56 protein-coding genes, 3 tRNA genes and 2 pseudogenes (1 of these 61 only partly in view) are annotated in these 55,957 nt (G+C 56.8%); 26 read left to right on the top strand and 35 right to left on the bottom strand.

From position 1 onward, the window contains the following. The first annotated feature begins 269 nt into the window (after positions 1-269). Complete coding sequence (locus ACR0KN_RS14435; RefSeq protein ID WP_480654487.1) at positions 270-1,640, top strand: DUF3179 domain-containing protein; 1,371 nt, start codon at positions 270-272, stop codon at positions 1,638-1,640. On the opposite strand, the gene ACR0KN_RS14430 is transcribed toward ACR0KN_RS14435, so the two are convergent. The 17 genes from ACR0KN_RS14430 to ACR0KN_RS14350 all read right to left on the bottom strand — a co-directional run bounded on the left by ACR0KN_RS14430 (position 1,641) and on the right by ACR0KN_RS14350 (position 19,584). Continuing rightward, positions 1,641-3,326: a chloride channel protein gene (locus tag ACR0KN_RS14430; RefSeq protein WP_480654485.1), complete on the bottom strand. Its 1,686-nt coding sequence runs from the start codon at positions 3,324-3,326 to the stop codon at positions 1,641-1,643. 104 nt (positions 3,327-3,430) lie between these two features. Continuing rightward, positions 3,431-5,080, bottom strand: a complete 1,650-nt coding sequence (gene recN / locus ACR0KN_RS14425) for a DNA repair protein RecN (RefSeq protein ID WP_480654483.1) — start codon at positions 5,078-5,080, stop codon at positions 3,431-3,433. Between the two features lie 35 nt (positions 5,081-5,115). Next, the gene (locus ACR0KN_RS14420) at positions 5,116-5,976 is read right to left on the bottom strand and encodes an outer membrane protein assembly factor BamD (RefSeq protein ID WP_170476932.1); all 861 of its coding nucleotides are present in this window, start codon (positions 5,974-5,976) and stop codon (positions 5,116-5,118) included. A gap of 126 nt (positions 5,977-6,102) precedes the next feature. Further along, entirely contained in the window at positions 6,103-7,023 is a 921-nt protein-coding gene (gene lpxC, locus ACR0KN_RS14415) for a UDP-3-O-acyl-N-acetylglucosamine deacetylase (RefSeq protein ID WP_480654481.1), read from the bottom strand. 214 nt (positions 7,024-7,237) lie between these two features. Beyond that, the gene (gene ftsZ, locus ACR0KN_RS14410) at positions 7,238-8,839 is read right to left on the bottom strand and encodes a cell division protein FtsZ (protein ID WP_170476936.1); all 1,602 of its coding nucleotides are present in this window, start codon (positions 8,837-8,839) and stop codon (positions 7,238-7,240) included. 348 nt (positions 8,840-9,187) lie between these two features. After that, the gene (locus tag ACR0KN_RS14405; RefSeq protein WP_480654479.1) at positions 9,188-9,607 is read right to left on the bottom strand and encodes a hypothetical protein; all 420 of its coding nucleotides are present in this window, start codon (positions 9,605-9,607) and stop codon (positions 9,188-9,190) included. Continuing rightward, positions 9,594-10,928 carry a cell division protein FtsA gene (gene ftsA / locus ACR0KN_RS14400; RefSeq protein ID WP_480654520.1) on the bottom strand — a complete coding sequence of 445 codons (1,335 nt, stop codon included), beginning with the start codon at positions 10,926-10,928 and terminating at the stop codon, positions 9,594-9,596. Before ftsA ends, ACR0KN_RS14405 begins: the two co-directional genes overlap by 14 nt. A gap of 8 nt (positions 10,929-10,936) precedes the next feature. Next, positions 10,937-11,941: a cell division protein FtsQ/DivIB gene (locus ACR0KN_RS14395; protein ID WP_480654477.1), complete on the bottom strand. Its 1,005-nt coding sequence runs from the start codon at positions 11,939-11,941 to the stop codon at positions 10,937-10,939. Continuing rightward, on the bottom strand, positions 11,929-12,846 hold the full coding sequence (locus ACR0KN_RS14390) for a D-alanine--D-alanine ligase (protein ID WP_480654475.1): 918 nt from the start codon (positions 12,844-12,846) through the stop codon (positions 11,929-11,931). The genes ACR0KN_RS14395 and ACR0KN_RS14390 overlap by 13 nt, the downstream gene beginning before the upstream one ends. A 111-nt stretch (positions 12,847-12,957) precedes the next feature. Further along, entirely contained in the window at positions 12,958-13,881 is a 924-nt protein-coding gene (gene murB / locus ACR0KN_RS14385; protein ID WP_480654473.1) for a UDP-N-acetylmuramate dehydrogenase, read from the bottom strand. Further along, the gene (locus ACR0KN_RS14380; protein WP_480654471.1) at positions 13,878-14,171 is read right to left on the bottom strand and encodes a hypothetical protein; all 294 of its coding nucleotides are present in this window, start codon (positions 14,169-14,171) and stop codon (positions 13,878-13,880) included. Before ACR0KN_RS14380 ends, murB begins: the two co-directional genes overlap by 4 nt. 22 nt (positions 14,172-14,193) lie before the next feature. After that, the gene (locus ACR0KN_RS14375; RefSeq protein ID WP_170476949.1) at positions 14,194-14,460 is read right to left on the bottom strand and encodes a DUF2484 family protein; all 267 of its coding nucleotides are present in this window, start codon (positions 14,458-14,460) and stop codon (positions 14,194-14,196) included. Next, positions 14,457-14,705, bottom strand: coding sequence for a DUF2484 family protein (locus tag ACR0KN_RS14370; RefSeq protein WP_480654468.1), 249 nt, complete (start codon positions 14,703-14,705; stop codon positions 14,457-14,459). The genes ACR0KN_RS14375 and ACR0KN_RS14370 overlap by 4 nt, the downstream gene beginning before the upstream one ends. Positions 14,706-14,709: 4 nt before the next feature. Then, a complete protein-coding gene (murC, locus tag ACR0KN_RS14365) occupies positions 14,710-16,116 on the bottom strand; it encodes a UDP-N-acetylmuramate--L-alanine ligase (RefSeq protein WP_480654466.1) in 1,407 nt (468 codons plus the stop codon). Continuing rightward, complete coding sequence (locus tag ACR0KN_RS14360) at positions 16,113-17,204, bottom strand: UDP-N-acetylglucosamine--N-acetylmuramyl-(pentapeptide) pyrophosphoryl-undecaprenol N-acetylglucosamine transferase (protein WP_480654464.1); 1,092 nt, start codon at positions 17,202-17,204, stop codon at positions 16,113-16,115. Before ACR0KN_RS14360 ends, murC begins: the two co-directional genes overlap by 4 nt. After that, positions 17,204-18,367, bottom strand: a complete 1,164-nt coding sequence (gene ftsW, locus ACR0KN_RS14355) for a putative lipid II flippase FtsW (RefSeq protein WP_480654462.1) — start codon at positions 18,365-18,367, stop codon at positions 17,204-17,206. Before ftsW ends, ACR0KN_RS14360 begins: the two co-directional genes overlap by 1 nt. A 170-nt stretch (positions 18,368-18,537) precedes the next feature. Further along, positions 18,538-19,584: a Hint domain-containing protein gene (locus ACR0KN_RS14350; protein WP_170775293.1), complete on the bottom strand. Its 1,047-nt coding sequence runs from the start codon at positions 19,582-19,584 to the stop codon at positions 18,538-18,540. 241 nt (positions 19,585-19,825) lie between these two features. Here ACR0KN_RS14350 and ACR0KN_RS14345 point away from each other — a divergent pair, with 241 nt between their 5' ends. Then, on the top strand, positions 19,826-21,004 hold the full coding sequence (locus ACR0KN_RS14345) for a BaiN/RdsA family NAD(P)/FAD-dependent oxidoreductase (protein ID WP_480654460.1): 1,179 nt from the start codon (positions 19,826-19,828) through the stop codon (positions 21,002-21,004). Here the strand turns inward: ACR0KN_RS14345 and ACR0KN_RS14340 are convergent. From ACR0KN_RS14340 to mraZ, 9 genes are all read right to left on the bottom strand, one after another. Further along, complete coding sequence (locus tag ACR0KN_RS14340) at positions 21,001-21,381, bottom strand: glycine zipper family protein (protein ID WP_480654458.1); 381 nt, start codon at positions 21,379-21,381, stop codon at positions 21,001-21,003. The genes ACR0KN_RS14345 and ACR0KN_RS14340 overlap by 4 nt on opposite strands. 106 nt (positions 21,382-21,487) lie before the next feature. After that, positions 21,488-22,882: a UDP-N-acetylmuramoyl-L-alanine--D-glutamate ligase gene (gene murD, locus ACR0KN_RS14335; RefSeq protein ID WP_480654456.1), complete on the bottom strand. Its 1,395-nt coding sequence runs from the start codon at positions 22,880-22,882 to the stop codon at positions 21,488-21,490. A gap of 150 nt (positions 22,883-23,032) precedes the next feature. Beyond that, positions 23,033-24,115 (bottom strand): phospho-N-acetylmuramoyl-pentapeptide-transferase, encoded by a 1,083-nt coding sequence (gene mraY, locus ACR0KN_RS14330; RefSeq protein WP_170781876.1) that lies wholly within the window; start codon positions 24,113-24,115, stop codon positions 23,033-23,035. A 34-nt stretch (positions 24,116-24,149) separates the two neighbouring features. Beyond that, entirely contained in the window at positions 24,150-25,544 is a 1,395-nt protein-coding gene (locus ACR0KN_RS14325) for a UDP-N-acetylmuramoyl-tripeptide--D-alanyl-D-alanine ligase (protein WP_480654454.1), read from the bottom strand. After that, entirely contained in the window at positions 25,541-27,022 is a 1,482-nt protein-coding gene (locus ACR0KN_RS14320; RefSeq protein WP_480654452.1) for a UDP-N-acetylmuramoyl-L-alanyl-D-glutamate--2,6-diaminopimelate ligase, read from the bottom strand. The genes ACR0KN_RS14325 and ACR0KN_RS14320 overlap by 4 nt, the downstream gene beginning before the upstream one ends. A 22-nt stretch (positions 27,023-27,044) precedes the next feature. Beyond that, the gene (locus tag ACR0KN_RS14315) at positions 27,045-28,832 is read right to left on the bottom strand and encodes a peptidoglycan D,D-transpeptidase FtsI family protein (protein WP_480456490.1); all 1,788 of its coding nucleotides are present in this window, start codon (positions 28,830-28,832) and stop codon (positions 27,045-27,047) included. Then, entirely contained in the window at positions 28,829-29,197 is a 369-nt protein-coding gene (ftsL, locus tag ACR0KN_RS14310; RefSeq protein ID WP_170476976.1) for a cell division protein FtsL, read from the bottom strand. Before ftsL ends, ACR0KN_RS14315 begins: the two co-directional genes overlap by 4 nt. Beyond that, on the bottom strand, positions 29,194-30,186 hold the full coding sequence (gene rsmH, locus ACR0KN_RS14305) for a 16S rRNA (cytosine(1402)-N(4))-methyltransferase RsmH (RefSeq protein WP_480654449.1): 993 nt from the start codon (positions 30,184-30,186) through the stop codon (positions 29,194-29,196). The genes ftsL and rsmH overlap by 4 nt, the downstream gene beginning before the upstream one ends. Positions 30,187-30,190: 4 nt before the next feature. Further along, on the bottom strand, positions 30,191-30,658 hold the full coding sequence (mraZ, locus tag ACR0KN_RS14300) for a division/cell wall cluster transcriptional repressor MraZ (RefSeq protein WP_480654447.1): 468 nt from the start codon (positions 30,656-30,658) through the stop codon (positions 30,191-30,193). A 937-nt stretch (positions 30,659-31,595) separates the two neighbouring features. Between mraZ and ACR0KN_RS14295 the strand changes: the two genes are divergently transcribed. Together ACR0KN_RS14295 and ACR0KN_RS14290 are read left to right on the top strand one after the other, a co-directional pair. Continuing rightward, complete coding sequence (locus ACR0KN_RS14295) at positions 31,596-31,820, top strand: DUF1127 domain-containing protein (protein ID WP_480654445.1); 225 nt, start codon at positions 31,596-31,598, stop codon at positions 31,818-31,820. A gap of 370 nt (positions 31,821-32,190) precedes the next feature. Continuing rightward, entirely contained in the window at positions 32,191-32,481 is a 291-nt protein-coding gene (locus ACR0KN_RS14290; RefSeq protein ID WP_170775310.1) for a DUF1330 domain-containing protein, read from the top strand. Positions 32,482-32,484: 3 nt separating this feature from the next. Here ACR0KN_RS14290 and ACR0KN_RS14285 read toward each other — a convergent pair whose 3' ends face one another. Continuing rightward, positions 32,485-34,938 (bottom strand): ATP-dependent helicase, encoded by a 2,454-nt coding sequence (locus tag ACR0KN_RS14285; protein WP_480654443.1) that lies wholly within the window; start codon positions 34,936-34,938, stop codon positions 32,485-32,487. Positions 34,939-35,105: 167 nt separating this feature from the next. Here ACR0KN_RS14285 and ACR0KN_RS14280 point away from each other — a divergent pair, with 167 nt between their 5' ends. From ACR0KN_RS14280 to ACR0KN_RS14235, 10 genes and pseudogenes are all read left to right on the top strand, one after another. Beyond that, complete coding sequence (locus tag ACR0KN_RS14280) at positions 35,106-36,896, top strand: sensor domain-containing diguanylate cyclase (protein ID WP_480654441.1); 1,791 nt, start codon at positions 35,106-35,108, stop codon at positions 36,894-36,896. 324 nt (positions 36,897-37,220) lie between these two features. Beyond that, a complete protein-coding gene (locus ACR0KN_RS14275) occupies positions 37,221-40,658 on the top strand; it encodes a pyruvate carboxylase (RefSeq protein ID WP_170476988.1) in 3,438 nt (1,145 codons plus the stop codon). 71 nt (positions 40,659-40,729) lie between these two features. Beyond that, positions 40,730-41,113, top strand: a complete 384-nt coding sequence (locus ACR0KN_RS14270) for an MAPEG family protein (RefSeq protein WP_480654439.1) — start codon at positions 40,730-40,732, stop codon at positions 41,111-41,113. A gap of 316 nt (positions 41,114-41,429) precedes the next feature. Continuing rightward, positions 41,430-41,504: transfer RNA gene (locus tag ACR0KN_RS14265), tRNA-Gly, on the top strand. 34 nt (positions 41,505-41,538) lie between these two features. Further along, positions 41,539-41,613 (top strand) — tRNA-Gly (locus tag ACR0KN_RS14260). 234 nt (positions 41,614-41,847) lie between these two features. Next, positions 41,848-42,243, top strand: coding sequence for a VOC family protein (locus ACR0KN_RS14255; RefSeq protein ID WP_480654437.1), 396 nt, complete (start codon positions 41,848-41,850; stop codon positions 42,241-42,243). Between the two features lie 29 nt (positions 42,244-42,272). Next, positions 42,273-42,587 (top strand): muconolactone Delta-isomerase, encoded by a 315-nt coding sequence (locus ACR0KN_RS14250; protein ID WP_480654435.1) that lies wholly within the window; start codon positions 42,273-42,275, stop codon positions 42,585-42,587. 21 nt (positions 42,588-42,608) lie between these two features. Then, positions 42,609-42,980, top strand: coding sequence for a ribbon-helix-helix domain-containing protein (locus ACR0KN_RS14245; RefSeq protein WP_480654433.1), 372 nt, complete (start codon positions 42,609-42,611; stop codon positions 42,978-42,980). A gap of 155 nt (positions 42,981-43,135) precedes the next feature. Continuing rightward, a complete protein-coding gene (locus tag ACR0KN_RS14240) occupies positions 43,136-43,429 on the top strand; it encodes a GNAT family N-acetyltransferase (protein ID WP_480654431.1) in 294 nt (97 codons plus the stop codon). A gap of 3 nt (positions 43,430-43,432) precedes the next feature. Continuing rightward, a pseudogene (locus ACR0KN_RS14235) lies at positions 43,433-44,002 on the top strand (hypothetical protein). On the opposite strand, the gene ACR0KN_RS14230 reads toward ACR0KN_RS14235, so the two are convergent. Further along, positions 43,999-44,238 carry an Lrp/AsnC family transcriptional regulator gene (locus ACR0KN_RS14230; RefSeq protein WP_010442612.1) on the bottom strand — a complete coding sequence of 80 codons (240 nt, stop codon included), beginning with the start codon at positions 44,236-44,238 and terminating at the stop codon, positions 43,999-44,001. The pseudogene ACR0KN_RS14235 and the gene ACR0KN_RS14230 sit on opposite strands and share 4 nt — an antisense overlap. Before the next feature lie 154 nt (positions 44,239-44,392). Here ACR0KN_RS14230 and hisB point away from each other — a divergent pair, with 154 nt between their 5' ends. Then, positions 44,393-44,980: an imidazoleglycerol-phosphate dehydratase HisB gene (gene hisB, locus ACR0KN_RS14225; RefSeq protein ID WP_170775323.1), complete on the top strand. Its 588-nt coding sequence runs from the start codon at positions 44,393-44,395 to the stop codon at positions 44,978-44,980. Then, positions 44,981-45,619: an imidazole glycerol phosphate synthase subunit HisH gene (gene hisH / locus ACR0KN_RS14220; RefSeq protein WP_480654428.1), complete on the top strand. Its 639-nt coding sequence runs from the start codon at positions 44,981-44,983 to the stop codon at positions 45,617-45,619. A gap of 4 nt (positions 45,620-45,623) precedes the next feature. Here the strand turns inward: hisH and ACR0KN_RS14215 are convergent, their stop codons facing one another. Further along, positions 45,624-46,025 (bottom strand): DUF2147 domain-containing protein, encoded by a 402-nt coding sequence (locus ACR0KN_RS14215; RefSeq protein ID WP_480654426.1) that lies wholly within the window; start codon positions 46,023-46,025, stop codon positions 45,624-45,626. Positions 46,026-46,158: 133 nt separating this feature from the next. Here ACR0KN_RS14215 and hisA point away from each other — a divergent pair, with 133 nt between their 5' ends. Further along, the gene (gene hisA / locus ACR0KN_RS14210; RefSeq protein ID WP_480654424.1) at positions 46,159-46,881 is read left to right on the top strand and encodes a 1-(5-phosphoribosyl)-5-[(5-phosphoribosylamino)methylideneamino]imidazole-4-carboxamide isomerase; all 723 of its coding nucleotides are present in this window, start codon (positions 46,159-46,161) and stop codon (positions 46,879-46,881) included. 4 nt (positions 46,882-46,885) lie between these two features. After that, positions 46,886-47,350 carry a DUF2867 domain-containing protein gene (locus ACR0KN_RS14205; RefSeq protein WP_170543583.1) on the top strand — a complete coding sequence of 155 codons (465 nt, stop codon included), beginning with the start codon at positions 46,886-46,888 and terminating at the stop codon, positions 47,348-47,350. A gap of 12 nt (positions 47,351-47,362) precedes the next feature. On the opposite strand, the gene ACR0KN_RS14200 is transcribed toward ACR0KN_RS14205, so the two are convergent. Next, entirely contained in the window at positions 47,363-47,809 is a 447-nt protein-coding gene (locus ACR0KN_RS14200; protein WP_260024968.1) for a DUF302 domain-containing protein, read from the bottom strand. Between the two features lie 120 nt (positions 47,810-47,929). Here ACR0KN_RS14200 and hisF point away from each other — a divergent pair, with 120 nt between their 5' ends. From hisF to ACR0KN_RS14180, 4 genes are all read left to right on the top strand, one after another. Then, positions 47,930-48,691 carry an imidazole glycerol phosphate synthase subunit HisF gene (gene hisF / locus ACR0KN_RS14195; RefSeq protein ID WP_480654422.1) on the top strand — a complete coding sequence of 254 codons (762 nt, stop codon included), beginning with the start codon at positions 47,930-47,932 and terminating at the stop codon, positions 48,689-48,691. After that, complete coding sequence (locus tag ACR0KN_RS14190; RefSeq protein ID WP_170543579.1) at positions 48,688-49,005, top strand: phosphoribosyl-ATP diphosphatase; 318 nt, start codon at positions 48,688-48,690, stop codon at positions 49,003-49,005. Before hisF ends, ACR0KN_RS14190 begins: the two co-directional genes overlap by 4 nt. 69 nt (positions 49,006-49,074) lie before the next feature. After that, complete coding sequence (locus ACR0KN_RS14185) at positions 49,075-49,641, top strand: hypothetical protein (protein ID WP_170543578.1); 567 nt, start codon at positions 49,075-49,077, stop codon at positions 49,639-49,641. A 186-nt stretch (positions 49,642-49,827) separates the two neighbouring features. Further along, positions 49,828-50,424: a LysE family translocator gene (locus ACR0KN_RS14180; RefSeq protein ID WP_480654419.1), complete on the top strand. Its 597-nt coding sequence runs from the start codon at positions 49,828-49,830 to the stop codon at positions 50,422-50,424. 114 nt (positions 50,425-50,538) lie between these two features. Here ACR0KN_RS14180 and ACR0KN_RS14175 read toward each other — a convergent pair. From ACR0KN_RS14175 to rlmB, 4 genes and pseudogenes are all read right to left on the bottom strand, one after another. After that, positions 50,539-51,008 (bottom strand): annotated as a pseudogene (locus tag ACR0KN_RS14175) (CoA-binding protein). 201 nt (positions 51,009-51,209) lie between these two features. Continuing rightward, entirely contained in the window at positions 51,210-51,581 is a 372-nt protein-coding gene (locus ACR0KN_RS14170; RefSeq protein WP_170543575.1) for a YHS domain-containing (seleno)protein, read from the bottom strand. A 175-nt stretch (positions 51,582-51,756) separates the two neighbouring features. Then, entirely contained in the window at positions 51,757-51,903 is a 147-nt protein-coding gene (locus ACR0KN_RS14165; RefSeq protein ID WP_480654417.1) for a hypothetical protein, read from the bottom strand. 138 nt (positions 51,904-52,041) lie between these two features. Then, entirely contained in the window at positions 52,042-52,815 is a 774-nt protein-coding gene (rlmB, locus tag ACR0KN_RS14160) for a 23S rRNA (guanosine(2251)-2'-O)-methyltransferase RlmB (protein ID WP_480654415.1), read from the bottom strand. 116 nt (positions 52,816-52,931) lie between these two features. On the opposite strand from rlmB, the gene ACR0KN_RS14155 reads away from it, so the two are divergent. After that, positions 52,932-53,015, top strand: a tRNA-Tyr gene (locus ACR0KN_RS14155). Between the two features lie 203 nt (positions 53,016-53,218). Here ACR0KN_RS14155 and ACR0KN_RS14150 read toward each other — a convergent pair. After that, positions 53,219-54,064 carry a LysR family transcriptional regulator gene (locus tag ACR0KN_RS14150; RefSeq protein ID WP_480654413.1) on the bottom strand — a complete coding sequence of 282 codons (846 nt, stop codon included), beginning with the start codon at positions 54,062-54,064 and terminating at the stop codon, positions 53,219-53,221. Between the two features lie 106 nt (positions 54,065-54,170). On the opposite strand from ACR0KN_RS14150, the gene ACR0KN_RS14145 reads away from it, so the two are divergent. The 3 genes in view from ACR0KN_RS14145 to ACR0KN_RS14135 are tightly spaced (each overlapping or abutting the next) and all read left to right on the top strand, a layout consistent with a single transcriptional unit that may run on beyond the window. Further along, complete coding sequence (locus ACR0KN_RS14145) at positions 54,171-54,770, top strand: amino acid synthesis family protein (protein ID WP_480654411.1); 600 nt, start codon at positions 54,171-54,173, stop codon at positions 54,768-54,770. Then, positions 54,742-55,530, top strand: coding sequence for an alpha/beta fold hydrolase (locus ACR0KN_RS14140; protein WP_480654409.1), 789 nt, complete (start codon positions 54,742-54,744; stop codon positions 55,528-55,530). The genes ACR0KN_RS14145 and ACR0KN_RS14140 overlap by 29 nt, the downstream gene beginning before the upstream one ends. After that, positions 55,517-55,957, top strand: the beginning of a protein-coding gene (locus ACR0KN_RS14135; RefSeq protein WP_480654407.1) for a flavin reductase family protein. It continues 483 nt past the right edge of the window; only the first 441 of its 924 coding nucleotides appear in the window; it begins with the start codon at positions 55,517-55,519; the stop codon falls past the right edge of the window. The genes ACR0KN_RS14140 and ACR0KN_RS14135 overlap by 14 nt, the downstream gene beginning before the upstream one ends.

The raw sequence follows: 55,957 nt of genomic DNA, 5'->3' as shown, positions 1-55,957 counted from the left end.
TCCGATCCCCAGAGCTTTGTCGAGCATCATGTGCAGAGAAACGCACGATGTCGAGCCAACGAAACCTGCCAACATCCAAATTACGTTTCGGGGGTTCATAATAATAAGTCGCTACGAATGTCAGGTCGCGGCACGTAAGAAATAATTGGCTTCATAGTACCAACAACCGACCTCTTTAACTCGGGATGTTACGAACGCCTCACGCGGGTGTTTCGTGTATGTGAAGAGGTTTGCAGGCAGAATGGGCGCGAACGAAACCGGAGGATGCCATGTCGATCTCTCGCCGAGGCTTTGCGGGACTTCTTAGCGCTGGGATGGTCTTGCCCACAACGCTGTGGGCACAGGAAGACCCTGTATATGAGGCCGTGCGTTCAACCGTGTTTGGAGATAATGCGGAATTCGAAGCCGGTATGGAGTTTCTGACCGAGAGAGATAACCCCGATGTTGTCCCAGCGCTTTTGACTTCGATGCGGTTCAGCGGACGTCGCGTACGCGACATCGCCAAAGTCATGGAAGCTTTGACCGGAGAAAACCACGGCACGGATTGGTTCGAATGGATGCTATGGCAGGAACGGAACGCACAGATTGTTCCCCATCCGTCACTCGCGCCCTTCAAACGCGAAGTTCTATTGGGGATTGATCAGAATTTTGACCTGTTTCTGCGACCTGAGTATCTGAAACGCGACAAAATGAAGATCCGACTGGAAGAGATATCCTGGGGCGGCGTGGTCAAGGATGGCATCCCGTCACTGGATAATCCCAAACTGATTTCAGCAACGCAGGCAGATTATCTGAAAGACGATGATTTGGTCTTTGGCGTTTCGATCAACGAAGACGAGCGCGCTTATCCTCTGCGGATCATGGGCTGGCATGAGATGTTCAATGATGTAATCGGCGGCGTTCCGGTTGCGCTGGCTTACTGCACACTTTGCGGTTCCGGAATCTTGTTTGAAACGCAGGTCGCAGGGCGACGGAAACCCTTTATCTTTGGTTCATCCGGTTTCCTTTATCGTTCAAACAAGTTGATGTTCGATCGTGAAACGCATTCGCTCTGGAACCAGTATACCGGCAAACCTGTTGTAGGCCCGCTGACAGAAAGTGGGATCGAGCTTAGGCAGCGCCCGGTGGTGATTACACGTTGGGATAGCTGGAAAGCCTCACATCCCAATACCCGGGTTCTGTCGCTGAACACTGGTTATCGACGCAACTATGGATCCGGTGTCGTGTATCGTGACTATTTTGCCTCGCCTGATCTGATGTTCCCTGCGCTGGTCGATCAATCCAAGCATCGACAAAAAGACTATGTGTTTGCCGTTCGCCAATTTGGCGCAGCACGGGCCTGGCCTCTGGATGCGTTTAAGGGCAAACCGGTCATCAATGATGCAATCGGCGGGCGGAACCTGATGCTGATGGGCGATCCAGACAAACGCAGCGTGCGCGCGTACGAACGTGGTCCGCATCAGTTTCGTGCAACACCAAACGGCGGGTTGCTCGACGAAGCAGGGACCAAATGGACCGTCACCGAAGAGGCGCTGGTCTCCCCGAATGGTACGCAATTGCCGCGGGTAGCCGGGCATATTTCCTACTGGTTTGCCTGGGATAACTATCTGGGTGATGCAGCCAGCGTTTATGACGGCTGATCAAGAGTGTTCTTCGGCCGCTGTCGCGGCCAGTGCGCGGTTATACGCCTTGAGTGCGTCGACGTGATAGAGCGCTCCGACGGGATCCTCACACCCCTCTTCGTCGACTATGACAACCGGGATACAGGGGATGTCGTCGCGATCAAAATAGGGCATGGCAGCCTCGAGCGTGGCGCTGGCCTTGACGCAAAGCCCTTGTTCGATCAGCGCCTGCGCTTCTTCTTTCGTTATTGAGCGGGTGCCACCAAGCGGTCGCATCACGGTGCCCGCCCGCAGCATGGCCAGCAAATAGGCCTGAGGCCCGGCGGCCAGATGCACATTGCGACGTTCCAGCTGTGTCAGGAAGAACGACCGGTCCACCAGACGCGAGGCCAGCGCTGTGGACATCGAGACCGAAACCATCACAGCGAGGCCGATCTGCCAATCTCCGGTCAATTCAAAAACGATAAGCGTTGTCGAGATCGGAGCACCCAAAACCGCCGCAGCAACGGCACCCATCCCGGCAAAGGCATAAAGCGTATGAGTTCCCGACACGTCGGGTAGTAGGCCGGTGGCGATCAGACCAAAAGCCAACCCGGTCAGCGCCCCAATCATCAGTGAAGGGGAAAAGACTCCGCCCCCCATGCGCCCACCCATGGTGATGGCAACTGCAACTGTTTTCACAACGGCCAACACAATTGCCGCAGTTAGCACTATGTCACCTGTCAGGGCGCGTATTGTCGTTTCATAACCCACGCCGATGATATGGGGGAACCAGATCGCCAATAGACCCAGCATCGCACCAGACACTGCCGGGCGCAGCCAGCCTGGTAGCGATAATCGATTTTGGATGTGTGTGCCGATATCTTCAGCAAAAAAAATCGAGCGCATCAGCAGCAACGATACCAAGCCACAGATCAGTCCGAGGATCAGAAAGGCAGGCAGTTCGACATAAAACTGCAGCGAACCGGGTGTGTCCAATGTAAACTCGGTCACGTCGCCATAAGCCAGACGGTTGATCACGGTACCCGCAACAGATGCGATAACGATTGGGGCAAAGGCATGCACGGCAAAATGGCGCAGCACAACTTCAAGCGCGAACAGCGCTCCTGCAATTGGGGCATTAAAGCTGGCTGAGACAGCGGCAGCCACTGCACAGCCTAAAAGATCACGCCCAGTGATCCCATCTGCGCGAATACGGTCGCTGACCCAGGTCGAAATAACCCCTGCCATATGCACGACCGGCCCCTCTCGGCCCGTCGAGCCACCCGAGCTTAGCGTGATCAACGAGGCAATGAATGATGCGACACCGGCCTTTTTCTCGACGCGCCCATCAGTTATGGCCGATCCCTCAATCACATCCGCGACTGAACGTACCCGTCCATCATCTGTAAATCGGTTTAATAGAACCCCGACAACCAATCCGCCTATGACGGGTGTGATGAATATCCAGAACCAGTGCAGTTTCTCAGCATGGCTATGAAGGAAAAGAATGTTGTCAGTGCTATAGAGATAGGCTTGCAGCGACGCGATGGACATCCGGAACCCCAGCGCCATGAAACCAGCAGCGATCCCGATGATCAGCGCGATAAACCAGAATTGTATCTGGCTGGGACCACGATGGAGCATCACGCGCCAAGCATCCTTCAGGGCCGACAGCGCCTGATTGAATTGATTACGCAGCACAGTGCGGGTGGACTGGGTCATTGGCCCTCATGGGGATCGCGTAAGAATGGTCGCTGACCTTTAGTAAGCGACGTGGAGCGCAGAGAAAAGTCGGTTCACGGTGGTTTGTTTACAGGCGTTGCGCGTTAAGCCTCAAGCAGGGCACGGGCTGCAGCGCGCGCCTCATCCGTAATTGTGTCACCCGCGACCATGCGCGCAATCTCATCAATGCGATCAGGATCGGACAATGGGGTCACGGTTGACAGGGTCTGATCCCCTGCCACCTGCTTCTGCACCCGCCAATGATGTGCTGCGCGGGCAGCGACCTGCGGCGAATGCGTCACCACCAACACCTGCCCACCCCGTCCCAGCGACGACAGACGCCGCCCGACCGCATCAGCGGTGGCTCCGCCAACGCCCCGGTCGATCTCATCAAAGATCATTGTGCGGGCGCTATCCTCGCCGGTCAGGCAAACCTTGAGTGCCAGCAGAAAGCGGCTGAGTTCCCCGCCCGAAGCGATCTTGTTAAGTGGCCCTGAGGGCGCCCCGGGATTCGTGGCGACGGTAAAGGCTACTGCATCGATGCCCTCGGGACCGGGATCGCCAGGCGCAATCCCGGTCTGGAAAACCGCGCGTTCCATTTTCAACGGCGCAAGTTCCCCCATGACCGCTTTGTCGAGCGCTTTGGCTGCAGATTGCCTTAAAGAACTAAGAGCTTCAGCTGCCTTGTCATAAGTCGCCTGTGCAGCGGCAACGGCAGCGCGCTTATCGCTAATATCTGCATCGCCGGCGTCTAATCGGTTTAGACGGTCGCGCAGCGTATCAGCGAAGGAACCCAATTCGTCTGGTGCCACATCGTGTTTTCGGGCCAGTGCGCGGATCGCAAAGAGACGCTCTTCGATCTGCTCCAGCTCCGAGGGGTTAAACTCAAGCGCTTGCAGGCAGGAATTCACACCATCCTGCGCCTCACCCAATTCGATTAGGGCACGGCCAAGCGCAGCGATGGGTTCTTCTAACTGCCCCTCCGCATGGTCCGAGACACCTTCCAGCCAGCGCACTGCGTCGGCTAAGGCGCCTTCGGCCCCATCTCCGCCCATCAACGCAAAAGCGCGGGCTACGTCATCGCGGATGCGCTCGGCCCCCTGCATCATACGGCGGCGAGCGTCGAGGTCGGCATCTTCACCCGGCTGCGGATCTAGCTTGTCCAACTCAGCCACGGAATGACGCAAGAACTCTTCCTCCGCGCGCATGGAGGTCAGCGCAGCTTCGGTCTGAGCCAACACTTTTCGAGCGGTGGACATTTGACCCCAGGCGGAGCGAACAGCAGCAAGTTTGTCCTCTGCCTCTGCATACGCATCCAGCATTGCGCGATGGCCACGCGGATTCAGCAAGCCCCGGTCATCATGTTGGCCATGCAACTCGATCAGGGTTTCTGACAAAGCCCGCAACACCTCACCCGTGCAACGACGATCGTTGACCCAAGCAGTCTTACGTCCCTCAGCCGTATTGACCCGACGCAGGATCAATTCCTCGCCCCCAGGCAAACCGGCGTCTGCCAACACGGCATGGGCAGGATGGCCTTCAGGTAACTCGAACTCAGCGACAACCTCGCCTTGTTCAGCGCCTTGACGGACCAGTTCAGCCCGCCCGCGCCAACCCAACACAAAACCCAAAGAGTCCAGTAGGATCGACTTGCCTGCCCCGGTTTCACCGGTCAAAGCGTTCAAGCCCGGCTGGAACGTCAGCTCCAACCGGTCGATGATCAGCATGTCGCGGATATCAAGGGCGCGCAGCATCGGGTCTTAGCGTCCCACGCCTTTAGCCATCGCGTTTACAACCACTCACCTTTGATGGTCTGGCGATAGATCGTGCTGAGCCAGTTATTGCCTCGGCTCTTCAGATCCAGCCCGCGTGAGGTCAACAGTGTGTAACCTGCATCGTACCATTCAGAGGATTGATAGTTGTAACCCAGAATTGCTCCGGCGGATTGCGCCTCATCTACTAGACCCAGTGCCAAATAAGCCTCGATCAGACGATACAGCGCCTCAGCCGTGTGCGAGGTGGTTTGGAAATCTTCAACCACAACACGGAATCGGTTGATGGCCGCAGTAAAGTGGTCCTGACGCAGGTAATAGCGCCCGATCTCCATTTCTTTTCCGGCCAAATGGTCAAAGGCCAGATCAAATTTGAGAACCGCTGAGGTGGCATATTCGCTATCAGGGTAGACTTCGATCACCGTACGTAGGGCCTGCAGCGCTTGAAAGGTCAGGCCCTGATCGCGACCAACTTCGTCGATCTGATCATAGTAGCTGAGCGCCAGAAGATATTGCGCATACGCCGCATCTTCGTCGGTTGGATAGAAATCGATGTATCTCTGCGCAGCGGCGCGGCTTTCTTCGTAGTTTTGATCCGAATGAAAGGAAAACGCCTGCATGATCAGCGCTCGCTTGGCCCAGTCGGAATAGGGATAAAGCCGCTCGACCTCAGAGAAATACCACGCCGCGTCGTCAGAACGGTTCTGAGACAGCTCATATTCACCACGGGTATAAATCTGTTCTGGTGTGAAACTTTCGAGGTTCTGGTTGCGGTCAGCGCCCTTTTTTCTGAAAAGGCCTCCGTCCCCGCACGCCGTCAAAGATGCTGCCAGAAGAATCGCCGCTGCGAATCTGACTGCCGCTTTGGTGCCAACCATTCCGCCCATCCTTGTCGTTAACTTAGCGGGATTTATCCCTGATCGGACCTCGGTCTAGCACATAAAATTCCAGTGCAAAACGCCTTATCCACCCTATAGACGCAAATGTCGCCAGAGTTGACCAGGTCACGCGACTTGTGGAATTTCACTCCGCACCAGACCCTGACCCGGCAAGCGTGCGGCTTGTTCAGGCGTACATAGGATCGGGCGCACCGCACCAGGTGTCTCGAACAGCTTGCGCAGCAGCGTGTTGGTCATAGCATGACCCGACTTTTCACCGGTAAAGCGACCCAGGATCGGACCGCCTGCCAGATAAAGATCACCCAAGACATCTAGCATCTTGTGACGCACGGCCTCATCAGCGTGGCGGAAACCACCCGGTGTCAGAACTTCGTCACCTTGCACAACGACCGCGTTTTCCAGCGTTCCACCCAACGCCAGACCATTCTCGCGCATCGCCTCAACATCCGTACGGCGGCAGAAGGTGCGGCTGTCGCACAATTCTCTCGCAAAGGATCCGTTGCGCATATCCAGAACTTTGGTCTGACTGCCAATAGCGTGATCTTCAAAATCAATGTGGAATTCGATCTCAAGCCCTTCGGCAGGAACGATCGACGCGCTTGCGCCCTCGCGCGAAACGGTGATCGGTTTGAGAACTTCGTAGGCCAGCACAGGGCTCGCCTGACGACGCACACCTTTAGCCATGATACCGCGAACGAACTCGACCGACGAGCCATCCATGATCGGAACCTCGGGGCCGTCAATCTCGATCAGAGCGTTATGTATGCCGCACCCGGCGAGTGCCGCCATGATATGCTCAACCGTCGAAACCGAAACATCCGCTTCGTTTACGAGACGGGTGCAAAGCGGCGTGCGTTCGACAACATCGTAGATTGCGGGAATCATCGCATTGCCCAGCTCGATATCAATCCGTTTGAACCAGATTCCATGACCTGCTGCCGCAGGCTTCAGAACCATCGTCGCAGGCTTGCCGCTATGCAGCCCAGTGCCCGTAAACGTGACTGAAGATTTGAGCGTATGTTGCAATGTGAGCCTCGATGAATTGTGTCCAGCCTGCCGGGGGCTGTGTTGCACCCTCAACTAAGGAAGGGGGCGTCAAGGCTCAACTCACTCTTTGCAACCGAATGAAACATGATTGTGACACATCGGCAAATCCCTGCTTACATGGGTTTAATGCCTTGTGTTTCAATGGGAAAGGGCCGCACGTTTGCGACCCTTTCAAACGATTTTGTTACCGCGATCAGTTCGCTTGACGTCGCAGGAAGGCCGGAATTTCGATGCGCTCCTGGTCTGGATCAACCTCATCCTGCGCAGGTGCCGTAGCGTCAACCGACCGCATTGCAGGCTGTTGGCGCACCGGTTGCGCAGGCGTATCGGCCGCATGACCAGTCATACGATCGATCAGTCGGTTAAATCCAAAACGCGGACGATCCTCGGCTGCCTGCTGCGGCTGTGGGGCAGGTTCACGAGGGGCCTCAGCCGTTGGACGTAGCCGGTTATGCGGTACCTTTTGTACGGCTGCCTGCAATCGCTGCATCGCTTCTGGCGACGGAGTGCCGGGGGTCGGAGCACGCTGATCGACGTAAGCCTCGGGGGTTTCTTCCACTTCTGGTTGCGGCTCGAATTGTGCCACTTGTGGCTGATAGGCAGGCGGAGGCAGCCCGTCATCATCCTGTTCAGCCGCGGGTTGTTCGTCTTGCCAGCCCTCGTTGAACTCAACATCTTCGATGGATTCAAACAGCGTCGGAGCAATGTTGTCCTCTTCTGCTGCCGAGGCGCCGGCAACCGGCTCCTGCGGCTGCTCTTCTGCTGAAACCGTGCGGGTCAGCGGAGCCGACATTGAGCGGCGTGCAACTGGCACGTCGTCGGTTTTTTCGCTGGCATCGATACCCGTCGCAACAACAGACACGCGCATGCCACCTTCCATCTCGGTATCGAGGGTCGAACCGACGATGATGTTGGCCTCGGGATCCACTTCCTCGCGGATGCGGTTGGCGGCCTCGTCCAATTCGAACAGGGTCAGGTCGTGCGAACCAGTGATGTTGATCAGCACGCCCTTCGCGCCCTTGAGGCTAATTTCGTCCAGCAGCGGGTTGGCAATCGCCTTCTCAGCAGCCTGAATGGCGCGGTCTTCACCAGTGGCTTCACCCGTACCCATCATCGCCTTGCCCATCTCATCCATCACAGCGCGGACGTCGGCAAAGTCGAGGTTGATCAGTCCCGGACGCACCATCAGGTCGGTCACGCCCTTGACGCCCTGATACAGAACGTCATCCGCCATCGAGAACGCTTCAGTGAACGTGGTCTTTTCATTTGCCAGACGGAACAGGTTCTGGTTCGGGATGATGATCAGTGTGTCGACAACTTGCTGCAATGCGTCAACGCCGTCTTCGGCCTGACGCATCCGCTTGGCCCCTTCGAACTGGAAGGGTTTGGTCACAACACCAACGGTCAGAACACCCAATTCTCGCGCAGCCTGTGCTATGATCGGGGCCGCACCTGTGCCGGTGCCGCCGCCCATACCGGCAGTGATAAAGCACATATGTGCCCCTGCCAGGTGGTCAACGATCTGTTCGATGCTTTCTTCGGCAGCCGCGGCTCCCACGGTCGGGCGTGCCCCCGCACCCAGCCCTTCTGTGACTTTGACACCCAGTTGCACCCGCGCTGATGAGCGGCTTTGCTGCAACGCCTGCGCGTCTGTATTGGCGACGACAAATTCAACGCCGTCCAACTGCTTTTCAATCATATTGTCGACAGCATTGCCCCCAGCGCCGCCAACGCCAAATACGGTAATCCGAGGCTTGAGTTCGTCGTGCCCGGGCATCGAAAGATTTAATGTCATGCTCTGTCCGCCTGTTTTATATGTTGCCGCAAAATGCGGTTTATTCTGACCTATCCACAATTGATTTTACTGTGTCATTTCGGAAACGTCACCAGAAAAATCGCCAGATTCCACAAAATATGGAGGAAATAAGGCAACAAACTGCCGCATTTCGCTGCAACCGCGATATGTTGCGGCGAATGGCTCATGTACCACTACGTACGGAAAACCACACCCGCCCTACGGGGGTGCGAAACTCGTTGATCATTCAATATGGTCGCGGAAAACTGCTCAACGTCCTGCCGCTAGACCTCTTTCGGGCCTTGTGGATATCTTGCGGGATTCTGGCGCGGGCTGCAACCGATTTCTTTAGCCTACAGGAGTACTTGGGCAGTTTAGACTGTCATCTGTAACACTTCGGACCTCTTGCGTTTCGCTCCCGATGAAACGCGCGAGACGCACCATCAGCCGGTCATCGTGCAAGAAGGGCCACCAGCAGACTGGTACGCCATCGGGTGTGTCATCATAGAGAAAGCATATCTGGCCGTTTGGCGTGGTGATCTGGCCGTAAACGCATCCCCGCCCCTCCATCCGCCAGACAGAGAGAGTCGGGCTCAGAAACTCTTCGGTTCCGACCAGCATGCCGCTGCGGATTTCGTGAAAGGTGATCGTTTTACCAACAACAGCGTTCAGAAACGCCTCAGGCGTGATCAGTGTCTGGGCCTTTACGACGGTGGGTAAGAACGCCGCGCAGAGTGCCACCCGGCGCAGTTGTTTACCAATTGTCACGGAACCAACGCACAGCACGTTTGAACGGGCGCGCAGTGTAGGTGTCGACCGGTATTTCAAAGTCCCACCATTCGTCCTGTGGATGCGCAGCAAACAGGCTAAGCCCCACCGCCGAGGAAAAGCCCGGCCCCGTCGCCGATTGCGGCAAACCATGGACGCGCAGCGGGCGACCCAAGCGAACACGCTGGCCCAGAATACGACTGGCCAGCCCGTCGAGTCCCATGATCTGGCTGCCACCGCCAGTCAAAACGATTTGCTGGCTGGGCAGGTGATCAAATCCCGCTGCATCCAGTCGGGTGCGGACTTCTTCGAGGATTTCTTCGACGCGTGGTCGCATAATGCCGATTAATTCGGCACGGCTGACGGTGCGACGGTCATGCTCCCAATCACCGGTGTCGCCGCCGATATCGATCAGGTCGCGGTCGTCAGCACCCGTTGCATGAACGCCGCCATTGAAAGTCTTAATCCGTTCGGCCACCGCTGCGGGTACACCAAGACCCATGGAGATATCGCTGGTCACATGATCGCCGCCCATACGCACGCTGTCGGCATAGATCATGTGCTTCTTCATGAAGATTGAGATGCTGGTGGTGCCGCCGCCCATGTCGATACAGGCTGCACCCAGCTCTTGTTCGTCCTCGACCAATGCGGAAATGCCCGAAACGTAGGCTGAGTTAGCGATCCCCGCCAGCTCCAGATCGCAGCGCTTGATACAGCGGACGATGTTCTGGATCGCAACCGCATCGACGGTCAGCATGTGCATATCCACTGCAAGGCTTTGACCTAACTGTCCACGCGGGTCGATCAGACCCGAACGGTTGTCCAGTGCGAAATTCACCGGCTGGGCATGCAATACTTCGCGTCCTTCGCCATAATCCGGCACATCACAGGCGTTCAGCACGCGCCCGACTTCGGCCTCGGTGACCAGCTGTCCTTCCAGATCGACTTGTGCGTCCAGACCGTAAGAGCGCGGATTGGCCCCTGAGAAGGACGCGATGACGTGATCAACACGGATATCGGCCATCTTTTGCGCCGCCTGCAATGCTGTGCGAATGGCACGCTCGGTCTCCTGCATCGCGGTAACTTCACCGAACTGCACCCCCCGCGAGCGAGTGGTCGCAGCACCAATCACCCGAAACCCGGTCTGCCCCGCCATGGAGCCAATCGAATTGTCCTCGGACAACCGCCCCGTCCCGTCGAAGCGCAGGACTAGGCATGCGATTTTGGAGCTGCCCACATCCAAAATGGCGACTACGCCGCGTTGCATTGCCTGCCGGCGCATCTGCCGCATGGCCCGTTGGGACTGATAAAGATCGGTCATCATGGTCGTTACTGCCCGCTACTCACATCTACTTTTGTGTTCCACCAGTCTTCGCTGGCTGTTTTGTTCATTCGGATGGTTGGTCGCTGGCCAAGGCGCATATCAACCGCAGCCACGTCGCGTTCCAAAAGGTCCTGTACCTCGTTTACGGCCAGTACGCGTTCCAGTGCACGCGCGGGTCGCTCGGTTGGCAACATGATGCGCTGGTTGCGATCCAACACCAGATCCCAGCGGCGTTCACCAACACGCACGAGCCCCCGGACCCGCTCGCCCAAACTACGGGCGGTTGTCAGAATCTGCAGCGCTTCGGGCACATGCTTGTCCGCGCCTTTCCCGGCAATCAAAGGCAAGTTTGCGTGATCAGCACGTGCCGCAATCATATCCACGTGGGCACCAGTTTCATCCAATAGCTCGATCCCGTCACGCGTACGCCAGACGATGACCGGCTGACGTTCAACTACATCCACCTGTAAGATTCCGCCGGGGCGAATGCGTACGGTTGCCGATTTCACCGGATCAAGCCCAGTGATGGTGTCGCGTATCATCTCGACATCCAGGTCCCAAGAGCTGAGCGGGAAATCGAGTGGCACAACCTCGCGGATATCTTCCGATAGCGCGGTCCCCGCGCCGTCGATGGCCATCAGGTTGACCATGAATTCCGGACGTTCCTGAATCGAGGTCTTGATGCCGGCGACATAGGCGCTGACGGCCTCGCGGCGTTCTTCAGCGGCAAAGAAGCCTCCGACCAATCCGACGACCGCCAGAACCGGTAGACCAATCTTCACCCCGCGCCGGATGCCGGGGGTGAGCATCCAGCGCTGAAAACGGTAGCTGAGGCGCGAAGGCGCAGGATCAGACAAGCGTCCGCGACCAAAGAATCTGGTGCCTCGCAAGCGCAGTTTAGGTTCAACTTCGGATTCCGACTTTGGAGCAGCACCAAAATCCGCATCTGGCCCCGCCAGCGGTTTGGTCCGGTGGATCACTGGCGTGCGGGTGGCGGTCAGCGGTCGCATGAGGCGTCCTCCACCATCCAGGAGCAAAGCTCGCCGAATGTCATTCCCAGATGCGCGGCTTGTTCGGGCACCAGCGAGGTTGGCGTCATGCCGGGCTGCGTGTTGGTTTCCAGCAGGAACAGACCATCCGTACCCATGCTGTCATCCCAGCGGTAATCGGTACGGGATACGCCGCGACAACCCAGTGCATTATGGGCTTTCAGCGCGTAGTCCATGCAGCGGTCAAAGATATCCTGCGGGATGTCGGCGGGCAGCACGTGCCACGAGCCGCCGGGTTTGTACTTGGCGTCATAGTCGTACCAGCCACCATCGGTCATGATTTCGGTTACCGTAAGGGCGCGGTCGCCCATCACCGTCACGGTCAGTTCACGACCTGCAACGTATTTCTCAACCATCACCTGATCGGGCATCGCCGCGTCCAGTTGCGGCGGGCCGTTGGCATTTTCGTGCACGATATAAATGCCGACGCTAGAACCTTCGTTGTTGGGCTTGGCCACATAGGGTGGTTCCATCACGTGGACTTCGACCACTTCGACCTTGGGCACGATCACGCTGGGCACGACAGGCAGACCCTCGGCCTGATAAACCTCTTTACTGCGCTGTTTGTCCATCGCCAAAGCCGAGGCCAGCACGCCGGAATGCGTGTAGGGAATGCGCATCCATTCCAGTAGACCCTGCACACAGCCATCCTCGCCCCAGCGGCCATGCAGGGCGTTGAAAACCACATCTGGCTTGATCTCCAGAAGGCGCGCGTAGAGGTCGGGACCCGCGTCCAGTTCGACCACTTCAAAGCCTTCTCCCACAAGGGCGGCTGCGCATTCGCGCCCAGAGCTGAGAGACACCTCGCGTTCCGCAGAGGGGCCGCCCATCAATACCGCCACTTTGGGGTTTGTCCTGCTCGACATACCCAATGTGCGCCTCAATGTCCCCGGACCTTATGTAGTGGTCCGTATTGCGTTTATGCCTTTGATCCGTCGCCTGAATTTGCCTGTTTTGGTCTGACGGTTGGGGCTATATTATTTCAGCGGATCACCGACCCGCTTGATTTCCCACTCTAGCGTGATGCCGCTTGTTTCGTAAACCTTTTTTCTGACCTCTTCGCCCAGTCCCTCAAGGTCAGCGGCAGTCGCGTCACCGGTATTGATCAGGAAATTCGAGTGCTTGGGGCTCATTTGCGCGCCGCCTTTGGTAGCGCCGCGCATGCCCGCGTTGTCGATCACCTTCCACGCCTTGAGGTCGTGCACATCATCTTCGCGCCCGGTCGAAGAAAACCCAGCCGGGTTGCGGAAGGTCGAACCAGCGCTTCTGTCCTTGGTGGGCTGCGTTTCGTCGCGCTTCTTAAGCTGCGCTTCCATGCGGGCGTGCAGCTCGGCCGGATCGCCCGAGGGGGCTTGGAAGGTGGCTGAAACCAGCACCGCACCTTCGGGCAGATCAGATTGACGGTAGCGGAATTTGAGGTCATCGGGGCTGAGTTCGACAAGTTCGCCCTGCCGTGTGACGATGGTGGCTTTTTGCAGCACATCCGCCGTGTAGCTGCCATAGCAACCCGCGTTCATGCGCACCGCCCCGCCGATAGAGCCGGGGATCGTGCGCAGAAATGTCAGGTCAACGCCTGCATCCGCTGCCTTGCGCGCCACATGCGCATCCAGTGCCGCCGCGCCCGCTGTAACGGTATTTCCGTCGACTGAGATACCGTTGAACCCGCGCCCCAAACGGATCACCACGGCCCGCAGGCCGCCATCCCGTACAATTATGTTTGATCCGACACCCATGGGAAAAACCGGAACGTCCGCGGGCAGGTCGCGCAAAAAGGCCTGCAGGTCTTCGATATCAGCGGGCTGAAACAAATAATCAGCAGGTCCACCAACGCGAAGCCAAGTCAATTCATTGAGCGCACGCGCCTCGGTCAGGCGACCTCGGACCACGGGTAGATGGGTCATGCATTTGTCCTAGCTGACAGGCTGCGTCCGCCGACGCCCCCCATGATGACGGCAAACAGGAAAGGTAGGACACCACCTGTGAGCCAAACAAATGGGCCAAATGCATTTTCCTCTTCGCCTGCTTCAACACCAGCCAATATCAAAATCAGCACCAATGCCACAGCCGAAGTAAAACCGATCAGCCAAAGCAGCGCTTTGATACCGATCCAGCGTCCGGCAACAAAACCAGATACGGCGCCGAAGATGAGAGAGATCAATGGCAGATAAGCAAAGGTGGCAATGTCGACCATGGGGGCCTCCTGATATGGTCGGTTACTTGTTGACCGCCTTCATGCCCTGCAATTTCGCCTTTGTCCAACGGGTCAGGTATATCACCGGCCAGCGCAAGATCGACATACCCGCAGCCAGCACCACAAGCCCGATCCAGGGACCGCTTTCATAGGTGACATAACCAAGAATTGGAATTCCTACGGCGATCAAGAAATATGCCCGTTTCCAGTGATTGTCTTTGCTTGGAAGCATTGCCAATATATTGGCAACAACGCCCCAAAGACCGGCAAGCGCAAGCGACCAATTCACTCTGACACCTCTTTATCCGTCCATTTACGCCAGTAATAGCGGATCGGATTACGAAACATCGAAGCAAAGGCGGCGAAAGCCAATACCCCAATGAACCATCCATAATCATGTCCAAGCCAAAAAATCAGTAGGGGTGCGCTAACCAGTAGCAATATGCCCGGTGGAAATTGCAGACGCATCGGTAGCATTGCGACGATGGTTGAGGCAAACACCCAGGCGCAGGCGATGATGAGCGAAAGCGACACGAGCCTAACTCGCCTTCGCAATCAATTGGTCAGGCAACCCATTGGCCCAGGCGCTGATGGTCCCGGCGCCGAGGCATACAACCATATCCCCCGGTCGGGCCTGTTCGCGGACGAGCCGCACGAGGTCACTTTCATCCAGGATGGCCCGCGCATGGCGGTGGCCATGACGAATAAGCCCTTCGACCAGTGCGTTGCGGTTGGCTCCTTCGATCGGGTCTTCGCCTGCAGCAAAGACCTCGGCGATGGCGACCACATCGGCATCGTTAAAACATGTGCAGAAATCATCAAACAGATCAGACAATCGCGAATAGCGGTGCGGCTGATGGACGGCGATGACGCGCCCCTCGGTAGCTTGGCGCGCAGCCTTGAGGACAGCTGCGATTTCAACAGGGTGGTGGCCATAATCGTCGATGATGGTGACGCCGTTGATTTCTCCGACCTTGGTGAAGCGGCGGTTAACGCCACCGAAATTGGCCAGCGCGTTGCGAATATCCGAAGCTTTCATCCCCAGATGACGAGCAACAGCCACTGCGGACAGAGCATTTGATACGTTATGATCGCCGGGCATCGGCAGGGTGCAGCCTTCGATCACCTTGTCTTCGTAGCGCAAATGGATGTCGAAATGGGCAACGCCACCTTTATAGGTCAGGTTCTCGGCCCGTACATCGGCCTGTGCGTTGAAACCATAGGTGCGCACGCGACGGTCCGAGATGCGGCCGACCAGAGCTTGCACCTCGGCATGATCCGTGCAGCACACGGCCAGACCGTAGAACGGCAGGTTCGAGACGAATTCGTAAAACCCATCGCGCAGTTGGTCGAAATCGCCCCAGTGCTCCATATGCTCCGGGTCGATATTGGTGACGATGGCGATGGTTGCAGGCAGGCGATTGAATGAGCCGTCGCTCTCATCCGCTTCAACCACCATCCATTCACCCTGCCCCATCCGTGCATTCGAGCCATAGGCGTGGATGATGCCACCATTGATGACGGTGGGATCGAAATCGCCCGCGACCATCAGTTCAGCCATCATCGTGGTCGTGGTCGTTTTTCCGTGGGTTCCGGCGATGGCAATATTCGAGCGCAGCCGCATGAGTTCGGCCAGCATGTCGGCGCGGCGCACCACCGGTAGGCCTTGCGCGCGCGCCTCATCCAGTTCCGGGTTCCCCGGTTTGATCGCGGTCGAGACGACGACCACTGCGGCGTTCTGCAGGTTCTCGGCACGCTGGCCTTCGAAAATCTCAGCACCCAGCCCAGCCAGTCGGTCAGTAATCTTCGAGGTTTTCAGATCCGAACCTTGCACCCGGTAGCCAAGGTTCAAAAGCACCTCGGCGATGCCCGACATCCCGATCCCGCCGATGCCCACGAAATGGATCGGTCCAACGTCCTGCGGCAGTTTGGTTGCTGGATTCATGAGGTCTCCTTCTGCGCCAGTTGCTCGACAAGGGCGACCAGACGCTCGGTCGCGTCCGGAGCCCCGACCGATAGCGCGGCATGGGCCATTTGCTGTGCGGCTTCGGGGTTGGTGAGAACCGTGGTCATCTGCTCTGTCAGCGCGGGAACGTCAAGGGCGTTTTCCGGGATCATGATCGCCCCACCCGCCTGAACCAACCCGCGCGCATTGGCGGTTTGGTGGTCACCAGCGGCGGTAGCAAGCGGGATCAATATCGACGGACGGCCAATCACCGAGATGTCGGCGATGCTGGAGGCACCCGAGCGGCTGACAACCAGCTGCGCATCAGACATGCGACGCGGCACATCGTCAAAAAATGGCTGCACATCGGCGCGGATGCCGTGATCGGAGTAAAAGGCTTTGACCCGCTCGCTATCCTCGTCGCGGGCTTGATGCGAGACGCGGATATGGTCGCGTACGGCTTCGGGCAACGCCGCAATCGCACCGGGGACCACATCGCTGAGAATACGCGCGCCTTGCGAGCCGCCCATTACAAGCACCGACATCGGGTAATCTCCGGGCGGAATAAAGGGCGCTCCTTCGCGTTCCAGTACTGCGCCGCGCACCGGGTTGCCGGTGTGGATACCGTTGGCCCCGTCCGGCAGATCGGTGGGCCAGACACCGCAGGCCACCTGTGCGACCCGAGTTGCAAACACTTTATTCACGCGACCCAGAACGCCGTTCTGTTCATGGATCATACGCGGGATTTTCAACAGCGTTGCCGCGCCCAGCGCCGGGATCGACGGATAGCCTCCAAATCCCACCACAACGTCCGGCTTGTCGCGCATCATCTGCGCCGCCATACCGGTCACACCAGCAGCAATCTTGGGCCCGACCAGCACTTTGGCGGCCAGACCGCCGCGGGCGAAGGTTGCCGAGGATGCCTCGACAATTTCAACACCTTCGGGGAACGCACCGGTATAGCGCGCGCCTCGCGGATCGGTGGACAAGCGCACACGCCAGCCTTTGGCCAGCATCGCTTCTGCCAGTGCCTGCGCCGGGAACATGTGTCCTCCGGTGCCACCTGCTGCGATCAGAAGATACTGCATCATCCTCGCCCGCGCAAAATATCACCCAGTTCGCCTTGCGGGCGGGTTCGGGTGAAGGCCAGTAACATGCCGACCGCGATGCCGCCTGCGATCAGCGACGAGCCGCCATAGCTGACGAAAGGCAACGTCATGCCTTTGGCAGGCAACAGACGTACAGCAACGCCCATGTTGATCATCGCCTGTACACCGAACATGCAGGCCAGCCCGGTACCCGCCAGGCGAATGAACATGTCGCGTTCGCGCATCAGTCGCAGCAGCGAACGCACGACGATCAACGAATAGAGTGCGATGATGATCAGAACGAGGATCAGACCATACTCCTCTGCCGCCACTGCGATGATGAAATCAGTATGCGCGTCAGGCAGCGACCATTTCACCTGTCCCTCGCCCACGCCAACACCGAACAACCCACCCTCGCGGATTGCGTTCGTCGCGTAGCCAAGCTGAGTGGTCGGGTCGAGTTCCTGATTTAGAAAACCATCGATACGGCGCGCAAAGTGCTCTGAGTTGGAATAGGCAAACATTCCGCCCAAAACCACGGCCCCCGCCATGCCAACCAACAGCAACATCGGAGCGCCCGCCACGAAATACATTACCCCCCAACCAAAGAGGATCAGGCAGGCCTGTCCAAAATCGGGTTGCACCACCAGCATCGCAACAATGGCCATACACAGCGCGAAGGACCATAACCGCCCCGGAGGGCCATTGATTTCCTGCGAAGCAGCCAACAGCCACGCTGCCACTACGACAAAACCGGGTTTGAGAAATTCTGATGGTTGCAGCGAGGCAAAGCCCAGCGAATACCAGCGCACTGCGCCTTTGCCAAAATCCGTGCCAAAGATCGGCAGGAAGGCGAGCGCCACGAACGAGACCAGAAAGCCCAAGATCGCCAGACGCCGCACCAGCGTGGGTGACATCATCGAGGTCAGAAGCATCGCAACCAGCGCGAGCCCTCCGAACAGCGCCTGCCGCTCGACATAGTGGAAGGGATCAAATCCGTTGCGCCCCGCGAGCGGCGGCGAAGAAGCCAGCCCAAGCAGAAGCCCTATGACAAACAGGATCAAAACGCAGGACATCGTCCAGCGGTCAATCGTCCGCCACCACTTCGGTAGAATCGGTTCGCCGCGCTGGTCCTGGACCGCGCCATACACCATCTCAGTCATGAGATACCGCCACTATCTGCCTCGTCAACGTCCCGTTTTCGGGATCTGTTCGGGAGTCTACAGTGATTTTTGTTTTCAGACCAGAGGAATGACGGAATAGATTTTCAAAACACTTTTCCCGACATGACGACATCATTGTCAAAGCCAGCACCACACGCTGGGACCATCTGTCAGGACAACAACGGCTTGTCGTTTTTCACGTGACGCTGGATCAGAGATTGCATCTTCCGACCCTGTTGCGGCACGAGGCGCGCCACCTGAGGCTCGTAGTCTTTGGCGACAATTTCGGGAAACAACTCGGTGATTTCCGCCAGGGCGTCTTTCCCAACGCTTTTTAGTGCTTCGGGCCCGGTTAACAGGCTTTCCGATGGTGCGCCTTCTGCGAAGACCACCTCGTGCCTGTCAAAGAGGATGTGAACATATGTTACGCTCTGCGCCTCCTCATCCACCGAAACACCCGGCAGCCCCAAAAGTTTGATCGCTGGAACCAGGATCTCGTGACTGGAAAACATGCGTTCAGCAATGGATGAGCGCAGCAGCATCCGATGTTGCGGAGAAACGCGTAATGTGCGTTCGGGCAGACCTTCGCCCAAAGCACCCTTGGCAATTCTGACGGGGCGCAACTTGGGTTTAATATTCAGGTCAATACTGTCCAAGGTGCGCCTTCCGATCCAACGGATGGCCTGAGGTCCATTATCGAGTGTCAGAACAAAATCACCTGCTTCGAGGGTTTCAACCGGTCTCGGGCCAGACGGGGTATCGATCTTAGTCCCCAAAGTGAAACATGGTACAACGGTATCTACATCAATGCTGGGTCCATTATCGACGATCGCCGTGATCGTCAGCGTCGTATTTAACGGCGGAATAGACCCACCGATAAATGCCATGAAATACCCGTCTTCGCTGTCAACTCCGATCGAGTCACCATCGCCGTTGATATCATAGTCAAACAGGCCGATCTGGTAGGTGTTGGTGCCATCTGTCACCGTAACCGTAAAATCCCAGAATATGATCTCACCGTTGTAAGTCTGCGTCGGATCGTTCGAGACTTCGTTGGAAATGCTGTCACCGCTGTAAATCGTACCGTCGGCACCATCTTCGACGGTGATTTGATCATATGCAAAAATCTGGAAAGTTGAGCCCACGACGGTTGTTGAAGCGCCTGCGTCGGACAACGTGGTGTTGCTGCGAAACGCACCATAGATATTCGTCGGCATCGGGCGTAACTCCACAACATTTCAAAACACACGCACATATCCAGTATATGTGCCATTTTTTGCTAGAGCCTGGTTTACGATGGGTCAAGCTGAGCTCACGGGATATTTCACCCCTGTGGCGCGTGCGCACTGCTCCAATACTGGACCATGAGGCTTGTAGAACAAGTTCAATCCGCCTCACTTTAACGCGCGTGGTTCGGTGGCCCTTGCCATCTGGTGGATAACAGGCCAATGGCCATACATGAATTACGATACAATCATCCTTGGTGCTGGGGCGGCTGGCATGATGTGCGCGACCCATTGCGGCGGACGCGCGCTGGTGATCGATCACGCAAAAGCGCCCGGCGAAAAGATCCGTATATCCGGCGGCGGGCGGTGCAATTTCACCAATTTGCATGCGGGGCCAGGAAATTTCCTGTCGCAGAACCCCCATTTTAGCAAATCGGCTTTGGCGCGGTATACACAATGGGATTTCATCGATCTGGTAGAACGTCACCACATTGCCTGGCATGAGAAGACTCTGGGGCAGTTGTTTTGTGACGGTTCGTCAAAACAGATTATACAAATGTTGCTGGACGAAATGGCGCGTGTCGGGGCCGAGCTGTGGGTACAGACTACCTTCCACTCGCTGCGCAAGACCGAGAGCGGGTTCTCGCTGGAGGTCGAGCGAGAAGGCAATCGCATTTCCCTGACATGCCGCAATCTGGTTTTGGCCACGGGCGGCAAGTCGATCCCCAAGATGGGCGCAACAGGGTTGGCCTACGACATTGCGCGCCAATTCGGGCTAAAGGTGACCGAAACCCGGGCAGCGCTGGTGCCATTCACCTTTTCAGATGGACGGTTCAAAGACCTATCCGGTGTCTCGCTGCCCGTGCGGCTGTCAAATCAACACACCAGTTTCGATGAGGCCCTGCTCTTCACCCATCGCGGGCTGAGCGGCCCTTCTGTACTGCAACTATCTTCGTATTGGCGCGAGGGCGAGGTCATTCGGGTGAATCTGATCCCGGGTCTGGGGCTGTTCGAGCTGTTGCGGGATCAGCGGCAGGCGGGTGGACGCAAGGCGCTGACCACAGAGCTTGCACGCCATTTACCTTCGCGTCTGGTGGACTACCTCAAGCACCATTTCCAGATGCAAGGCAATCTGGCGGATCAATCCGATGCTGCGCTGACCGATCTGGTCACGGCTCTGTCGGACTGGCACCTCACCCCTGCTGGCACTGAAGGTTATCGCACGGCCGAGGTAACGCTGGGTGGAATCGATACTCAAGGGTTGTCGTCCAAAACGATGGAGGCCAGGGAAGTCCCCGGCCTCTATGTTATAGGTGAAGCGGTGGATGTCACCGGTTGGCTGGGTGGTTACAACTTCCAATGGGCGTGGTCTTCGGGCCATGCTGCTGGAAGTGCCATCGCAGGCTGTTAACCAACGACGTTATAGCCTCGTCCGCGCATGCAATTGCGCACCAGCACTTCCTTGTTCTGGTTCTTGTTGATCACGTCCGCGCCTGCCCCAACCAGAGCGCCGGCAACGGCTGCGCGACCCAGATTGTCGCTGCTGTCCTGAACGATACCCGTTACGGCAGCTGCGCCTACCGCGCCGATGGCCGCATTGCCAGCAGTGGACCCATCAACGCTGGCCTGTGAGGCCGCCAGTTGCTGGCATTGCTGCAGATCAACATTGTAGTTCGGGCCTACAGGGCCATCGATCACAGGCTGATAGTTGGCACCGGTATTGGTGCATGCCCCCGCCACAAGCATAGCGGGAACGATCAATAGAAACTTACGGTTTGGCATTTTCATAACCTCGTGTTGAATTTCCTGAAGGCAAAAACCAATGCAGATTGCGCGTCAAGCAGATAGGCGCTCAGCTTCGCCGAACCGGCAAACAATTGCAAACGCCTTGCTTTCAGAGGCGTTTTTTCACCTCGGCGGTGAAGTCATCACCGCGCTGTTCGAAATTGTCATATTGGTCGAAACTGGCCGCGGCAGGGGCCAACAAGACCACCTCGCCCGGCTGCGCGTCTGCCATGGCCTGTTCAACAGCGGCAGCCATGGTGGTGCAAACCTGAGCATCCGCAGTTAGCTGCATGGCAAAGCCCGCAGCCTCGCGTCCAATGACATAGGCTTTGATCACGTGACCTTCGGCCCCGTTCAGCGCCTCAAGCCCACCCTCTTTCTCAAGCCCGCCACAGATCCAGCGAACCTTTTTGAAGGCGCTCAGCGCTTTCAAGGCGCTGTCCACATTGGTGGCTTTAGAGTCGTTCACGAAGGTCACCCCATCCACTTCGGCAATAATTTGACTGCGATGCGGCAGACCAGGAAAACTATGCAGCGCGTCTTCGATCACGCGGGGGGCAAGGCCCAGAGAACGGCAGGCAGCATAGGCAGCGCAAGCGTTCTGGTGGTTATGTGCGCCAGGCAGGCCCTTAATGTCGCGCAGATCAATTGATCCCATCTGACGTCCCTTGCGGTATTCAGACAAGTATCCCTTGCGTGCAAAAACCTGCCAGCCCGGTCCAGTCAGTTTACGCGCAACCGAAATGCGGATCACCCGATCATCAGATGGCCCCTCGGCCAGCTGACCAGCCAAAAACGCGCCTTCAGCCTCATCGATCCCGATCACGGCGCGATCCGGCCCGCCTTCGGCAAAGAGGCGGCGTTTGGCTGCGAAATAGCCACCCTTACCTCCATGCCGGTCAAGATGATCAGGTGAGAGATTGGTGAAAACCGCCACATCTGGCGTCAGGGCGCGGGCCAGTTCAGTTTGATAACTGGACAGCTCTAACACCACCACCGAGCCATCACCGCCCGGATCGATATCCAGAACACCGCGCCCAATATTGCCCGCCAACTGCGAGTCGCGCCCGGCCTCGGTCAGGATATGGTGGATCAGGGCTGCAGTCGTTGATTTGCCGTTCGATCCCGTCACTGCGATGACACGCGGCGGGGTGTCATAGTTGTGCCATTCAGGCCCGGCGAAGGAGCGAAAGAACAAGCCAATATCATTGTCTACCGGGACGCTAGCATCCGTTGCAGCAGCCACGACCGGATTGGGCATGGGATAAAGATGCGGAATACCAGGTGAAACAATCAGAGTAGCAATATTTTCGAACGCTCCATGTCGGCGCAGATCAGAGCAGACCAGCCCCTCTCCTTCAGCCGCCTCACGCGCGGCCGGATTGTCATCCCAGCACACCGGTTGGGCGCCGCCCGCCTGCAATGCACGAGCCGTGGCCAAACCAGACCGCCCTAGCCCCAGAACCGCAACTTTTTTCCCTGAAAACCCTTTGACCGGGATCATCTGCTGTCCACCTTCATCGCATAGAAATTTGCGCCACACTGCACCGAAGGATTTCCCAAAGGCAAGGGGGCGCTCAGGCTCGCGCGGCAGCGCGAGCCGGGCCCAACGGGTGGCATGCGGGCCACAGGCCCTCCGAACCCGGCGGGAGTCCTACCGCACTTTCAACGTCGCCAGACCAATCATCGCCAGGATCAGCGAGATGATCCAGAAGCGGATCACAATCGTCGGCTCAGCCCAGCCCTTTTTCTCATAGTGATGATGGATTGGGGCCATCAGGAATACACGTTTACCAGTGCGCTTGTAGTAAAGCACTTGAATGATCACGCTCAGCGCTTCGACCACGAATAGGCCACCCACAATGGCCAACACCAGTTCGTGCTTGGTTGCAACAGCGATTGCGCCAAGTGCACCGCCCAGAGCCAACGATCCTGTATCCCCCATGAACACTGCTGCCGGAGGGGCGTTGTACCATAAGAAGCCAAGCCCCGCTCCAAAAAGCGCTGAGGTGAATATGAAGATTTCTCCGGTGCCGGGCACATAATGCACGTCAAGGTATTCGGTGAAGTCGACCCGCCCCACCGCATAGGCAATCACGCCCAGCGTCGAGGCGGCGATCATCGCGGGCATGATGGCCAACCCGTCCAACCCATCGGTCAGATTTACCGCATTGGCAGCCCCGACGATCACAATGACCGCGAATGGGATATAAAATAGGCCCAGATTGATCAGCGTATCCTTGAACACCGGCATAGCCAGTTGATTTTGCAAATCGGCAGGATGGTGCAATCCAGCCCAAAAAGACGCCAAAACCGCAATCAGAACTCCCAAAGCCAAACGCATCTTGCTCGAAACGCCTTTGGTATTCTGTTTTGATACTTTGGCGTAGTCGTCAGCGAATCCAATGGCCGCATAAGACAGTGTTACGAAAAGAACCATCCACACATAGGGATTGTCCCAACGCGCCCAGACCAGCGTTGAAGTTACCAGTGCGCCAACAATCAAAAGGCCACCCATAGTAGGGGTTCCGGCTTTGGACAGATGCGCTTCGGGGCCATCATCCCGGATCGGCTGGCCCTTGCCCTGCTTGCGACGCAGTACGTTAATCAGAGGTTTTCCGAAGATAAATCCAAAGATCAATGCCGTCAGAAAGGCTCCACCTGCCCGGAACGTAATGTAGCGGAAGAGGTTCCAGAAATCCCCTCCGTCCGACAGGGCGGTCAACCAATAGAGCATACCAAAACCTTTCTCACACGGGCATCACGGGCGCTTACGGCTCAAGCGCGCCCCCTTGCCCCATTTTCCGCAGACCGTCAACAATCTGCGCCAATGCCATGCTGAGCGAGCCCTTTGCCAGCACTGCGTCGCCGTTACGGATCAACTCGGGCAGTTGCCCGACCATCTCGGCGCTGGTCTCAGTCCAAAGCCCACGCTTGCCCTCCGGCAAGGCCTGATGCAGCGCCTGCATCAGTGGACCGATGCAGTGAACCTGATCGACCTGAGCCATCGCGGCCACATCGGCCATGGCCGCGTGCATCGCGTGTTCCTGCGCACCCAGCTCTTTCATGTCGCCCAGAAAGGCGATCTTGCGATTACCTTGCGATGCGGCCAGCACGTCCAATGCGGCCTCCATCGAGGTTGGATTGGCGTTGTAACTGTCATCCAGCAGCTCGATCTGATCGCCGCCAGGCAGCGCGATAACCTCACGCACCCCGCGCCCTTTGACCGGGGACCAGCGGCGCAAGCCAGCAACGGCCTGATCCAGATCGACGCCCAGCTCGACACAAGCCGCCAGAGCGCCCAGCGCGTTCATGGCAAAATGCGTACCTGCCGATTGGACGTTGAACGAGATAGTGTTTTCGCCAACCTTACCCTGCGCCTGAAGGCTGTTGGCGCCCTGCTCCACCTCGGTCAGAGCGTAATCTTGGGCTGTTCGACCAAAATCGACAATCTTCGCGCCCAGCTCCTGCGCACAGCTGCGCAGGATGTCGGCGTGTTCGATATCGGCGTTCACGATGGCGGCCCCGCCCTTGGTCAGACCGTCGAAAATCGCGGCCTTCTCATGGGCGATCCCCGCGACCGAGTCGAACGCTTCGAGATGCACCGCCGCCACCGTCGTCACCAGCCCCACATGCGGCTGCGCCTGACGCGCCAGAGGGGCGATTTCACCCGGGTGGTTCATGCCGATTTCAATCACGGCAAATTCGGTATCACGCGGCATCCGCGCCAGTGTCAGCGGTACACCCCAATGGTTGTTGTAGCTGGCGACGCTTGCATGGATTTTCCCTTGCGTTTCCAATATGCTGGCCAGCATTTCTTTGGTCGAGGTTTTGCCGACACTGCCGGTCACACCCACTATGCGCGCCGCTGTCCGGGCACGGGCCGCCTGACCCAAAGCTTCCAGCCCGGTCTGTACGTCATCAACGATCAAAAGCGGCGCATCCTCGGTTACGCCTTCGGGAATGCGGGATACCAGCGCGGCACCTGCACCATTTTCCAGCGCTTGCGCGACGAAATCATGGCCATCGCGGGCAGCTTTGAGCGCGACGAACAGGTCTCCGGGTTGCAAGGTGCGAGTGTCGATCGAGACTCCGGTCACCTGCCAATCGGTGGTGGCGCGCCCATCGGTGGCCTCGGCGGCCTCGGCTGCGGTCCAGAGTGTCATGCGACCCTCCCGTCCAACGCAGCGACCGAGATACTGGCCTGTTCAACGTCATCAAAGGGCAGAACCTGATCGCCAACGATCTGGCCGGTTTCGTGGCCTTTGCCCGCGATCAACAGGGCGTCACCCGGTTGCAGCGCGTCGATGCCACGCAGGATCGCTTCGGCCCGATCGCCGACTTCAGTCGCTTCAGGCGCACCCAACATGACAGCGGCACGAATGATCGCCGGGTCTTCGCTGCGGGGGTTATCGTCGGTAACGAAGACCAGATCTGCATTCTCTGTGGCCGCCTGCCCCATGAGAGGGCGTTTAGTGGCATCCCGATCCCCACCTGCGCCAACAATGGCGATCAGACGACCCATCACATGAGGGCGCATCGCTTTCAGCGCTGTAGCAACCGCATCCGGCGTATGCGCGTAATCGACAAACACCGCCGCGCCGTTGTTGCGGGTGGCGGCCAGTTGCATTCGGCCCCGGACCGTTGTCAGATGCGGCAGGGTTTCGAAAACGCGGTCGGGGTCCTCTCCTGCCGCGATAACCAGACCGCAGGCCAGCAGGACGTTTTCAGCCTGAAATCCTCCGATCAGGTTCAAACGGGATTGATAGGTCTTGCCTTTCCACGAAAAACGCAGGTCCTGTCCGGTCGCGTCAAAGCGTTGATTTAGCAGGCAAAGATCAGAATCTTCAGGTCCAACGGTGATAACATTTTGCCCCCGCGCCTCAGCGATCTTGCGCATCTCGACGCCCTTCGGATCGCCAAGGTTTATCACCGCGACCCCGTCCTCGGGCAGCACACGATCAAACAGACCGGCCTTAGCGGCGAAATAGGCCTCGAACGTATCGTGATAGTCCAGATGGTCCTGCGTGAAATTCGAGAACCCGGCGGCGGCCAAATGCACACCATCCAGACGACGTTGTTCAAGGCCGTGAGATGAGGCCTCCATCGCCGCGTGGGTCACACCATTGTCGGCTGCCTCGGCCAGACAGCGGTGCAGCGTGATCGGCTCGGGCGTGGTATGCGCTAAAGGCGCGGTCCAGGCACCTTCAACCCCGGTGGTGCCCAGGTTGACGGCGGCGAGGTCCAACTCGGACCAGATTTGACGGACGAAGCTCGCCACCGATGTTTTACCGTTGGTGCCAGTGACCGCCACGATAGTTTGCGGTTGCGCACCGAACCACAGCGCCGCCGCCCCGGCCAATGCCTGGCGTGGATCTTCGGTCACGATCAGCGCAGCGTCGGATGCGGCCAGTTCTTTGGCAGCGAGATCAGCCCCTTCTGCGTCTGTGAGAATGGCAGTTGCCCCCATACGCAGGGCGTATTGGATAAACTCTCCGCCATGAACGCGAGAGCCGGGAAGGGCAGCAAAAAGGAAGCCGTCTTTCACCTCACGGCTGTCGACAGCTAGTCCGGTGATGTCGGGATTCGCCCCGCCCCGCGCGGTCAGGGCCAGTTGGCTAAGTTTCTTTGACCGATTGCCCATGACCCACCTCTTGTCCGACGGCCTAATTTGAGGTCAGCGTTATAGCAGCGCGCGCCTCAGGCTCAAGCCGGGGTCTGAGCCCCAAGAGCGGTGCCACGCGCCCGATCAGTTCAGCGGCAACCGGAACAGCAGTCCAGCCTGCGGTGCGGCGCTTTTCGCCATAGGCGACAATCGAGGGCTCATCCAGCGTGACGATCAGCACATATTTCGGATCATAAGCCGGGAAGATAGTGGCGAAAGTGGCGATAACCTTGTCGTCATAATACCCACCGCGTGGCTTGGGCTTGTCGGCAGTGCCGGTTTTGCCGGCTACGTCATAGCCTTTGACATCCCCAAAGCTGGCGGTTCCATCCGTGACCACTTTGCGCAACATGTTCTGCGCTTGTTTGGCCGTGTTTTCGGACATCACGCGTGGGCCGTATTGCGGGCCATTGCGGCGCAGGATGGTCGGGCTGACATAGTGCCCGCCATTGGCAATCGCCGCGTATCCTGCGGCCAGATGCATCGGGCTGGTCGACAAGCCGTGGCCATAGGAGATGGTGACAGTGCTCAACTCGCCCCATTTCTTGGGCTTGAGAGGCTGCCCGCCTTTGGCTTCAACGATTTCAAATGGGGTTGGGTCGAACATTCCCAATGCGTTCAGGAAGTCCTGCTGCCGCTTGGCCCCAATTTGCAAGGCCAGGCGACCGGTGCCCCGGTTTGAGCTATGGACGATCACATCGGCCACGCTGATCTCGCCATAGTTCTTGCCGTTGAATTCGCCGATCGGGAAACGCCCGATTTTCATCGGGCCGGAAGTGTCGATGATCGTGTTGGAATTGACCAGACCCAACTGAACGGCCTGCGCGGCGGTGAAGATTTTGAAGACTGAGCCCAACTCATACACACCCTGCACATAGCGGTTAAACAACGGGCTGTCCGAGGGGTCAAAGCCCGACGTCGGCGGGCGTGGACGATCATTGGGGTCGAATGACGGCAGTGAAGCGGCCGAGACAACCTCACCCGTATGGGCGTTCATCAGTACCGCCGATGCCCCCTTGGCATTCATGATCTTCATGCCACCATAGAGCACTTGTTCAACGGCTGCCTGAACGGTCAGGTCCAGCGACAGTTGCAGGGGTTTGTTGCCATTGGCCGGATCGCGCAGATAATCGTCGAATTGTTTTTCGACGCCCGCAACGCCGATCACTTCAGCTGCGCTGACACCTTCACGACCAAATCCCGAGCCACCCAGAATGTGCGCCGCCAGCCGACCATTGGGATATAGCCGCATTTCACGTGGTCCGAACAGGATACCTGGATCGCCAATGTCATGCACGGCCTGCTTCTGCTCGGGCGAGATGCGTTTCTTGATCCACAGGAATTTGCGTTTGCCGGTGAAGTCCTTGACCAGCCTCTCTTTTTCGAGATCGGGAAAAATCGCCACCAATTGATCCGCGGCGGCAATCGGGTCAATCATCAGCGGCGGCTGGGCGTAGACGGAATAGGTGTCGAGATTGGTCGCGAGAATGCGTCCCTCGCGATCAACGATGTTCGCGCGTTGCATCGCGATGGTAGCACCCGGCGCACTGGCCAGTGGTTCCTGTGCTTCAGACGTGGCCAAAACGCCCATGCGGAAACCCACCACCGAGAAAGCGCAGAAGAAGAACAGACCCAATACCAGCAGGCGGCCTTCGGCGCGCGCACGGGCGCGGTCTTTCATGTCTTCGTGACGTTTGCGGATATTCTCCCGCTCGATCGTCTTCGGGTTCTCGCCCTTGGCGCGGGCATCGAGAATGCGGGCCAGAGGGCGGAGCGGTGTTCGGGTCATGGGAACTGCACCTCACCAAGTGCCTGCGTCTCGGCAATCGCCTGCAGTTCAAGCGGGTCGACTATGGGCAGGTCCGGATCTTCACCATAAGAAATCTGGTCCGCGCGGCCAAACTGTTCAGCGCGCAGAGGCAGCAGCCCGAGACGTTCGAAATTCAAGTCTGCTAATTCACGCAGACGATCCGGCCGGTTCAGATAGGCCCATTCAGCGTTCAGCACCGCCAGTCGTGCCTGCGCCATACCGATTTGGCCCTGCAATGACTGAGTTTCCTTCACCACCTGTTGGGTGCGGTAGTTTTCCTGATAGGCCCAGAGCGCCAGCCCAAAGACAGAAAGGGCCGTCAACATATACAAAATACTCTTCATCTTGCCCTTCCCCCCAGTTCCGGCATCCCGATGGCCCGAGCCTCAATTTCACCCGCCGGAGCATCTGTACGAATGGCGACACGCAGCTTAGCCGAGCGAGCGCGTGGATTTTCCTGCAGCTCCTGCTCATCCGGCCCTACTGCTTTACGGGTTTTGAGGGTGAATTGCGGCTGTTCCTGCGCCAATTCGGGTGCATAGCGGTTCGCGCGGCCTGTCTTGCCCGCGCGCGATTGGAAGAACCGCTTGACCATTCGGTCCTCGATGGAATGGAAAGTGACCACAGCCAGTTGTCCGCCCGGCTTCAAGGCGCGTTCTGCTGCCATAAGGCCTTGAAACAGCTCTTCATATTCCGCATTCACAGCAATCCGCAGTCCTTGAAAGCTGCGCGTCGCCTGGTGTGACTGACCGGGTTTCGGGCGCGGCAGGCAGGATTCGATAATCTCGACCAACCGCAAAGTCGTTGTGATCGGCTCTTCGGCCCGCGCCTTCACGATGGCTTTGGCAATGCGACGGCTGGCGCGTTCTTCGCCGAAATGGAACAGGATGTCGGCCAGTTGCGTCTCGGTTGCCGTATTGACCAAATCAGCAGCGCTTTCACCCTCCTGGCTCATCCGCATGTCGAGCGGACCGTCTTTCATGAAGGAGAAGCCACGTTCTGCCTGATCCAATTGCATTGAAGAAACACCGAGGTCCAGCACGACGCCGTCCAGATTTTGCGCATAATCATCCATGCGCGAAAACACACCCTGCTGCATCACCAACCGATCACCGTATTCACTGGCCCAATCCGCGGCCATCTCAAAGGCCAGTGGATCGCGATCCACACCAATGACCTTCTCGGCCCCGGCCTCGAGCAGACCACGCGTGTATCCACCTGCACCAAAGGTTCCGTCCAGCCAAATGCCGGATACAGGCGCCACTGCAGCCAGCAACGGGCGTAGTAAAACAGGGATGTGAGGTTTGTCCGATGAGCTTTGAGCGCCGGCCATGCCGTCACCCGTCCCCAATGCCGTCGAGATACTGCATCGGATCGAAATCCTCTGGCAGATCGTCCAGCCATTCCTCGGTCGTGGCCAGTTCCTCGGCCTCGTATGTCTCGGGCTTCCAGATCTGAAAGGTATCACCAGCGGCGATAAAGAATGCCTCGTTCTCAAGATCGATTTTGTTACGCAACTTGGCGGGCAGAACCAGACGGCCAGTTTCGTCTACATTGGTCGGAAAGGACTGACCGTGGAACATCCGCTGCAGCATCCGACGCTGCATCGAGCCACGCGGCAGCGCGTCGATCTTGGCATCTACCTCGTCGATCGCTTCCATCGTATAGCATTCAAGGTATTTGCGGCGGTGGTCGCCATAAACGATCACAAGCTCAGGATTGTCACCGGGCTGCCAGTTGGGATCGGACGCTTCAAGCACACGGCGAAACGAGGCCGGGATCGAGACCCTGCCCTTCGCATCCACCTTATGGTGGCTTTCACCTCTAAACCTGCGCGCCAAGACGACTGTCCCTTTCGCTTGCGCCCCACCTCAAAATTCACGTTCCCCCGGATGGAAAACGGCGAGTTGATCTGCTGCCACTGATCAACCCGCCGCATTGACCCGCTGAGCGGGATGTCCAGCTGCGCGCGCCACCTGGGGGGGATGTCTGCTCGCCCGCGCGCCGGATCTGTTGATTGATGAAAGCGAGATGCCTGTATGAAACCTGTTTTTGTATTTTTGGTTCGGGGTCGTTTGGTGCCCCTTAACTGTCCTCGCCCTCATCGGGTAAACAAGGGATGCCATGGGAAACCATGGAAATCAACAGGAATTTTGCAAGAAGAGAACTGAATCTGGCTTCAGAATAACGTTAAAGCAATCGAAATCAGGGTTAAATGCACCATAAATTGTGATTTTTGTATCCGTCAACACCACATATGCGCAACCCAGCGTTGAAAAATTTTTTCCCACGAATTCCCAACAAACCTCCCAAATGGCGATAAATCCGGCGCAAGCCCCCATGAAATCCAACCAAACAGGACGAATCGCGATCGCTTAGGAGGCCATTCCCATAGGCGACCCATGCTTTCCCATGGCACCGTCACACCACGAGCTGGATCAGAGGCGAACAGCTCTACCCCCTCTTGATCTGACACAACATGCCCAAACAAATGCCAATCCCGCTTAAGGGATAAGCACCTTTAATCACGGCACCTGAACTGGCAAAAAGCCAACCGCATGCGAAAACCTATATTTTAAAGGCAATTATTGGGGTAGCCCGGTTTATCCCGACAATCCATGCATTTGCTGCATAGCAGCATTGACGGCGCGAGCTATTGTGCAATCGCAGCATTTGCCTATCTTCAGTCTCAAGCAAGCGCCGGACGATGTCGGCAGCAACAAGAATGAACGGATGATGAAGATGGCAGTCGCAAGCACACAAACAGGTCTAAAGAGCGCTCCGGTATTTGGAGTCGCAACACTGGTTGAAACCGTAAAGACCCGCGTTGCGCGCTACCGCCTGTACCGCCAGACGGTAAACGAACTGTCGGCACTGTCGGATCGCGAGCTGGCCGATCTGGGCCTGCACCGTTCGATGATCCGTCGGCTGGCCCAGCAGGCCACCGAAGAGCAAACCGCGCAGTAAGCGCGACACAGATACTGAGATCAGGCCCATCCTCCTCCCTTTTGGGTCTGTAATCAGCGGCAACGTCTCTCCTCCTCCCTGACGTTGCCGCACCTAATACCGGCCCTGACTGCCGGAAGCCGATACATCGGGGCTCTCCTCCTCCCTGCCCTGATGTTGAAAGCGCGCGGCGACGCCTTCCTCCTCCCTGACGTCGCCGCGTCTTCCTCATACCGGGATCAAACCCGGGCTCGGATACATCGGGGCTTCCTCCTCCCTGCCCTGATGTAGAAAAGAACGGCGGTTCCCCTCCTCCCTGGGAACCGCCGTTTTTCGTTTTTTGGCGCACAAGATGTAAGCTGGGGCCGTGAACGATTTTCAGGAGTGTCCCATGGCCGCCTATTTCATCGCCCAGATTTCCATTCATGACCCGGATGGATACCAGAAATACCTTGAAGGCTTCATGCCGATCTTTGACCGGCATGGCGGGCGCCTGCTGACCATATCCTCAAAGCCCGTTGAAGTGATCGAAGGCAGTTGGCAAGAAGACGGGATCGTGCTGATGGAGTTTCCGGACATGGCTGCCGCAAACGCGTGGAAGGACGATCCGGACTATGTTGAGCTGGCCAAGATCAGGCAACAAACAGCGACAGCGAATCTGGTGCTGGTCGAAGGGCTGTAAGCGTCAGAACGGCACGTCATCCTTCGCGGTCAGAAAGCGCGAGACGACCTTTTTCGTTCCGGCCTTGTCAAAATCGACCTCAACCTTGTCGCCCTCGATGCCGATTACTGCCCCATAACCGAACTTCTGGTGAAACACCCGCTCACCCAGAGTAAAGCTGGCGACCGCTGTGGCGTCGATCACCGTGTTCCGGCTTTCTTTCGGTTGAGACATTCCATACTGTCCCTGCCGCGCCTGCATCCGTTTCCATCCCGGCGAGTTATAGACATTCGCCTCGGCCGCGCGGGTTTCGATCCCGGTAGTGGTCTGACCACCACCATACAGACCTGGCGGCGTCAGCACTTCCACATGATCTTCGGGTAACTCATCAATGAACCGGGACGGCATCGAGTTCTGCCATTGTCCGAACACCCGTCGGTTGGCTGCAAAGGAAATCGTACAGACCTCTTCTGCCCGGGTGATGCCGACGTAAGCCAGCCGCCGTTCCTCTTCGAGACCCTTGAGCCCGGTTTCATCCATTGACCGCTGCGAGGGAAACAAACCGTCCTCCCACCCCGGCAGGAACACGGCAGGAAACTCCAGCCCCTTGGCCGCGTGCAGGGTCATGATAGAGACCTTGGCCCCATCGCTGTCCTGTTCGTTGTCCATCACCAAACTGACATGCTCCAGAAACCCTTGCAGGTTCTCGAAATTGTCCAACTGATTGACCAGTTCTTTAAGGTTTTCCAACCGCCCCGGCGCCTCAGGCGTCTTTTCATTCTGCCAATGGGCGGTATAGCCGGATTCGTCCAAGACGATTTGAGCCAGTTCGATATGTGTATGCTCAGGTTCACCATAACGGATCGGCGACACACCGTCATCGATCACCGAGTCATCGTCCATCTCGATCCGGGGCCCGCGTGTCATGGCGTTCCATCGCGCCAGACCGTCGATCAATTCACGCAGCGCCTTGCCGCCCTTGCCCTTGATCAGGCCGTTATCGGCCGCGATCCGCGCGCCTTCGACCAGAGACACTCCGTTCTCACGCGCCACTACCTGAATCGTCTGCTGCGCCTTGTCGCCGAGGCCGCGTTTGGGCGTGTTCACGATCCGCTCGAAGGCCAGATCATCCTCGGGGCTGACCACCAGCCGGAAATAGGCCATGGCATCGCGAATCTCCATCCGCTCATAAAACCGAGGGCCGCCGATCACTTTGTAGGGCAAACCAATCGTCAGGAATCGATCTTCAAACGCCCGCATCTGGTGCGAGGCGCGCACGAGAATCGCGATCTCGTCGAGGTTCATCGGCCGCACACCGCGCGTGCCGCCCTGCATCGCATCGATTTCCTCACCGACCCATCGCGCTTCTTCCTCGCCATCCCAATGGCCTATCAAACGGACCTTTTCGCCCTCTTCGCGGTCGGTCCAAAGCTCTTTGCCCAAGCGGCTTTCATTGCCGCGAATGACGTTGGACGCGGCAGCCAGAATATGCGGGGTTGAGCGGTAGTTCTGCTCCAGCCGCACAACGAAGGCACCGGGGAAATCCTTCTCAAACCTCAGAATGTTTCCCACCTCTGCCCCGCGCCAGCCATAGATCGACTGATCGTCGTCGCCGACGCAGCAGATATTTTTGTGGCCACCGGCCAGTAAACGAAGCCAGAGATATTGGGCGACGTTGGTATCTTGATACTCGTCCACCAGAATGTAGCGGAACCAGCGTTGGTATTGCTCCAGCACGTCCGGATGGGTCTGAAAAATCGTGACCATGTGCAGCAGAAGATCACCGAAATCCACTGCGTTCAGCACGCGCAGGCGGGCCTGGTACAACTTATAAAAGTCGATGCTAGACATCACGCCTTTGCGCTTTTTAGGAGTGTCGAGTTCCTCGAACTCTGCACCCGTTTCAAGGTCGATCCATAGTTCTTTGCTGGCGGGTACTTGGTCAGGTAACCACGAGTTGTTCTTGTAAGTATCGATTATCGAAGCGAGCCAACGGGCAGTTGAAGTACGCACTTCAACATCAACTGATGAAGCCAATTGTTTAATAAGCCGTTTTTGATCATCCGTATCAATAATCGTAAAGTTCGATTTTAGATCGACCAGCTCCGCATGTCGGCGCAACAGCTTTACGCAGATCGCGTGGAACGTGCCCAGCCACGGCATACCCTCGGCGGGTCGGCCCAACATACGACCCACGCGCTGTTTCATCTCGCGCGCGGCCTTGTTGGTGAAGGTCACCGCGAGAATCTCGTTCTCGCGCACGCGGTGGGTTCTGAGCAAATGGGTGATCCGCGCGGTCAGCGCCTTGGTCTTTCCGGTCCCTGCCCCGGCCAGCATCAGCACCGGGCCATCCAACCGCTCGACCGCTTCGCGCTGCGCCGGGTTGAGGTCGTTCAGATACTCGGCAGACGCCGCAGGCATAGCCCGCGCCGATAGCGAGGCGCCCTCGAAGGCGTCCATTTCGTCAAAACTGCTCATGGATTCAAACTACGCTGGATGCGCGCCAAGGGAAAGGGTTTGTTCACGCCTTGTTCACAAGGATTTTGCAGCCACATCCACTAAATTCTAAACAATCACCCACCGTCGTTAACCCCCTGTCAAACCTAGGCAATGATGCTTGGTTCAATGCAGTGGGAGTGCGGAATATGAAATTGAACGATCGGCGACCGCTTGGCCATCGCCTGAAATGGGCGGGAATCACCATTCTGCTTATAGCGCTGGCTGCGACCGCGGGATGGAGCATTTATGCGCTGCCCGCTCCGGTCGTAGACCGTATGCTCAGAACCGATATTCTTAAACAGGCCGAGCTTTGGAAGCGCCGGGTCGTGCTGCATCTGGAGGATCCAGAAACCGCCCTGCGCACAGGGCAAATCGATCATCATGATGCCGAGTTTCTTTCTACAATGCCCGATGCTTCGGATGTTTATCGCTTCAAACTGTTCGACACGTCCGGACGGGTGGTCTGGTCGACCCGTCCCGAGGAAATCGGCACCTCGGAACCGCGAAACTTCTTTCGCAGTGACGAGGCGCGGGGCATGACCCACTACATTCAGGAAACTGTTCCTTTGTCCGAAATTGACGGGCTTGATCTGCACACGGAAAACACCAGCAAAACCACCCAGCATCACGTGGCTGAGGTGTTCATGCCGGTCACCAAGAACGGCCGCTTAATAGGCGCGATCGAGTTCTTTACGGATTTCACCGACCTGCGCAGTACATTCATTTACCGGTTACGGGTTTCTCTGGCGATTCTAAGCGGGATTGCCCTGTTTGCGTTGAGTGCGGTGAGTCTGGTGACCTATCGCACCAACCGGTATCAGCTCCAGTCGCTTAAGACCAGGTCAGACAAGGAACGCGAGCTCATGGATGATCAACTGCGCCTCGCGCGTGAGGTGCGTCTGCTGGGTGAGCTGAATGAATGGCTGCAATCCAGCCGGTCATTGGATGAGCTTTTCGAGATGGTATCGCGTTTCATGACCCATATTCTGCCTGAGGCAGAGGGCAGCGTGTATGTCTACTCAAACTCGCGCGATGTGCTGGATGGCTGTGCCAGCTGGAATGGTGGCTCGCATAAAGCGCACATTCATCCCGAGGGGTGCTGGGGTCTGCGACGTGGACGGACTTATGAATTCGGTGCCTCCGAGGTCGATTTTGTCTGCGAACACGCTGAACCTCATGACGGACGGCCCTATTTCTGCTTTCCCATTCTTGCCCATGGCGAGACAGTGGGTTTGCTGCATCTGCGCGCTCATGAAGGCAGCGGAGAGGCGTTCCATGACAGTAAGAAACTGGCACAACTGTGTGCAGAGCAAATCAGCATGGCCATCGCGAATGTCAGAATGCGGGATCAGTTGCATGACCAGTCCGTCCGCGATCCTCTGACCGGATTGTTCAATCGCCGCCACATGACTGAGACATTGCGAAAAGCCATCAGCCGCAGTCAGCAAACCCGCTCTCCGCTGAGCCTGATCGCGGTGGACGTGGATCATTTTAAAGAGTTTAACGATACGCATGGACATGACGCAGGTGACATGGTGCTGCGCGCGGTTGGATCGGCCCTTGAAACTGGGTGTGATCGGGATGAAGTGGCCTGCCGGATCGGCGGCGAGGAATTCATGCTGATCCTACCGGACAATACGCCGGATGATGCGATGACCCGTGCGGAACAGATCCGGCAGGCGGTCGAAGCGATCACGGTTCGGTATGGCGAGAAATCACTGCCGCGCATCACCATCTCAGTTGGGGTTGCACATTATCCGACCCACGGTGTGATGCCGCAGGATCTGATGCGTGTTGCTGATGATGCGCTGTATGCGGCAAAGAACAAAGGTCGCAATCAGGTGCAGGTTGGAAAATCCAATCAGACCGTCACGGACATTGCCGACCGAAAAAGGCCGGTGGCTTCAGGTTCCTCGACCTCTCTTGCTAAGCCTTGAGCACATGCCAGTCGTTGCCTGCTTGCAACCGGCATGGCGTCTAGGACTGCGCTGATCTGGAAATCTTGGCCCTGTGCGCTTCCGAATCACTCGGATTGAGACGGATTTCAGAAGTGAAATCCACAGCCCTAAGCACTTAGGGTACAGAAAATCTGACATCATAGATACAGTATTTGATGCTGCGGCGCAGCGCGTGTAAAGAAAAGCGGTAATAGGCGGCGATTGCGAGCGTTAACATGCCGGTTCTACCCAGAACTACATATGTACGTGGCTGTATTGTCCGCCTATTCACAAGGCCACACCTAGTAAAGACCGGGACCTGCAATGACAGACTTCAAGAAAATCCTGATCGCCAACCGCGGCGAGATTGCCATTCGCGTGATGCGCGCTGCCAACGAGATGGGCAAACGGACCGTCGCGGTTTTTGCCGAGGAAGACAAGTTGGGGCTGCATCGTTTCAAGGCGGATGAGGCATATCGTATTGGTGCGGATCTGGGACCGGTCGCGGCCTATCTGTCGATCGACGAGATTATCCGAGTTGCCAAGGAATGTGGCGCGGATGCAATCCATCCCGGTTACGGCTTGCTGTCCGAGAACCCGGATTTCGTAGATGCCTGTGTTCAGAATGGCATTACCTTTATTGGTCCCAAGGCCGAAACCATGCGCGCATTGGGCGATAAGGCCAGCGCCCGGAAAGTGGCGATCGCAGCTGACGTTCCAGTTATCCCGGCAACTGAAGTATTGGGCGACGACATGGCCGCCATCAAAACTGAAGCGGCCGAGATTGGGTACCCATTGATGCTGAAAGCCAGCTGGGGCGGCGGCGGGCGCGGAATGCGTCCGATCCTGTCCGAAGATGAGCTGGAAGAGAAGGTTCTGGAAGGTCGTCGCGAGGCCGAAGCGGCGTTTGGCAATGGCGAGGGTTATCTGGAGAAGATGATCACCCGCGCCCGCCATGTCGAGGTTCAGATTCTCGGCGACAAGCATGGTGAGATCTATCACCTCTATGAACGTGACTGCTCGGTCCAACGACGCAACCAGAAAGTCGTTGAACGCGCCCCTGCCCCTTATCTGACCGACGAACAGCGCGCCGAAATATGCGAGCTGGGCCGCCGCATCTGCGCCCATGTGAACTATGAATGCGCGGGCACGGTTGAATTCCTGATGGATATGAACACCGGTAAGTTCTACTTCATCGAGGTCAATCCGCGCGTGCAAGTCGAGCACACTGTCACCGAAGAGGTAACGGGCATCGACATCGTGCAGGCGCAAATCCTGATTGCCGAGGGCAAGACGCTGGCTGAGGCTACCGGCAAAACCAGCCAGGACGAGATCCGCCTGAACGGTCACGCCCTGCAAACCCGTGTGACCACCGAAGACCCGCTGAACAACTTCATCCCCGACTATGGCCGCATCACCGCCTATCGCTCGGCTACCGGCATGGGCATCCGTCTGGACGGCGGCACCGCTTATGCGGGCGGGGTGATCACGCGGTTTTACGATTCATTGCTGACCAAGGTCACCGCCTGGGCGCCTACCCCCGAGAAAGCGATCGCCCGGATGGACCGCGCCCTGCGCGAATTCCGGGTGCGTGGCGTATCCACCAACATCGCTTTTGTCGAGAACCTGCTGAAGCACCCGACCTTCCTGTCGAATGAATACACGACCAAGTTCATCGATGAGACACCGGATCTGTTTCAGTTCAAGAAGCGTCGCGACCGCGGCACCAAGGTTCTGAACTATATCGCGGACATCACCGTGAACGGGCATCCCGAAACCAAGGATCGCCCCGAACCACGCGCCGACCTGAAAGAGGCCAAGCCCCCCGCGCCCAAGGCCGAGCCCCAAATGGGCACACGCAACCTGCTGGAGCAAAAAGGCCCGCAGGCGGTTGCCGACTGGATGAAGGCGCAGCGGCAACTGCTGATCACTGACACCACCATGCGTGACGGGCACCAGTCCCTGCTGGCCACCCGGATGCGCTCGATCGACATGATCAAGGTGGCGCCAAGTTATGCGGCGAATCTCCCCCAGTTGTTCAGCGTTGAATGTTGGGGGGGCGCGACGTTTGATGTGGCCTATCGCTTCCTACAGGAATGCCCGTGGCAGCGTCTGCGCGACCTGCGCGAGGCAATGCCGAACCTGATGACCCAGATGTTGCTGCGTGGTGCAAACGGGGTTGGCTATACAAACTACCCCGACAATGTGGTGCAGGAGTTCGTGCGGCAAGCCTCGCAGAATATCGATGTGTTCCGCGTTTTCGACTCGCTGAACTGGGTCGAGAACATGCGCGTCGCCATGGATGCAGTGATCGAGAACGGTAAGATCTGTGAAGGTACAGTCTGTTATACCGGAGATATCCTCGACCCGGATCGCGCCAAGTATGACCTGAAATATTATGTCGGTATGGCAAAAGAGCTGCGCGATGCAGGCGCACATGTTCTTGGCCTGAAAGACATGGCGGGCTTGTTGAAACCAGCCTCGGCACGCATTCTGATCCGCGCGCTTAAGGAAGAGGTCGGCCTGCCGATCCACTTCCACACCCACGACACTGCCGGTATCGCCAGCGCCACCATTCTTGCAGCCTCTGAGGCGGGCGTGGACGCGGTGGATTGCGCGATGGACAGCTTCTCCGGCAACACCAGCCAAGCAACGTTGGGCACCGTGGTCGAAGCGCTGCGCCATACCGAGCGTGACACCGGGCTGGACATCAAAGCCATCCGCGAGATCAGCGACTATTTCGAGGCCGTTCGGGGCCAATACGCGGCCTTCGAATCCAGCCTGCAAGCCCCGGCCTCCGAGGTCTATCTGCACGAGATGCCCGGCGGTCAGTTTACCAACCTAAAGGCACAGGCGCGTTCGCTGGGTCTAGAGGAGCGTTGGCACGAGGTCGCCCAGATGTACGCCGATGTGAACCAGATGTTCGGTGATATCGTCAAGGTGACACCGTCGTCCAAAGTGGTCGGTGACATGGCACTGATGATGGTAAGTCAGAACATGACACGCGAACAAGTCGAAGACCCTGACACCGACGTCGCCTTCCCCGACTCGGTCGTGGACATGATGCGCGGCAATCTGGGTCAACCTCCGGGCGGGTTCCCTAACACGATCATCACCAAGGTACTAAAAGACGAAGCACCGAATACGGAACGCCCCGGCAAAAATGTCGAGGCCGTCGATCTGGAAGCCACCCGCGCCGATCTGTCCAAACAGCTTGAGGGCAAAGAGGTCGATGACGAGGACCTGAACGGCTATCTGATGTATCCCAAGGTGTTCCTGGATTACATGGGCCGCCACCGGACCTATGGCCCGGTCCGTACCCTGCCCACGCGCACCTTCTTCTACGGCATGGAACCCGGCGAAGAAATTACTGCCGAGATTGACCCCGGCAAAACGCTTGAAATTCGCTGTCAGGCCATCGGCGAGACTGACGAAAACGGCGAAGTACGCGTGTTTTTTGAACTCAATGGCCAGCCACGTGTGATCCGCGTGCCGAACCGGATGGTCAAAGCCACTACCGCGCAGCGGCCCAAAGCCGAATTTGGGAATCCCGACCATATTGGCGCGCCGATGCCGGGCGTTGTGGCCACCGTTGCCGTCTCGGCAGGTCAAGAAGTACACGAAGGCGATCTGCTGCTGACCATCGAAGCGATGAAGATGGAAACCGGCATCCACGCCGAGCGAGACGCAACGGTCAAGGCCGTCCACGTCCAACCTGGCGGCCAGATTGACGCCAAGGACCTGCTGGTTGAACTGGAATAAGCCAGTTATCACATTGGGGCATACAGGGCCGCGCAGTTCTCTGCGCGGCCTTTTCAATATCAGGAGCTGTCATGCTGTCCATCACCCCGATCTACGCTGCACTGATTGCATTTCTGTTCATTGCGCTCAGCGTGAACGTCATCCTGCAGCGTCGCAAAGGTAAAATCTCGGTCGGAGACCACGGCGACAAGGCCATGATCAAAGCCATGCGGACGCAGGCCAACTGTGCCGAATATGCTCCTTTCGCATTGCTGCTGATCGCCATGGTTGAGTTGCAGGGCGCTGAAGCTTGGCTTGTTAATCTGCTGGGTCTGATGTTGTTGGCCGGACGGCTGTCGCACGCCTACGGTTTCGGAAAGACGCCACAAACAATCATCTTGCGACAGATCGGAATGTTACTGACATTCTTGGCGATTCTAGTCGCCGCTGTTGCGGGTCTGGTTCAGGCGCTTTGAGGTAGCTGAAACCACATTCCGGCTGGGTCATGCCAAATGGATTGGGTCTCGCTGAATCGGTGCGAAACCTCAGATTCCATCCGGTCACCATCAATTTTCGAAACCATAATCACCAGAATGATCATAGCCCCCAATACTATGGCCTTGAAATCTGAGACATCGATCATTGTGTCACCTTCCCGCACAGCTTGTTTTGCTTTCCATTTGCTCTTGAACGCGTGAGGGGCAGGCATTCCGTCGAAATAATTTTCGAACGGCCCCATTTTCCTCTTGCAGCCACGTGTGGGAATTAATACATCCCTCCTCACTCAACGGCGCGGGCGTAGCTCAGGGGTAGAGCATAACCTTGCCAAGGTTAGGGTCGGGCGTTCGAATCGCCTCGCCCGCTCCATTGAGAGGTCTTCGGACCGACATAAGTATCTGATGCGGGCGTAGCTCAGGGGTAGAGCATAACCTTGCCAAGGTTAGGGTCGGGCGTTCGAATCGCCTCGCCCGCTCCAGATACACAGATTTCAAGCACCAGAGTTTGCCAAAGCTTTGCCAGCAATGCAGCCATAGCAACGCAATGGTCAAAAGCATCACGCGCAACATAGCTTTTGGGCGGCCACTGTCGGACCCGCTTTCCGCGCAGGCCGAGCAACGAAAACGTCAAATCAAACCGAAAAACGGATGTAGTAGCGGCATAATACCACTCCGCCCCTGATCGCTGCTATGCGTCAGGAAAAGGAGACACCATGACCAAACTTGCACACAGCATGATCAGGGTTCTGAATGAATCGGTTTCAGTGCCCTTCTATCGCGAAGTTTTTGGATTGGAGATTGTTGATCGTCTGGATTTTGAAAGTTTCACCCTGATTTATATGGCCGTTCCTGGGTCGGCGTTCGAACTTGAGCTTACGGTGAACAAAAGCCGAGACACGCCCTACGAACTGGGGGATGGGTATGGTCATCTGGCGGTTGTCGTGGATGACCTCGAAGCTGCGCATGGCACAGCAGCCAAAGCCTGCGCAAACCCGGGTGACATTGTGGATTTCCGCCCCGGTGGAGAGCGCGTCGCGAGGTTCTTTTTCATCAAGGACCCCGACGGATATCAAATCGAAGTCATCGAAAAAGGCGGGCGCTTTGCCTGACCAACTGATCCAAGCACTAGGGAGGAACTATGCTATACAAACTCGATTTCACTGTTGAGTACGACGAAACCATGGCGCAGCAGGGTTTGCTGGGCATCTGGGCCGAAGAGGCAAATGCGGCCTTGGGTGCGAAATCAGCGGGTGTGGTCGTCGATCTTTGGAAAGTCGTCGGCGAACGCAAAGTGCTGGTGATTGCCGATGTAGAGACCCCGGATGATCTGGACCGCATTTTGTTCGATTTGCCAATTATGCAAAAAATGGGACATCTGGTTCAGGTGGATGTAAAATCCCTGCGTCGTTACGAAGATTTCGCCGACGATGTGAAAGAGCGGTTAGGCCGCTGAACAAACAAAGGAGACGTCCACATGTGTCAACTTTTCATCGAGGCCGACCCGGCACTCTGGACGTCTCATACACGATCATTCCGGATGGACGGGATGGTCACAAGCGTTCGGTTGGAAGAGATGTTCTGGCGTACTCTCGAAACAATCGGCCATCGGGACGATCTGACAGTTCCGCAATTACTGCACAGGCTTTACAATGAAAGCTTGGATGCAGGCCACGATGTCGGCAATTTCACGTCCTTCTTACGTGTCTGTTGCCTGAGATTTCTAGATCTCCAATTGCGCGGTCTGATCCCGGCAGAATCGCATGTAAAACTGTCTCAGCTTCCTGCCAGCGACATCCTTTCACTTGAAACAATTGAACGGTCGAAAGCCAACCCGAGACTAACATAGACGCAGGGCTCCAAGGAAGGCACGCCATCAATGTAGGGCACAGGCCCCGCCTAGTGACACCCAGCACGTCCGGCGCGGTCTTTTCAAACTGACTGGCACTTGCGCCTGGGTTGGGCCATTCTGAATTTGAATTCATTCAGAACGGAACCGCAACCATGCCGGACTATATCATCTGCCCCCTGACTGCCGAAGAGGTACAGCACGCCGTCGATTGGGCGGGTCGAGAGGGTTGGAACCCTGGGGTTCACGACGCCACTTGTTTCCGCGACACCGACCCCGATGGCTTTCTGGGCGGCTTCCTAGATGGCGAAATGATCGCCTCGGTCTCGGCCGTGAACTATGATGACAGTTTCGCATTTTTGGGCTTTTACATCGTCAAACCCGAATTCCGGCATCACGGTCACGGGCTTGAAATCGCACAGCATGCGCTGAGCCATTGTACGGGCTGAAACATGGGCCTGGTTGGCGTGGTCAAACAGCAGGATAACTATTTTAAGTCTGGCTTTTCCTTTGCTTATAACAACTATCGTTTCGCAGGGACAAAACACCAGATTCTGGCAAAGCTAGAGGCTGAGCCGAACAGCCATATATCGGATCTGAAACAAGCGTCTGATCAATTGAAGGTATATGATCGCGCTCTGTTCCCCGCACCACGCGATCTGTTTCTGGAAAGCTGGCTTGGTGCTTTCAGCCACGTTTCAAAGCTTTACACCGAGAACGGCAGGACCAGGGACTATGCAACACTGCGCCCTTGTCTAACGGGTTATTAGATCGGTCCCCTATTTGCGGACACTGCAGAAATCGCGAGGGCGTTGCTGGCCGCTGTTCTCCCGTCGATTCCCGAGGTTCATAACGCACACGAAGTGTTCATCGATATGCCACAGCCAAAGGTATCGGCGTTCGCGTTGGCCGAAGAGCTTGGGCTGGAGAAGGTCTTTGAGACCGCGCGGATGTATTCCGACCACGAACCCGAGATTGACCTGAACCGAATCTTCGGCGTGACGACGTTTGAACTGGGCTAGAAAGCCTTGAACGTCATCGTGGTCAGCGAGCGTTCGATATTGGGAATCACCAGCAGGTTTTCGTTGATGTAATGGCCCACATCATCGGTTTCGGGGATGTAGAGTTTCAGCAGCAGGTCATATTCGCCGCTGGTGGAATACAGTTCCGAGTGGATTTCGCGGAGGGCAATCTCTTCGGCTACCTTGTAGGTGGTGCCGGGTTTACAGCGGATCTGGATGAAAACGCAGGTGGACATGGGCCGGGCCTTGTTGGTTCGTGTTGACCGCAGGCTGGCATGGGCCGCGCTCGGGTGCAATCCCCTGCAACAGTTTGCACCGAAGGCTCAAAGCGGTCTGGATAGGCTGCTCTTCCGGGTCTATAAGCGCCCCAGAAGCAAAAGGAATTCGCCCATGCGCAGCGCTAAGATCAGCCGTCAGACCGCTGAAACCGAGATCTCGGTCGAGGTCAATCTGGACGGCACCGGCCAGTATGACAACCAGACTGGTGTTGGGTTCTTTGACCACATGCTGGACCAACTGGCGCGGCATTCGCTGATCGACATGACGATCCGCGCCAAGGGTGACTACCACATCGACGACCACCACACAGTGGAGGATACCGGGATTGCTCTGGGTCAGGCGCTGACGCAGGCATTAGGGGACAAGAAGGGTATTCGCCGCTATGGCGAATGTCACCTGCCCATGGATGATGCACAGGTGCGTTGTGCGCTGGACCTGTCCGCCCGCCCTTTCCTGATCTGGAATGTGGACCTGCCGACATCCAAAATCGGTACGTTCGATACAGAGTTGGTGCGCGAGTTCTTTCAAGCGCTCAGTACCCATGGCGGCATAACCCTGCATGTCGACCAATTACACGGCTTTAACAGCCACCACATTGCCGAGGCCGCCTTCAAGGCAGTCGCCCGCGCTCTGCGTTTGGCGGTCGAGACCGATCCGCGCAAGGCGGATGCGATTCCCTCGACCAAGGGCGCATTGTAGATGCTGACAGCCATCATCGACTACGAGAGCGGTAATCTGCACTCGGCAGAGAAGGCGTTTCAACGCATGGCTCGCGAGCTGGATGCTGGCGAAGTCGTCGTGACCTCGGACGCTGACGTTGTTGCGCGGGCGGATCGATTGGTCCTACCGGGAGACGGAGCCTTTCCGGCTTGCGCCACCGAGTTGCGCGGCCACAAGGGCATCTATGACGCGATGGTCGATGCGGTGGAACAGAAGGGCCGCCCGTTTCTGGGCATCTGCGTTGGTATGCAATTGATGGCGACCCAGGGGCACGAATACTCCGAGACCGACGGTCTGGGTTGGGTTGCTGGTGATGTCGTGAAGATCGAACCCTCGGACAGTACCCTGAAGGTTCCGCATATGGGCTGGAACGATCTGGTTTTGGAAAGCGACCACCCGGTTTTTGACGGGGTGAAATCAGGTGATCACACCTATTTTGTCCACTCCTACCACTTTCGGGTGACCAATCCGGTCCAACGATTGGCATATGTGGATTATGGGCAAGAGGTCACGGCCGTGATTGGCCGCGACACCATGGTCGGGATGCAGTTTCACCCTGAGAAAAGCCAGGACGTAGGCCTGCGCATGATCGGGAATTTCCTGACCTGGACTCCGTGATCGGTTATTGAACTCGGGTCCAATCCTGTCCACGGCAGATCAAACCACCCGCGACACAGCCTTTCACCGTCAGTTTGTTCTGCCCGTTCAGCGACATTTTTGAGTTGTAGGTCTTATCGCGATCCGGTGCCCAGATTTTGCCGCCGCTATAGGTACCGGCACCATCTGGCACCATGTCCCAGATGATCTGCTTCCCAAGGTTCTCGTACTCCAGTTGCTGATTGCCTTCAGCGTCAAACGCACTGTCGATGGTACCGCAAATAGCACTGCCGCATTCGGATATCGTCACATGCAGATAACCGCCCGTATCTCCTGGGGCAGTCTTCCACAAACCGTCCACCGGATCGGCGGCAAAGGCGGTTGTGGCCATCGCAGCGAATATAGCTGCAAGAGTATATGTCTTCATTGTTGTCTCCCTGTTTTGCAGACAGTCTGACCTGCCGGTCTGTACCCCGCAAGATTGACTTTGCGTCGCGTTGCGCCCCTGCCCCGCCTGTGCGATATCCCGCGCGTGTAACAAAGATATAGGACCGCCTGACATGATCCTCTACCCCGCTATCGACCTCAAAGACGGCAATGCTGTGCGCTTGCTGCGCGGTGAAATGGACCAGGCGACGGTCTTTAATGAAGACCCCGCCGCGCAAGCCCGCGCCTTTGTAGAAGCTGGCTGTGAATGGCTGCACCTGGTTGACTTGAACGGTGCTTTTGCCGGTGAGCCGGTAAACGCAGCCCCGGTTGAAGCTATTCTGAGGGAGTGCAATGTTCCAGCTCAGTTGGGTGGCGGCATTCGTGACATGGCAACAATCGAGGCCTGGATCGAGAAAGGCCTGGCGCGAGTGATTCTGGGCACTGTCGCGGTCGAGAACCCCGACCTGGTGCGCGACGCAGCCAAAGCCTTTCCGGGTAAGGTCGCAGTCGGTATCGATGCGCGTAACGGCATGGTTGCCACCAAAGGATGGGCTGAAGAGACCAATGTTCAGGTCACCGATCTGGCGCGCAGTTTCGAGGATGCTGGCGTCGCTGCAATCATCTACACCGACATCAACCGGGATGGTGCGATGCAGGGACCAAATATCGAAGCCACTGCTGACCTAGCCAAAGCTGTCGACATCCCGGTCATTGCCTCGGGTGGTGTGTCTTCTATTTCCGACTTGATTGCCCTGCGCGATTGTGGCGCAGATTTGAATGGTGCGATCTCAGGGCGCGCGCTTTACGATGGCGCCATCGATCTGAAAGAGGCTCTGACAACACTCAGAGAATAGTCCGATGCTCAAATCACGCGTAAAGCGATCCGAACTGCCAACCAAGAGTCTGCTGCATAGCCGACTGGAAGATGGCGATTTTCTGGATTGTTTCAGCGTGGTTTCTGATCTTTCGCCGCGTCAGGCGGCAGAGGTTATCACCAATTTCCCTTCGTGGGCCAAGGCGCTGGTTCGACTGCGCGGCATCCTGGTCGCCCCGTTTGGGCTTGATAACACAGGGCCAGAAGCAACTGATAAAGTGGGTATTTTTCCGGTTGAGCACGATGACGCGAGCGAGGTGATCGCTGGCTTCGATGACCGTCACCTCGATTTCCGCGTGTCTGTCTTTTCCGAAGACGGTCGTATTTCCCTCGCGACCTGGGTTCATCGACACAATCTGGGTGGGCGACTATATCTGGCGATTATTTTGCCTTTCCACATCCTGATTGCGCGCAACGCGCTTGCACGGGTGAGCCGCGCAAGCGCCTGACACGAAGCCATATTAGCCCGCTGCGGCTGTGGTCAGCTTTTTCAATGCACCACGCATCTTTTCGATAACCGGTGACTTTTCGACATCATCGAGTTCATCCATCGTCTCTTTTGGGTCTTCATAAGCCAGCCATACCTGACCATTCGCATCCTCATAAGCCTGCACCTTCAGAGGCAGAAATAACCCGGCGCGCGGATCGATCAGCATCGCAGGCGTGCCCAGTGCTGGGTTGCCGAAGATAAGCACCTGATTGGCTGCAATCGGAGTACCGACCTTTTCTGCACCAGCCGCGTGATCGATACGGGCAAATACAGTCGCGCCTGCATTGCCTACCGCAGCTTCGAGGGCGTCCAGCGCCTCGGCCACTGTTTTATTGGTTTGTACTTTGATGATGTCGTCAGCCATGGCGGACAGGGCGCCTCCGAATGTGATTATTGAAGCCAAAATAAGATGTCGCATCTGGATAATCCTTTTCATGAATTTCATCTCTAATTTCCATGGCTTCTCGGCAGATCACAATCACAAGTCTGGCATCGGCGAGGCTTTGCCGGTAGAGGTGCCCGCAACAGAGGATACCCAATGCTAAAAACCCGTATCATTCCCTGTCTGGATGTCGCTGATGGCCGCGTGGTCAAAGGTGTGAATTTCGTGGGCCTACGCGATGCGGGTGATCCGGTGGAGTCAGCCAAGGCCTATGATGCCGCTGGAGCCGACGAAATCTGCTTTCTCGACATCCATGCAACCCACGAAAATCGCGGCACCATGTTTGATGTCGTCCAACGCACGGCAGAGCAATGCTTTGTCCCCCTGACCGTGGGTGGCGGAGTTCGCACCAAGGATGATGTACGTGCCCTGCTGTTGGCAGGAGCGGATAAGGTCAGTTTTAATTCGGCCGCTGTGGCCAACCCGGATGTGATTGCTGAGGCGGCGGACCAGTTCGGCAGCCAGTGTATCGTCTGCGCCATCGACGCCAAAACCGTTAGCCCCGGCAAGTGGGAGATTTTCACCCATGGCGGTCGCAAGCCCACTGGTATCGACGCGGTTGAGTTTGCCAAGACCGTTGTAGCCAAGGGCGCGGGAGAGATCCTGCTAACCTCGATGGATCGCGATGGCACCAAGGCCGGATTCAACCTGCCCCTGACCCGCGCGATTTCAGGTGCCGTCGATGTGCCTGTGATCGCAAGTGGTGGCGTAGGCAATCTGGACCATCTGGTCGAAGGCGTCACAAAGGGCGGGGCCAGCGCCGTTCTGGCGGCCTCGATCTTCCATTTCGGCGAATACACCATCCAAGAGGCCAAAGAACATATGGCCGCCGCCGGCATTCCAATGAGGCTGACATGAGTATTCTACACGATTTGGCCGCAACCATTGAGGCCCGCAAAGGGGCGGATCCTGACAGCAGCTGGACCGCCAAGCTGTTGTCCAAAGGCCCTGAGAAATGTGCTGAGAAATTTGGTGAAGAGGCTATCGAAGCGATCATTGAGGCAGCCAAGGGCGACAACAAAAAGCTGACCTCTGAGGCGGCGGATGTGCTTTACCACTTGCTAGTCATGCTGGCCGCGCGCGATGTAGAACTGGACGATGTGTTGGCCGAACTGGCTCAACGCCAGGGCACCAGTGGCATCACTGAAAAGGCATCCCGGCCAAAAGGCTAAGCGGGTTTCGTGCGATAACCCGGCCCGCTATACTCCGGGTTCGGGTGCATTGAGGCAAAGGGCGCGCAGATGATCAGAGCTTTGGTGTTCGCAGCAGCACTTGCCACCCTCGCGGCCTGCGCCACCCCTCCCCCTTCCTCTGGAGATGAGGTGCAGCGGCTGGCCGCCGAAATCCAAAGCCTCGGCCCCGATATCGATCCGGAAGAGGCCACCCGCGCCGCCCGCATCGCCTATGCCTATACTGCGCAACTGGTGCAAGAATACGAAATCACCGATCCTCCACTTATCCATAACGCCAAGGTCAATAAGGGTCTGCGTCCGCGTGGCCTGTGCTGGCATTGGGCCGAGGATATCGAGCGTCGTCTGGATCAGGAACAATTCCATACGCTCGAGTTGCACCGCGCTATCGCCAATGCGGATAACCCGTTCCGCATCGACCACAGCACCGCCATCATCAGCCGCAAAGGCGAGAGCATGTATGACGGCGTCGTCCTGGACCCCTGGCGTTATGGTGGAGTGTTATTCTGGTCGCCCTTGGTTGAGGACACCCGTTACGAGTGGGTTCCACGCGAAGTGGTTCTGGAAAAGCGTCGTAAGGAACAGGCGGGGCATATAACGTCATTGCCTGCGAATTAAACCCTGCTGGATGCCTGCTGGCTGGGGTATTCCCCATTAAACCAACCGAGAACTGGTAAGGTCGCCCAGATGGCGACCTCAAAGTCAAGTCTAAGGCATCGGCCTGGAAAATTACGCATGAAACGGGTCGCTCTGAGAGGGACAAACCGCCTAAGCCTGAAATTCCATTCATCATGGAATTTCGGAATGTATCAGACCACACTAACGCTTATCTTGTTCTTGCTTCCGCTCGCTTACAGCCCCGGGCCCGGAAACATGTTTTTTGCGGCCAATGGTGTGCGATTCGGGTTCCGCGCTACCGTCCCCGCGAACGCCGGATACCACATCGCGACTTGGTTCGTGACAGCTGCAATCGGCTTTGGATTTCTGGCGACCATTGAGCGTTTTCCTCAACTATTTACGATCCTGAAAATCGCGGGTTCGCTCTATGTTCTTTGGATTGCATGGAAAATGCTGCGAGCGGGAACGCTTCAAGGTGCAGAGGACGCGAAGCCGGCCACGTTTATGGACGGTTCAATTCTGCTTCTGCTCAATCCAAAAGCATATGTCATCATAGCTTTGATGTTTACGCAGTTTCTGAGACCAGAAAGCCCGAGCAATTTCGCCCCTGTCATTCTGATCACGACCGTCTTTACACTTAACAACCTAATATCATTCGTGGTGTGGACATTGGTTGGAGACTGGATCGCAAGCTTCTTCCGGTGCCCAGAAAGCGCCCAAAAACTCAACCGACTTTTTGGGTCTGTTTTAGCAGCAGTGGCGATCTGGATGTTAGTATCGTAAGTTCGCTTGTTACGCGAAACTGTCCTGAGTGAAGAACCATACCAGGCGAGAAGTGTAGAACCTCACGCCAAGGTGTATATCACTTAATAGCAATGCCCCTAAGTATTCTGCCCTCTACAACTTAGATGAAATCACCCCGGTGGCGAACCCACCCATCCGCAGTTCACCAAACAAACGCTGATATTCGATTTTGGGGCAGCGGTTCATGACCACGTCAATATCGCGGGCCTGCGCTTTGGCAGCGGCCTCGGCATGTTCTACGCCGATCTGCATCCAGATCGTGCGTAGATTCGGCAACTCGGCCAAAGCCTCGTCAACGATAGGCGGAACGGCTTCAGAGCGTCGAAAAATATCAACCATGTCTACCGCTTCAGAGATCTCGGATAACGACGCCCTGACCGTCTGACCAAAGAGAGGTTTACCGGCATGCCCCGGGTTCACCGGAACACCGTATAGCCTTTGAGCGACAAGTAACGCGCAACGTAGTAGCTGGGCCTTACTGGATTCATAGATACTCCAACCACGGCAACAACCTTGGTACGTTTCAACACTGTGGTCAGGAACTGGTCAGAGTAATCAGTCATGATGGCACCCTAGACGCCATGCCAAAAAGAAAAAAGCGCTCAGGTCTTGCCTGAGCGCCAGTTGTTGGAACGAGGGACAGTGAAATGACCCGCGGCAGTTCCATTCCGCGGTCACTGTGACATTTAAGCCTAAGTTTGTGAAAAAAAAGAGGGCGCGCGCATTTTTGTGATGACAAGTCACAATTGGCGGAGATTTGCCGATCAGTTATACAGAACTTGAGGCCAATGCCCCTCGGCCTCGCGAATGTTCTGCGACACGTTCTGTTTCCAGATACGCTCAATCGCTTCCGAATGGGTCAAGTACAACTTTCCGTCAACGATCTGCCATGCTTGCGGGTCAGTGCTGCTGAGCATCCCCTGCACCATCGCATACGCACAATATCCACCAAACTGAGGAGCAAAAGCCCGTGGGTTGCGCTCGAATCTGTCACGATTTTCTTCCGATGTGAACTGCCACACGGCCCCCTTCCACATCAGGGAAAAATCAGATTTCCCCAGCGCAGGCGTTCCGATCCTGAAGTATGAGACCGCATCATAACCAGAAACAGCCAATCCGCCGTCCGAATAGAACATTGGCTTTTCCTGCGCTCTTACTGAAGGTGCTACGGCAAGACATGCGAGACTGGTTAATAAGGAACGTCGGGACAGCATCACTGATTCATCGATTGATTTTGAGAGGGCTTTAAGTTGCACAATTCATCTGGTCACGAAAACCCCCATGACGCCCTTGTGAACACGCGTGCGGTCTTCAATCGAAAACGTCTTCAATAGCATCCCAGGCTTCGTCCAATACGCGCGAAAACAGGCCCTTTTTCTTCTTTGCCTTTTTCTTATTGTAATGGGCCGACCTAGATTTTTGTACCGGACGATCAACAAGCTTGACCTTTGGAACCATCTTGAGGTTATGCAAAGGCGCGCCACAGCTTGAGCAACTTAGTTCATGTTGCTGTTTCCCCCTAAGAACCAGCGCGGCGCGGGTTCCACAATAACAGCAGGTGGCGATTTTGTGCGGCGTGGAAATGTGAACCTCCTGTCATCTGGGCTGTGACGCATATAGTGCAATTGCGGCAGCATTTGAGACATTGAGTGACCCAAATCCGCCCGCCGCGTCAATCTTGACCAACTGGTCCACAGTATCTTTGGTCTTTTGACGCAGGCCCGGTCCCTCGGCCCCCAATACTAATGCTACTGGCTGCGTTCGTTTGCCCTCCAATACGGTTTCGATGGTTTCGTCTGCCTCACCATCCAGACCCAGAACCAGAAAGCCCATATCCTGCAGCGCATTGATCGTGTCAGCCAGGTTACGGACACGCAGATACGGTTGCCGTTCCAACGCCCCGCTGGCAGTTTTCGCCAGTGCGCCCGTTTCAGGGGCCGAATGGTGCCGCGTGCCAATTACCGCACTTGCGCCCAATACTTCCGCTGAACGGAGAATCGCACCTACGTTATGCGGATCTGTGACCCGGTCCAAAAGCAACACACGCGGGATATCCTGCCCGATACAATTCTCGGCAAGCCCACCCCAGTCCAGTGGCTTGACCTCAAGCGCAGCCCCCTGATGAACAGAGCCCGGATCAATCGGAGCCGTGAATTTCCGTGGATCAACTACCTCGGCCTCAATCCCGGAATAATTAATGGATTCCGACAGCTTATCGCGGGCGTTTCGCGTCACGATCAAGCGTAACTTCTGCCGTTTCGGGTTCATCAAGGCATCACGAACAGCATGTAATCCAAACAGCCATACGGTTTCGGCAGCAGCAGCTTTTCGCGCCTGTTCTTTCTCAACGACCCACTTTGGTTTCTTCATTTTACGGGCCTCCGGGCCGGGAATTCGGTTTCCTGCGTCAAAGCGGTATTTTCCTGTTGACGCCCTTTAGACGCGCTAGTAATCACGCCTCCACGTCAGGTGCAACGCCTGACAGTGGGCGACAGGCCGCAAGGTGTGGCAGGGGACTGTAACTCCCTCGCGGAGACGCACGCCTGGTTCGATTCCAGGGTCGCCCACCATTCAGCTTCTCAGTCTTTGGGTCGGTAAATGCCATTTATGGTGTTCCAATAAGCTTTGCGTCCGCTTCGGTCGCTTGTTTGTTTGTTGCAAAGTGGGAATCTAGACTAATGCGAATGGCCCACATCCATTAACTGGAAATTTGTCTCTTGTATCAGATAGGGCAAACCACTCGTAGATTAGTGTTTTCGAGACATTGATCTCTTTATTGTTGCGGTAATTGCTCCAACAGCCAGCCCTGAAATTGCTTTGCAAATTCATTCTCTTCGTTGCTCGACAGGTAATATCCTTCGTTACTTTCGACGGTTGCCGGATGCGCCCTTTCAAGCACACCAGAATTGATCGCGTGTTTGATCAGAAGTTCGCTCACAAGCGCAATTCCATTGCCGTGGGCAGCAAAGTGTAAGGCCACACCGTACGAATCCGCAAAAATCTGAGGCTCCGGAACAGGCTCAACCTTTGCGGACCATTCTTTCCATCCGCTGGATGTGCCGACCGCTTCGATCAACGGCAAATCAATTACCCCACCTTCAAGTCCCGGTGATTTAAGGGCAATGAGCCGGTTAGGTGTGAGCAATCTGGCATTTCTTCCCACCTGTTTTTCCGATCCGAAGCGGATTTCCACATCTGCGCGTGCAGAACTGAACTCGTCCGGCCAGACCGCACTTAGAAGACGAACGCGGATATTCGGATGCCTCTTCCGAAATTCAGCAAGGTTTGGCGCGATAATCCACTGGGCAACACTGACTGACGACGCGATGGTCAAAAGGTTCTCTGACGGCCCAGTATCAAATGTATCTGTTGCTGCAGACAACACCCCCAGTGCCGCCCCGACCTGAGGCAGCAGTTTGCGCCCTTCGTCGGTCAGCGACAATCCACGCGCATGGCGCGTAAACAAAGCTGCACGTAGCCGTGTTTCAAGGGATTTTACCTGTTGGCTGACCGCAGATTGGGTCAGGCCGATCTCTTCACCGGCAGCGGTAAAACTCAGATGGCGCGCAGCGGCCTCGAATGCGCGAAACCAGGTCAGCGGGGGCAGCGATTTTTTCATGGGTCAAATAAGCCATTAGTCTTTTTAATACATAAGCCCTTAAATCAATCGTTTGTCAAAATCGGTGTAATCTCTGAATTTCTCGGGTAGCGAACAGGAGAAATTTATGCGCCCCGAGATACGGAAGATCGTGACCTATGATGAAGAGGTTCTCATCGAAGGTTTCAAAGAAACACAACAACCTTGGCGCATGTTCGCTGTTGCCGCTGTTGTCAAAAACCCGTGGGCGGGGAGGTTTGTTGAGGACCTGAAACCCGAAATACAGGCCTATGGCCCTGTTTTGGGAGAGATGATGACCAACCGGATGATCACCCTGGCCGGCGACGGAGATGCAATCGAAGCTTATGGCAAAGCCGCCGTGGTTGGTCTGAACGGCGAGGTCGAACATGCCTCGGGGCTAATTCATACGCTGCGCTTCGGCAATTTTTATCGTGAGGCGGTCGGCGCCAAATCTTATCTGGCGTTTACCAATACCCGCGGAACGGCCAATGCACCGATCATGGTTCCGCTGATGGACAAAAACGATGCTGGCAGACGCTCGCACTACCTTACCATCCAATTCTCGATCCCTGATGCGCCTCGGGATGACGAGATCGTGGTGGTGCTGGGCGCAGCTACCGGTGGACGCCCCCATCATAGGATTGGAGATCGCTATCAGGACTTGAAGGATTTGGGCCATGATCTGGACAACCCGGCCGCGGTCTGATTTCGGACGCCTCCGCGCGATCAGCCAAGGTGACGGTCCTGCGGTTCTGTTGATACATGGTGTCGGGCTTCGGGCCGAAGCGTGGAACGCGCAACTGGACACCTTGTCGTCAATGTTCCGTGTCACCGCAGTGGACATGCCGGGCCATGGCGTGAGCGCCTTGCCAGCCGGAGCACAAGACCTCCGGGGTTATACAGATACGATTGCATCCGGCCTGGATACCCCGGCAATCGTCATTGGTCATTCCATGGGGGCCATGATCGCACTGGATCTGGCTGCGCGACATAAGGGAAAGGTGCTGGGTGTGGCGGCACTGAATGCCATATACAATCGAAGTGATACAGCCGCCAAAGCCGTAAAAGCGCGCGCATCTCTTTTGGACACGGAAACAGGCGCTGACCCGACGCCTACCCTGGCCCGTTGGTTCGGTGATGCAGATGTCATCGAGAAAGAGGTTTGCAGAAATTGGCTCACAAACGTCGACCCGATGGCCTACCGCAGAGCCTACAGCATATTTGCGCATGAAAATGGCCCAGATATCGACACGCTCTCTGCGCTGACCTGCCCCGCACTTTTCCTGACGGGGAGCGCCGAACCCAATTCGACACCCGAGATGTCTGAAACCATGGCCTCGCTTACCCCGAAAGGAAAAGCCCAAATAATCACAGGCGCTGCGCACATGATGCCCATGACACATGCAGCCGAAGTCAATTCTGCGCTGCTGGAATTTGCTAGAAAGTCAACTCATGGCAGAGATTGATCCCCGCACCCTACGCAGCGCGTTTGGCCGTTTCATGACGGGCGTGACCGTGGTGACCTGCCGTGCAAATGACGGAACGCTTTGCGGTTTCACCGCCAATTCCTTTTCGTCGGTCTCGCTTGACCCGCCTCTGCTTCTGGTTTGTCCGGGTCGGTTTCTGTCGACCTTTGACCAGTTCTCGAACTGCAGTCACTTCGCCATTAGTATTCTGGCCGAGGGGCAGCAAGAAGTATCCAATACATTCGCCAGTTTCACCGGAGATCGTTTCGCCGCGGTCCCCCATACGCTCGATCTGAACGGCATTCCGTTGATCGATGGGGCTATTGCTCAGTTTTCTTGCAGCACATGGCAATCCTTGCCTGCAGGGGACCACCAAATCCTGATCGGAGAAGTGCAAGCGTTCACTGAATCCGACGCCCTTGGGCTT

It is taken from the genome of Ruegeria sp. AP7, assembly GCF_056539905.1.
This window is presented reverse-complemented; position numbering and strand designations above follow the sequence as displayed.

What these genes read in the sequence shown, in the direction of transcription:
- ACR0KN_RS14435 (WP_480654487.1), top strand. Translation starts at nt 270, where the DNA reads ATGTCGATCTCTCGCCGAGGCTTTGCGGGACTTCTTAGCGCTGGGATG.
- ACR0KN_RS14430 (WP_480654485.1), bottom strand. Translation starts at nt 3,326, where the DNA reads ATGACCCAGTCCACCCGCACTGTGCTGCGTAATCAATTCAATCAGGCG.
- recN (WP_480654483.1), bottom strand. Translation starts at nt 5,080, where the DNA reads ATGCTGCGCGCCCTTGATATCCGCGACATGCTGATCATCGACCGGTTG.
- ACR0KN_RS14420 (WP_170476932.1), bottom strand. Translation starts at nt 5,976, where the DNA reads ATGGTTGGCACCAAAGCGGCAGTCAGATTCGCAGCGGCGATTCTTCTG.
- ftsZ (WP_170476936.1), bottom strand. Translation starts at nt 8,839, where the DNA reads ATGACATTAAATCTTTCGATGCCCGGGCACGACGAACTCAAGCCTCGG.
- ftsA (WP_480654520.1), bottom strand. Translation starts at nt 10,928, where the DNA reads ATGACCGATCTTTATCAGTCCCAACGGGCCATGCGGCAGATGCGCCGG.
- ACR0KN_RS14395 (WP_480654477.1), bottom strand. Translation starts at nt 11,941, where the DNA reads ATGCGACCGCTGACCGCCACCCGCACGCCAGTGATCCACCGGACCAAA.
- ACR0KN_RS14390 (WP_480654475.1), bottom strand. Translation starts at nt 12,846, where the DNA reads ATGTCGAGCAGGACAAACCCCAAAGTGGCGGTATTGATGGGCGGCCCC.
- murB (WP_480654473.1), bottom strand. Translation starts at nt 13,881, where the DNA reads ATGACCCATCTACCCGTGGTCCGAGGTCGCCTGACCGAGGCGCGTGCG.
- ACR0KN_RS14380 (WP_480654471.1), bottom strand. Translation starts at nt 14,171, where the DNA reads ATGGTCGACATTGCCACCTTTGCTTATCTGCCATTGATCTCTCTCATC.
- murC (WP_480654466.1), bottom strand. Translation starts at nt 16,116, where the DNA reads ATGAATCCAGCAACCAAACTGCCGCAGGACGTTGGACCGATCCATTTC.
- ACR0KN_RS14360 (WP_480654464.1), bottom strand. Translation starts at nt 17,204, where the DNA reads ATGCAGTATCTTCTGATCGCAGCAGGTGGCACCGGAGGACACATGTTC.
- ftsW (WP_480654462.1), bottom strand. Translation starts at nt 18,367, where the DNA reads ATGACTGAGATGGTGTATGGCGCGGTCCAGGACCAGCGCGGCGAACCG.
- ACR0KN_RS14350 (WP_170775293.1), bottom strand. Translation starts at nt 19,584, where the DNA reads ATGCCGACGAATATCTATGGTGCGTTTCGCAGCAACACCACGTTGTCC.
- ACR0KN_RS14345 (WP_480654460.1), top strand. Translation starts at nt 19,826, where the DNA reads ATGAATTACGATACAATCATCCTTGGTGCTGGGGCGGCTGGCATGATG.
- ACR0KN_RS14340 (WP_480654458.1), bottom strand. Translation starts at nt 21,381, where the DNA reads ATGAAAATGCCAAACCGTAAGTTTCTATTGATCGTTCCCGCTATGCTT.
- murD (WP_480654456.1), bottom strand. Translation starts at nt 22,882, where the DNA reads ATGATCCCGGTCAAAGGGTTTTCAGGGAAAAAAGTTGCGGTTCTGGGG.
- mraY (WP_170781876.1), bottom strand. Translation starts at nt 24,115, where the DNA reads ATGCTCTATTGGTTGACCGCCCTGTCGGACGGAGGGGATTTCTGGAAC.
- ACR0KN_RS14325 (WP_480654454.1), bottom strand. Translation starts at nt 25,544, where the DNA reads ATGACACTCTGGACCGCAGCCGAGGCCGCCGAGGCCACCGATGGGCGC.
- ACR0KN_RS14320 (WP_480654452.1), bottom strand. Translation starts at nt 27,022, where the DNA reads ATGGGCAATCGGTCAAAGAAACTTAGCCAACTGGCCCTGACCGCGCGG.
- ACR0KN_RS14315 (WP_480456490.1), bottom strand. Translation starts at nt 28,832, where the DNA reads ATGACCCGAACACCGCTCCGCCCTCTGGCCCGCATTCTCGATGCCCGC.
- ftsL (WP_170476976.1), bottom strand. Translation starts at nt 29,197, where the DNA reads ATGAAGAGTATTTTGTATATGTTGACGGCCCTTTCTGTCTTTGGGCTG.
- rsmH (WP_480654449.1), bottom strand. Translation starts at nt 30,186, where the DNA reads ATGGCCGGCGCTCAAAGCTCATCGGACAAACCTCACATCCCTGTTTTA.
- ACR0KN_RS14295 (WP_480654445.1), top strand. Translation starts at nt 31,596, where the DNA reads ATGGCAGTCGCAAGCACACAAACAGGTCTAAAGAGCGCTCCGGTATTT.
- ACR0KN_RS14290 (WP_170775310.1), top strand. Translation starts at nt 32,191, where the DNA reads ATGGCCGCCTATTTCATCGCCCAGATTTCCATTCATGACCCGGATGGA.
- ACR0KN_RS14285 (WP_480654443.1), bottom strand. Translation starts at nt 34,938, where the DNA reads ATGAGCAGTTTTGACGAAATGGACGCCTTCGAGGGCGCCTCGCTATCG.
- ACR0KN_RS14280 (WP_480654441.1), top strand. Translation starts at nt 35,106, where the DNA reads ATGAAATTGAACGATCGGCGACCGCTTGGCCATCGCCTGAAATGGGCG.
- ACR0KN_RS14275 (WP_170476988.1), top strand. Translation starts at nt 37,221, where the DNA reads ATGACAGACTTCAAGAAAATCCTGATCGCCAACCGCGGCGAGATTGCC.
- ACR0KN_RS14270 (WP_480654439.1), top strand. Translation starts at nt 40,730, where the DNA reads ATGCTGTCCATCACCCCGATCTACGCTGCACTGATTGCATTTCTGTTC.
- ACR0KN_RS14255 (WP_480654437.1), top strand. Translation starts at nt 41,848, where the DNA reads ATGACCAAACTTGCACACAGCATGATCAGGGTTCTGAATGAATCGGTT.
- ACR0KN_RS14250 (WP_480654435.1), top strand. Translation starts at nt 42,273, where the DNA reads ATGCTATACAAACTCGATTTCACTGTTGAGTACGACGAAACCATGGCG.
- ACR0KN_RS14245 (WP_480654433.1), top strand. Translation starts at nt 42,609, where the DNA reads ATGTGTCAACTTTTCATCGAGGCCGACCCGGCACTCTGGACGTCTCAT.
- ACR0KN_RS14240 (WP_480654431.1), top strand. Translation starts at nt 43,136, where the DNA reads ATGCCGGACTATATCATCTGCCCCCTGACTGCCGAAGAGGTACAGCAC.
- ACR0KN_RS14230 (WP_010442612.1), bottom strand. Translation starts at nt 44,238, where the DNA reads ATGTCCACCTGCGTTTTCATCCAGATCCGCTGTAAACCCGGCACCACC.
- hisB (WP_170775323.1), top strand. Translation starts at nt 44,393, where the DNA reads ATGCGCAGCGCTAAGATCAGCCGTCAGACCGCTGAAACCGAGATCTCG.
- hisH (WP_480654428.1), top strand. Translation starts at nt 44,981, where the DNA reads ATGCTGACAGCCATCATCGACTACGAGAGCGGTAATCTGCACTCGGCA.
- ACR0KN_RS14215 (WP_480654426.1), bottom strand. Translation starts at nt 46,025, where the DNA reads ATGAAGACATATACTCTTGCAGCTATATTCGCTGCGATGGCCACAACC.
- hisA (WP_480654424.1), top strand. Translation starts at nt 46,159, where the DNA reads ATGATCCTCTACCCCGCTATCGACCTCAAAGACGGCAATGCTGTGCGC.
- ACR0KN_RS14205 (WP_170543583.1), top strand. Translation starts at nt 46,886, where the DNA reads ATGCTCAAATCACGCGTAAAGCGATCCGAACTGCCAACCAAGAGTCTG.
- ACR0KN_RS14200 (WP_260024968.1), bottom strand. Translation starts at nt 47,809, where the DNA reads ATGCGACATCTTATTTTGGCTTCAATAATCACATTCGGAGGCGCCCTG.
- hisF (WP_480654422.1), top strand. Translation starts at nt 47,930, where the DNA reads ATGCTAAAAACCCGTATCATTCCCTGTCTGGATGTCGCTGATGGCCGC.
- ACR0KN_RS14190 (WP_170543579.1), top strand. Translation starts at nt 48,688, where the DNA reads ATGAGTATTCTACACGATTTGGCCGCAACCATTGAGGCCCGCAAAGGG.
- ACR0KN_RS14185 (WP_170543578.1), top strand. Translation starts at nt 49,075, where the DNA reads ATGATCAGAGCTTTGGTGTTCGCAGCAGCACTTGCCACCCTCGCGGCC.
- ACR0KN_RS14180 (WP_480654419.1), top strand. Translation starts at nt 49,828, where the DNA reads ATGTATCAGACCACACTAACGCTTATCTTGTTCTTGCTTCCGCTCGCT.
- ACR0KN_RS14170 (WP_170543575.1), bottom strand. Translation starts at nt 51,581, where the DNA reads ATGTTCTATTCGGACGGCGGATTGGCTGTTTCTGGTTATGATGCGGTC.
- ACR0KN_RS14165 (WP_480654417.1), bottom strand. Translation starts at nt 51,903, where the DNA reads ATGGTTCCAAAGGTCAAGCTTGTTGATCGTCCGGTACAAAAATCTAGG.
- rlmB (WP_480654415.1), bottom strand. Translation starts at nt 52,815, where the DNA reads ATGAAGAAACCAAAGTGGGTCGTTGAGAAAGAACAGGCGCGAAAAGCT.
- ACR0KN_RS14150 (WP_480654413.1), bottom strand. Translation starts at nt 54,064, where the DNA reads ATGAAAAAATCGCTGCCCCCGCTGACCTGGTTTCGCGCATTCGAGGCC.
- ACR0KN_RS14145 (WP_480654411.1), top strand. Translation starts at nt 54,171, where the DNA reads ATGCGCCCCGAGATACGGAAGATCGTGACCTATGATGAAGAGGTTCTC.
- ACR0KN_RS14140 (WP_480654409.1), top strand. Translation starts at nt 54,742, where the DNA reads ATGATCTGGACAACCCGGCCGCGGTCTGATTTCGGACGCCTCCGCGCG.